We start from the raw sequence: 56631 nt of genomic DNA, 5'->3' as shown, positions 1-56631 counted from the left end.
GCACTAGAAATGTCGTGACGAAAGCGAAGAGGTCACACCCGTTCCCATCCCGAACACGGAAGTTAAGCTCTTCAGCGCTGATGGTACTTGGTGGGTGACTGCCTGGGAGAGTAGGTCGTCGCGGCTTTTCTTTGTAAAATTACAAGGAAAAACGGGACAGTAAAGAAATGCTGTCTTAAGATGATGGATAGAAGTTTATAATACTGATTATTCAGCTATACTGAATAAAAAGATTGAATGCTTCGATTGCATCGAAGTACTCCAATCGTGCCAAATGTAAAATTTGGAGGATTGAAGCATGTCGTGACAACAGCAAAGAGGTCATACCTGTTCCCATCCCGAACACAGAAGTCAAGCTCTTTAGCGCTGATGGTACTTGGTGGGCAACTGCCTGGGAGAGTAGGTCGTCGCGACGTTTAATATAGAGTTTCTACCTTGATACCACCGATTTTTAGAGAAGACCTCTAAGATTTCGGTGTTTTTTTATGGTTTTAAAATCATTTCAAAACACAGGATAAATGAAAATAAATGAAAAAGTGTACCAGGGGGTCCGACCCCCTGGTACACTTTTTTCGATTTTTTGATTTTTTGATTTTGGTAATTTTATTTGGGGGTGCGCTGGAACTCCTCTTTGATACTTTGTAGCAGATCCCGGTCCTGTGAAAGTTTGACACCGGTTAAGGCCAGGGCGGTCAAGGTTTGGATCATGGAGTTCAAGGCATAGTCGGTTTTGGTGGCGTCCCGAAATTCCACGGTATGGGCGGAGACGTCTCCGGACTCGATGATATCAAAGTAAGGATGAATGGCGGGAACTGCATGGGAGACATTTCCCATATCCAGGGATCCGGTGCTGCCCTTTTCCTTCTCGATGTTGGTAATACCGAGGGACTGTAACTGCTCGGTGTAAAGATCGGATAACAGCTGATTGGTAACCAAATTATCATAGGGTTTTTCATAGTTATAATAGTCTAAGCTTGCACCGCTGGCCAGCGCTCCAGCCTTAGCACAATTGAGAACCTTCTCCTTCAGTTCCATTAAATAGGTTTTACTGGTGGCCCGGATATAAAACTGAGCCACGGCTTCTCCCGGCACAATATTTGCGGCTTCCCCTCCCTTAGTGATGATCCCGTGGATTCTTGCCGAGGGGAGGATATGCTCCCGAAGGGCATTGATGTTATTAAACATCAATAAAACACCGTCTAAGGCATTGATTCCTTTTTCCGGGGAGGCGGCGGCGTGGGAAGTGCGACCTGTGAATTTAAATTCCAGGGCTTCTAAGGCCAGGGACTTTCCGCTTTGCATATGACTGTCGGCGGGATGGGCCATCAGGGCGGCATCCACATCCTCAAAGCCCCCCTCCTTTACCATGTCCACTTTCCCGCCGCTGGTTTCTTCCGCTGGGGTTCCGAAGACAATAATCCTTCCCCGGAAATCCTCCAGATAGCGAAGGAGGATGGCAGCACCGGTACTCGTGGTACCCAACAGGTTATGTCCGCAACCGTGGCCGATGCCGGGAAGGGCGTCGTATTCCGATAAATAAGCAATGGTCGGGCCCTCTTTGCCGGTATCGTAGGTGGCTTTAAAGGCGGTATCCATACCCAGATAAGGCATTTCCACCGTGAATCCGTGCTTTTGTAATAGCTCTTTATGGGCCTTAGAGGAAAAATGTTCTTCATAGCCCAGTTCCGGGTTATTGAGAATATCATCGCTTAGCTTTTCCAACTCGCTTTTTAGAGACTCTGCTTTTTCCAGGGCTCTTTTGCTTAGTGGTTTTGTCATTGTCATCGCTCCTTTAGCATTGATTATTTGGCTTCGTTGCTCGTTGCCGTAAGGCTTTTAAAGCGTGGGATCCGCGGAGTTATTCTTCGGCCGGGTCCAAAAGGTTCCCAGGTTTTCCCGAAGCAGCTGTTGGTCCTTTACCGCAATTTCTCCGTTGATCAGAACATAGTCGATTCCCTTTGGGGGAAGGGTGGGTTCTTCAAAGGTTGCCCGGTCCAGAATAGTATCCGGGTTAAAAATTACCAGATCCCCATCATAGCCCCTTGCAATTCTCCCTTTTTGGTGTTGAAGCCCCAGGCGTGTAGCGGGAAGCAAGGTCATTTTATAGAGGGCCTCCATCAGGGTGAGGGACTCTTTTTCCCGGACATATTTTCCCAACACCCGGGGAAAAGTCCCTGCAGCCCGGGGATGGCCCTGACCTTCTCGAAGCAGGCCGTCACTGGCGATCATCACCCCGGGCGCCTTCACCGCCAGATCAATATCTTTCTCCTCCATGGCAAAGGCGGCCACCAGCATATCCGGACGCTCCCTGCGAACTTTTTGAAACAGTTCCATATCGCAGTACTGTCCCCGGTAAGGCTCCTCCGTCAGCAGAATAATTTCCGGACCCTTGCCCCAGAGTTCAAAGCAGCCCTCGTCAAACACCGCGGAGCCCAGGAAAGTGCTGAAAGCGTTGTAGGGGTAAGTGTCCACCGTAATATCCAGCCCTTCCCCTTGGGCTTTTTCGATCATGGCCAGGGCTTCATCCATCATGCCGAAGGCGGCGCAACTGGAAATATGGGAGATTTGCATAGGAAGTCCGCTTCGCCGGGAGATTTCAATCATCTCCGCCACGGCCTCCAGGGCGTATTTCGCATCTTTTCGGTAATGAGCTGCCAACAGCAGGTTTTGATTTTTAAAAGGTGCAATCAGTTTTTCCACTTCCTGTATACTGACCCCCGGGGAATACTCCAGACCGAAGGAAACCCCCACCACCCCCAGATCCAGGGCTTTTTGCAGCAGGTCTTTCATTTGATCAATTTCTTTTTCCGTGGCTTCCCGGTAACGGTCTTCAATGCCCACCTGCTCCCGTAGATAGTTATGGCCGATCAGGGAAAGGTAATTTACCGGTGCTCCATACTTGGTAATGTACTGGGAGAAAAAGCTCATATCCATCCGATTATTTCCGCAGTTTCCCGCCAGGGCCGTGGTCACTCCCATTAAGGCTATGTGCTTGGAAATATCGTAATGAATTTTATCCGATCCCTCCCGTAAAAACTCCTCGTGCATATGGATGTCCACAAATCCCGGAGAAACCACTTTATTCTCGGCGTCCAGAATTTTTTCCCCCGGGCCCAGATTTCGACCCAGGTCCACAATTTTACCGGCCCGGATCCCTACATCCTGTTGCTGTAAATCTCCGGTGGCAAAGTTCGGAATCCGTCCGTTAATAATTTTTATATCATACATAAGAGCACCTCCTGTTTTATGGGATTCGAAGAAAAAGAGTTGTGAAAGAATTCTAATTTTTTATATTATACCATAGAGAACGACAAAAATCTTACCCGTGGTGGGGTTGAAGTTCAAGGGAATAGGGTATGAAAACAGTGAAATCAGTCTTATAAATAAGTCTAAGAAACACTACGAAGGAAACTAGAACCAGAAGACTCACGGAATTACTCAAACAAGGAGGGAATAACTGATGAAATCCTTAAAAGGCTTAATCGAAAATCATTACAGGGAAGAGGACTTGATTGAACTCACCCGGGAGCTGATCCGGATTCCCAGTCATGTAAATCATCCCGGCAGAGAACGGGAGGTGGGATTGTTCCTCGGAACCTATTTAAAAGAACGGGGACTGGAAGTGAAAATCGACGAGGTGATGGAAGGTCGGGTTAATGTGATCGCCAGCCTTAAAGGCAGCGGCGGCGGGAAAAATCTGATGCTGAACGGACACCTGGATACGGTGCCTCCCGGAGAGATGGACTTCGACCCCTACGGCGGCCACTTAGTGGAGGGTATGATTCAGGGACGGGGGGCTGTGGACATGAAAGGGCCCATCGCCTCCATGGTAACCATGATGCTGGCCTTGAAAAATTCCGGTATAAAACTGAAAGGGGACGTGATCTTTACCGGAGTGATCGGGGAAGAGGAAAAAAGCGAAGGAACGGAGAAAATTGTAAAAGACGGCATTCAGGCTGACGGAGCGATTGTAGGGGAACCTTCAAGCTATCAGTACTCCGCCGGGCACCGGGGATTGGAATGGCTGGAAATCGAAATCGAAGGAAAGGCCGCCCATGGAGGCATGCCCCATTTAGGGGTGAACGCCATAGAAAAGGCCGCCGTCTTTATTGAACGGGTAAAGCGTGATTTGTATCCGAAGATCAAGGAAAGAAGTCACCCCCTGATGGGGAATTCCGTAATGAATTTCGGCCATATCAACGGAGGAATTCAGCCCAGCACCGTGGCGGGAAAATGCATTATCCAACTGGATCGCCGTTATGTGCCCGGAGAAACCCCGGCCTCCGTCATTAAAGAGTACCAGGATATTATCGATCAGCTGAAAGAAGAGGATGAAACCTTCAATGCCCGAATTAAGCGGATGGAAAACAATATGCTGACCCTGGATCACCTGCCTTTGGCCACACCCCTGGAGGATCCCATTACAAAATCCCTGACCAAGGCCTTGGGCACCGTCCTTGAAAAAGCCCCCGCCCTGTCTACGAAAAGAGGGTGGACCGATGCCTCCCTATTATTCAATTTTGGGAAAATCCCCACCATCGTTTATGGACCGGGAAACATTTCCTATTCCCATACGAGAAATGAGCAGGTGGCGGTACAGGAATTGAAAGAAGCGGTGGAGGTCTACTTCTTAACCGCCGCGGATTTTTGCGGCGTGGAAAAGAAAGGATAGCCCTTTACATACCCTACAGGGGTATGATATAGTAAGAGTAATCAAGGAACAATCACCGTGAAAATTTAGGAGGCGTGAAAAGATGGAAGAGTTTGTGAGACCCACCTCGGAAAAGGCTCCCACCGCCGAAGCGGCGAAAAAACAAAAGGCGTTATTGGATCGAATGAGCCGTATTGAAGGACAGCTTCGGGGCATTCGGAAAATGATCGAACAGGACACCTATTGTGACGATGTGATCAATCAGATAGAAGCCAGCCGCTCCGCCCTAAAGTCGGTGCAGTTGGTGCTTTTGGATAATCACATCAAACACTGTGTGAAGGCTCAACTGCAACAGGGTGAAGATGAGGTCATTGAAGAGGTGTTAAAGACCGTGAAGCGGTTGACGAAATAAGGCTCGCCCAAGTTTTAAAAACCCTTTCGGGCAGGAGCGAAGAAAAAACATTATGGAAAAACAGTAGAACCAATTATCTAAGGAGGCTGAAATAATGAAGAAAAAACTGATTGTCAAAGGCATGAGTTGTATGCACTGTGTATCCGCGGTGAAAGGCGGTCTTGCAGATTTTGGAGAAGTCGAAGATGTGCAGGTGGACTTAGAAGATGAGCGGGTGGAGATTACCTTAAAGGAAGAGCTCTCCGATGAAAAAATCCGACTGTCCATTGAAGACCAGGGCTATGAAGTGGTGGAAATAAAAGACGAAAAGTAAAACTAAAAAGATAAAAAAACAGTGTTAAAGTCACAGTAAAAGGGGTATAGCTTAAGTATGCCCCTTTATTTTTATGCAGATAATTGCATGATTTAACGGGGCAAAAAAACCAAAAGGAGTGAGAACCGTGACAGAAAAGAAAAAGTTTTTTAAAGTACCCCACACTTATGTTATTATCTTTACTATTATTATCATTGCTTTTATTGGAACCTACATCATTCCCGCAGGAGAGTATGAGCGGGTGGAGGATCCCAACACGGGAAGAATGGTTGTAGACGCGGAGTCTTTCGAGTATTTGGAGCCGAATCCCGTACCCTTTTTCTCTTTTGGAGAGGATCATTTGTTTACCGCAATTTATAACGGGATGGAAGCCGCCTCCAATATTATCTTCTTTATCCTGATTGTAGGGGGAGCCTTTGCCATGATCCAAGGCACGGGAGCCGTGGACGCTGGGATCGGTAAGGTGGCCGTCGCCCTGAAGGATCGGGGGATTATTCTGATCCCCGTGCTGATGGCCATATTCTCCGTGGGGGGAGCCACCATCGGTATGGCGGAAGAGGTTATTGTCTTTGTTCCCATTGGCGTGGCCCTGGCCAGAGCTCTGGGCTATGACGCGATTGTAGGAACCGCCATGATAGCCCTGGGGGCTGCTGCAGGCTTTACCGGCGGAGTAGCCAATCCCTTTACCGTCGGGGTGGCCCAGGGAATTGCGGAAATACCGATTTATTCCGCCGCCTGGTACCGGATCATTATTTTATTGGTAACCTTGACGATTGCTGCAATTTATACGATGCGCTATGCCATAAAAGTGAAAAAGGATCCTTCCAAAAGTGTGGTTGCGGAACTGGAAAAGAACACGGAATCCACTTTGGATCTTTCCAACATTCCGGATTTTACGAAATATCATATTTTTACCTTCCTGGTGGTGCTCGCAGGCTTCGGAGTAATGATCTACGGAATCATCGAGTACGGATGGTATATTAAAGAGCTGACTTCGATCTTCTTTATGATGGGTCTGTTTGCATCCTTAGCAGGAGGCGTCGGCCCCAGTCGTACCGCCGGCCATTTCGTGGACGGGGCAAGAACCATTGTGTTCGGTGCCCTGGTAGTAGGTATCGCTCGGGGAATCCTTGTGGTCATGGAACAGGGACTGATTATTGATACGGTTATCTTTGCCATGGGAGAATCCATATCCGGGCTGCCGGATATCATGGCGGCAAACTTGATGTTTGTGGTACAGCTGGTACTCAACTTCTTCATTCCATCGGGAAGCGGACAGGCGGCAACCACCATGCCGATCATGGCACCCTTGGCGGATCTTTTGGAAATGCCGAGACAAATCGCCGTATTTGCCTATCAGTTTGGTGACGGATTTACCAACTCCATTATTCCCACTTCCGGAGTACTGATGAGCTATCTGGCCATTGCTAAGATTCCCTATGAAAAATGGTTCCGTTGGATCCTGCCCCTAATGGGTATGTGGTTCTTATCGGGAGTGATTTTTATGAGTGTGGCGGTAATTATTGGAATCAACTAATAATGGATCGAAACAAAAATTCATAGCATAAGAAATAAACACCCATAAAAAAGATCGAGGGATTTCTTCCTCGATCTTTTTACGGGTGTTATTTTTTCAAGTCTTGGTGCTTTCAATTCTGGATGCTTTCAATTCTGGATGCTTTCAATTTCTAAGGCTTTCAAGTCAGCAGTGCCAAAGGCGGGTAGTGTAAAAGTTAAGGGGCCTCTTCCATAACCTCTTCCTCCGCATCCTGCATTTCCCGATAGGCCGCCACGTTTTCTAAGTGTTCATCGTACGTTTCTGCGAACACATGGCCCTCGGTCCCTACCACATAAAATAAATAGTCATGCTCCGCCGGTTCCAGGGCCGCACGGATGGAAGACTCTCTGGGAGCGGCGATGGGACCCGGGGGAAGACCGTGGTAACGGTAGGTATTATAAGGGTTTTCCACTTCCAAATGTTCGTATAAGACCCGGGTAATATGTTCCTCCCCTTCTCCCACGGCGTAAATCACAGAGGCATCAATTTGCAAACGCATTTCCTGGTTCAGGCGGTTTTCAATAACCCCGGCAATCAAGTCGCTTTCCTCGTCAAAGGCGGTTTCCCGTTCGATCAGGGAAGCCTTGGTGAGGATCTCATGGAGGGAAAGATCCCTTTCATCCATCAGCTCATAATCCTCAGTGGTAAAAACCTGGTTCATACGATTCGCCATAATCTCAACGATCTCCATGGCGCTCTGGTCCTCATCGAAATGATAGGTGTCCGGATATAAATAGCCTTCCAAACTGAAAAACAGGGGGTCTGCATCAAAGCTCAGGGCCTGGTTCTCATAGTAGTCCTCCGTGGCCTCGATGAATTCCTCCCGGGTGGCAAGACCGGAATCCTCCACCCGGGCTCCCATTTCATAAAGGGTAAACCCTTCCGGGAAGGTGACCGCCACGGATTCCCGTTGTTCCCCTACTTGAAGGATTTCAAAGATTTCTGTAAAGGGCTCCTCCGGTGGAATTTCATAGGTTCCGGGACGAATATTTCTATCCACCCCTTCCTCTCCCGCTTGGCGTCGAAACCAATACCGGTTTCTGATGACCCCTTCTTCATGAAGGGTATTGGCCACGGTTCGGAGGCTGTCCCCTTCGGAAATCTCCACGGTAACCGTTTCTTCATTGGCCCCCGTAGAAAGGTAATTGGGGATCAAAGAGAGGTAGCTGTAGACCCCGACGGCGGTAAGAACAGCAAGGGTAATAGCAAGGATTAATAGAATGCGAGCTTTGTTTTTCATAGGATGGTAAACGCTCCTTTTCTGTATTTAAATATAGTTGATAATAAAGGTAAAGACATGTCACAATAAAGTGTTAAAATTCTATGATTTATTTAGTATATCAAAAAATTCGAAATAAAACCATTGGCAGCGGGTAAAAAGGACTAGGGTGGAAAGTTTTTTGTCGAGAATTTTTCTTTGTTTTGTCACAGGCTTGTCACAAAATCATTGTACAATGGTTTTACAGCCTAAGGAAAGGACAGAAAAAATCCAAAAAATAAGCTACAAAAAATAAGGAGGCGTATAGTAATGAAAAATAAGAAAATGTTGATTGCGTTGGTTACAGCGGCGGTACTCTTGATGAGCGGGTTCGTCTTTGCCGACACCTTCACCGAGGGAGACGGCGGGTTCTTTCCGGGAGGCCCCGGGTACGGTGAGGAAGGATCCGGGTTCGGCGGATTCTTTGGCGGTATGAGAGGCCATCACCGAAGAGACACGGTAAGAGATGAATCGGACCGGGAAGATTATGGGAAAGGCGGTTTCTTCTTTGGCGGACCGGAGCACTGTTATTTTCTCGATGAAGACCGGGAAGACATCGACTGGGAAGACATCGACCGAGAAGACTATCGAGAGCAGTGGCTGGAACAACGGACAACAGCGGTAGACGAGGCCCTGGAAGCCGGAGAAATCTCCGAAGAGGAAGCCTTGGAGTATAAGGAAATCCTGGAAGAACGGAGCCTGGAATTTGAAGAGGAAGGAAGTTTTCAAAGAGGCGGCGGCCGAGGTCGAGGCAGAAGTCGGGGACATATGTGGTAAAGGATTTCTCAGCCACCGATAACACCTTAGAAACACCGAAAAAAAGGAAAGAAGTATAATTTTCAGCCGGCAATGTATATTGTCGGTTTTTTTGTTATACTAAACCTAGGAAAAGCTATTATTAGGAGGGAATAAAGTGACGGGAAAAAAAATATTGATCGCCGAGGATGAGAAAAAAATCCGGGAACTTCTAAGCCTCTATTTGAAAAAGGAAGGCTTTAACGTATATGAAGCGAAAAATGGAAGGGAAGCCCTGGAGCGTTTTGATAGGGAAGTCTTTGATGTGTTGGTACTGGATGTGATGATGCCCGAATATGACGGATGGTCGGTACTGAAAAGAGTCCGGAAAACCAGCAGCCTGCCGGTACTGATGCTTACCGCAAGGGAAGAGGAGGAGGATAAACTCTTCGGTTTCGAATTGGGGGTGGATGATTACGTAACCAAACCCTTCAGTGTAAAAGAGGTGGTGGCCCGGGTCAAAGCCCTGCTGAAGCGGGGAGGGGAAAGCTCCCGGGAGGGGAGCCTTACCTATCGGGAACTGACCGTGGATGCAAGGGAACATGAGGCGCGGATCGGAAAGGAAAAGCTACCTCTTACCCTGAAGGAATTTGATTTGCTGACCCTTTTTCTGGAAAACAAAAATCAAGCCTTGAGCCGTGAACAGATTTTAGACCGGGTTTGGGGTTTTGATTATTACGGGGATCTTCGAACCGTGGATACCCACGTTAAAAGGCTCCGCAGGAAAATGGGAGAACTGGGGGATCGGATCACCACTGTGCGGGGCGTCGGTTATCGCTTGGAGGAGGAGGAATAATGAAGGGATCCAGTATTTTTACAAAACTCTTTACCGCTTTTATGGTTCTTACCCTGCTCTTAATCGGCGGGGTGTGGTTTGTGCAAAACCAGTTCCTGGAAGAATATTACTATCAGCGGACCATCGAGAACCAGGAAGAAAGGGGAAGGGAGCTACTTACGGACATTCAGCCCCTGGAGGAAATAGATGAGGAGTTACAGAGCTTTTTGGAACAACAAAGTCGGATCCTGGGTACGGAAATAGCCCTTTTTTCCCTGGAGGGAGAAACCCTTTATGAAACCGGTACCCGGGGGCATATGCCCATGATGAATCATGGAAGAGGAAGGGAGGTGCTAGGAGAAGAAGAGTTGACACAGCTGCAGGAAGAAGGAGTCCTCTCCCTACGGGAAACCGAAGATCCTCACCGGGGAGGAATGGCCCGGCGGATGCAGGAAACCGATACCCTGTATACCTATGTGTCAAGGGAGGGGCTGATCCTCCGTCTGCAAACAACTCTGAATCCTATCCAACAGGGGATTCAGTTAACCCAGGATTTTTATCTGTGGATTCTTCTCTTCGGGGGGCTCCTGGCTTTTTTGCTGTCCTTTCTTTTCTCCCGGAGGATCGCCCGGCCCATCGAGGACCTTACGGAAGTGGCGGGGGAAATGAGTCGGATGAACTTTGAAGTGCGGTATACAGGAGAAGAAAAAGGGGAAATCGGCGAGCTGGGCAATACCCTGAACCATCTGACAAAGGCCCTGCAGGAGACCATCGACCAGCTAGAACAGGAGCTGGAGAAGGAAAAAAACCTGAAAAAGCTCCGCCGGGAGTTTATCGCCCGGGTCTCCCATGAACTGAAGACCCCCATCGCCGTGATCAAAGGGTATTCGGAAGCCCTGGAGGACGGAATTTACCAAAGTCCCCGGGAACGGGAGGGGTATGTGAAAATCATCCAGGAGGAAAGCTTGAAAATGGATCACATGCTCCGGGAAATCTTGGATCTTTCCCGATTGGAAACCCGTCACATGGAGTTGAAGGAAGAGGCGTTGGAGATCCAACCCTACACACAAAAAATCATAGAAAAGCTTAAGGGAATTGATACGGAAAAGAAACTGATCCTAAGAAATGAATTGAAGGATCCGAAAACCTTGATCAAGGGAGACGCCTATCGTCTCGAGCAGATTGTAAGCAACTTTATCAAAAATGCCCTGGAGCACAGCGAAGGATCCGAAGTGGAAGTTCGATTAAGGGAAGAGGAAAAATCTCAGGGGCCGGCAAGGATCCGAATGGAAATCAAAAACCCCGGGAATCCCCTGTCCCAAGAGGAGCAGGAAAAGATTTGGGAAAGTTTTTATAAACGGGAAGAAAAAAAAGGCAGCGGTCTCGGTCTTTCCATTGCCGCCGGATTGTTAAAGCTGATGAACAGCAATTTCGGAACCTACAACGAACCTCCGGGGGTGGTGTTTTATTTCACCCTGGAAAAGTTGAAAAAATAAGGCTTCCCCGGGAAAATACTTTTGAATTCCCCGGGGCTTTATATTATAATGGGAAAGATCAAACTATTTTGTAATAGATAAGTAACAGAGAGGACTTTTCGAAATGACGGGAAAAAATAGATCCATAGGAATCATCGCCGGGGTAATGATCTTTTTCGTGCTATACCTCATCGACCGGCTGGGAATCATAGGAATTCAACCGGACGTAGACAGCATCCGGGCTTTAATTGAAGAAGGGGGGATGTGGAGCATCATCGTTTTCCTCTTCATCTGTATGTTCCGTCAACTTTTTTTCTTGCCCACAACGGTGGTCTATATCAGCGGCGGTCTGATCTTCGGTCCTTTGCTGGGATCCCTTTATTCGGTTACCGGACATACGGTAAACATCTTCCTTGCCTACGTTGTAGGCCTGCGTTTTAAAGAGAGCATCCGGCGGTTTATCAGTGTAAAATATGTGGAAAAACTCCGAAAGGCAAAGAAACAGGGATCCTTCAAACCCCTTTTTGCCATGCGGGTCACCCCCGGATTTCCCGTGGACCCCATCAGCTTTGGTGCGGGATTTGTGGAGATGAATTTTAACATCTATTTTTTGGCAAGCGTTCTAGGATCCGTACCGAAAATTGTGGTCTACAGCTATTTAGGTCAGCGGCTGGAGAACATATTCGCCATGGAAACCATACTTGCCCTGGGCTCTTTACTGATTTTAGCCCTGATACCCTACCTTTTTAAAAACGGACAGGAAGCTCTATAGGAGGAACGAATCATGGAACACCTTCAAAACCTATTGGATTATGCACAACGCTATATTACCGTGGAATTGTTTATCTTGATTATACTGATCATCGGTACTTTTTTAATATTTGCCTTTTTGATCCAGGACGTGTTTCAGGATTATTTTAAGGATTACGGGGATAAAAAGAAAAGGGAGCGGGAAGAGGGAAAAGCCCAGAGTCGACCAAGGGTTGTGAAGACCCCCGGGACCCCGGAGGAAAAGAAAAAAAAGGGTTCCCGGACGGCAAAATCCTCCAAGGCAAAGGGGAAAAGTAAGCTCCGAAATAATAAAACAGATGGATAATATAAAGAAGCATGGATAAATTAAGGGCAAAGAGGTGATATTATGGGAAAAATTGCAAGATGCTCCATCAAAGAAAAACCGTCGATGAAAACCGCGGCGGTTTATGTAATAGGAATTATTTTCGGTATCAACGCTTTGGTAATGCTTAGCAATATGCTACCTCCCTTATGGGGCGGGATTGTAAGTATCGGGATCATTATTTTGACGGTCCTGCTGACCTCCTATCTGATCAATCGAAAATTAGCGGAGTATATTTACTCGATTATAGATGATGATTTCCTGGTGTTTAAGAAAATCGGCTCCCGGGAAAAATTGATGCTGAAGGTGAAACTCCGGGATATTACGGAAATCACCCCCCTTAAGGAAGACCGGGAAAAACGGGAAAAAAAAGTGAAAAGAACCTATATGTTTTCCTGCAAACTAAAAGGGAAAGGGCTTTATGTTGGAAAGTTTCAGGAGGGAAAGCATAAATACCGTTTCATCATTCAACCCAACGAGGGATTTTTAAAAGCCCTGAGAAGGGAAATTAAAGCACAGCAAATGAAGGAACAGTCAATCAACGGCGAAGCATAAGGAAAGGAGGGGTTTTTTATGAGCACCCCGCTGCTTAAAACCTTAGAAGCCTTAAAAAAAGAGAATCGAATTTCCTTTCATACCCCGGGACATAAGAAGGGCAACGCTTTTGAGATTTTCGGGGACGGAGGGATTCAAGGGAATCTCTATCAATATGACACCACCGAGGTGTTCGGTACCGATCAGCTCCAGGATCCCTCCGGGGTGCTGGAAAAATCCCGGCAGTGGACCGCCGATATTTTCCAAGGCTCCCAGGCCTATTATCTTGTCAACGGCTCCAGCGCCGGGGTTCTCGCCATGATCCTGTCCCAAACCAGGCCCGGGGAGGAAATTCTGCTTCCCCGGGACGTTCATCAATCAGTGATCCACGCTTTAATTCTCGGGGATTTGACGCCGCGGTTCATTCCGCCGGAAATAGACCCTCTGTATAAAATCCCCAAGGGAACCACATTGGAAAAAGTACAGTGGGGCCTGGAAAAGCACCCCAATTGCAAAGGGGTGCTACTCACCCATCCTAATTACTACGGCAGAGGGTCACAGCTTCAGGAAATCCGTGACCTCACGAAAGCCCGGGGGAAAATCCTTTGGGTGGACCAAGCCCACGGGGCCCATTTGGGTCTTCACAGCGACCTTCCCCAGTCCGGGGTGGAGGCGGGGGCCGACCTGACGGTGATGAGTTTTCATAAAACCCTCCCCGCCATGACCCAAAGCGCCGTCCTCTTTGCCGGGGGAGACCTTGTGGACCGGGACCGCTTACAGGAACAGCTAAACATCCACCAAAGCTCGAGTCCTTCCTATATTCTAATGGCCTCCATTGAACAGGCGGCAGCCCTGTACCGACAGGAGGGGAGAGAAAGGATGAAAGCCCTCTTGGAGGGAATGGACCGTTTGGAAAAGAAGTTTCAAAACCTGAAGCTTTTTCAACTGGACCGGGCGCCGGGAAAGGACCGGACCAAGATTTGGATCCATACGGAAAACAGCGGACTTTCAGGAGAGGAAGTGGAGACCTGGATTCGAGACAAACAGGGCATCGATCTGGAGCTTTCCCTGCCTCAGGGGGTGTTGGCCCTGGCTTCCATAGGAAATCGAGAAAAAGATTTGGAAAAACTGTATTTAGCCTTTGAGGAACTGGAAAAAACATTATATAATAAGGGAAAGATGGAAAATTCCGTGAAGCATACCCCCGGGAAACCTCCGACGGAAAGCTTTTACCGGGAGACGGAAAAAAAACTCCCCATAAGAGAGGCCTTTTACAGGACCAAAGAAAGGGTATCAATTAATAAGAGCCTGCACCGAAGGGCGGGCAGCGCCGTCACCCCTTATCCTCCGGGAATTCCCTTGATTCTTCCCGGAGAGATTATTACCCGGGGGCATATCGATAAACTTGTGGAATTAAGGGATAAGAAAACCAAGGTGAATGGATTGAAAGAAGGAAAAATTTTAGTTGTAACCGAGGAGTGAAGCTATGGAGAAGGGATTTTTCATTACCCTGGAAGGGACCGACGGAGCAGGAAAGTCCACCCAGATGAAGTATCTGAAGACGTTTTTTGAAGAGAAGGGCTATCCGGTGCTGTTAACCAGGGAACCGGGAGGCACCGCCATCGGTGAGAAAATCCGGGAGCTGATCCTGGATAATGCCAACGAAGAGATGAAGGATAAGACCGAAGCCCTGCTGTATGCCGCCGCCCGGGCCCAGCATGTGGAAGAGGTGATTCTTCCCGCTTTACAAGAAGGAAAAGTGGTGCTTTGCGACCGCTTCGTGGACTCCTCCATTGTCTATCAGGGCGAGGCCAGAAGCATTGGAAGGGAAAGCATTGAAGACATCAACCATTTTGCCACGGGGGGGCTCAGTCCCAATCTTACCCTGTGGTTCGATCTTCCCCCGGAAGAGGGACTGAAACGGGTAGCCTCCGGAGGAAAAGTCGATCGTCTGGAAAAAGAGGCCCTTCACTTCCATCAAAAAGTGTATGAAGGTTATCAAACCCTGAAAAATAAACACCCCCATCGAATCAAAGCCGTGGACGGAAAAAAGAGCATCGATGAGATGCGCCGGGAGATTCGAGGGATTGTAATAAAAAAATTGAAGGAGGTCTATGGAATGAAACTTGTAATTGCCATTGTCAATGATGAGGATGCCAACAAGCTGCTAGACAGTTTGACGGAGAATCGCCACCGGGTAACCAAGCTTGCCACCACGGGAGGGTTTTTGAAAGCGGGAAACACCACTTTTTTAATCGGAACCGAGGACGATCAGGTAGACCAGGTTATGGATATTATCAAGGATAAATGCGAAACCCGAAAGCAGGTAGCCACCTCCCCCGCCCCGGTATCGGGAACCACCGGCGTCTATGTCCCCCACCCGATTGAAGTGAATGTGGGAGGGGCCACGGTATTTGTGGTGGACGTGGAAAAACATTTTAAAATTTAACCGCTAGGAGATAAAATATGGGATTTTCAACAGTACTGGGCCAGGATTATTTAAAAAATAAAGTGCTAAGGCAAATTAAGGGAAACACCCTGAGTCATGCCTATCTGATTTACGGAAATCCGGGACTGGATCCTCAGGGTTTTGCCAAGATCTTCGCCCAAGGGATTTTATGCAAGGAAAGAGCGGGTGAAATTCCCTGTGGTAAGTGCATCCCCTGTAAAAAAGTTCTGGGGGACAATCATGAAGATCTGAAGGTCTATCCCGAGGAAACCCTGAAGGTGGAGGAAATCCGAAACCTGGAAAAGGATATTCACATCAAGCCCTATAGTGCAGGGAAAAAAATATACATCATCAATCATGGGGAAGGCATCACCCCCCAGGGGCAAAACGCGCTGTTAAAAACCCTGGAGGAACCCCCGAGCTTTGGGATCATTCTCATTGTGGCCCGGGGAAAGGAAGCGCTGCTCCCCACGATTCAATCAAGGTGTCAAGGCCTGGGCCTTAAACCGGTAGCCGGGGAAGAGATTTACGAGGCCCTGAAAAACAGCTGGGGCTACCCGGAAGAGAAAGCCCGGGAAGCTTCGAAAATTGCGGGAGGAAAGATTAAAACCGCCCTCAGGTTTTTGGAGGATGAAGATTTTGAAAACCGAAGAAAGCAATTATTCTATTTATACCGGCAGATGGAGGAAAAAGGGATTACCGAGAGCATGGAAGCCATGGAAAAGCTTTCCGTTGAAAAGGATCAAATAGAAGAGGTCTTGGATTTAAGCTTAAGTTTCTTTCGGGATCTTTTATTATATAAAGAGCTTCAGGATCCCCGGTGGCTCATTCATGGGGACCAGGAGAAAATCATTCAAGACCTGGGCAAAAAGTCCGGGTTCAAGGGAATTTTAAAGGCCCTGGAAGAAGTGGAGAAAATGCAAAACTATGCCAGAGCCAATGTCAGTCCGAAGTCGATATTAGAAATGTTAGTCCTGAATGTGCATCAGGCTTTAAGTGATAAATAGGAGGTTTAAAACCATATGGAAACCGTAGTAGGCGTACGATTTAAAAAAGCGGGGAAAGTGTATTATTTTGACCCGGGAGATTTAGAGATTTTCAAAACCGATAAAGTAATTTTAGAAACCGCCCGGGGGCTAGAACTAGGGGAAGTTGTCGTCGGTCCCAAGGAAGTCTCGGAAAAGGAAGTGGTCTCTCCCTTAAAGCAGGTTATTCGAAAGGCCACCAAGGAAGACATGGCAGCCTATGAGGGAAACAAGGGAAAGGAAAAGGATGCCTTTGAAATCTGCAGCAAAAAAATCGAAGACCACGGCTTGGAAATGAAACTTGTGGACGTGGAATATACCTTTGACAACAACAAAATCATTTTCTTCTTTACCGCGGAGGGCCGGGTGGATTTTCGGGAGCTGGTCAAGGATCTGGCCTCGGTATTCAAAACCCGGATCGAGCTTCGTCAAATCGGTGTCCGGGATGAGGCGAAAATGATCGGCGGCTACGGCCCCTGTGGAGTCAGTCTTTGCTGTTCCACCTGGTTAGGGGAGTTTGATCCCGTATCGATTAAAATGGCCAAGGATCAGGGACTGTCCCTAAATCCCACGAAAATTTCCGGGGTCTGCGGCAGACTCTTTTGCTGTTTAAAGTACGAACATGAGGTTTATAAAGCGGTACTGAAGAAGATGCCCCAACAGGGAGACCGGGTTAAAACCCAGCTGGGAACCGGTGTCATCGTCAAAACCAATCCCCTGTTAGAGCAGGTGAAGGTGCGGGTGACCTTAGAAGAGGACGGCTCTGAGGAAATCAAAATCTTCCCCATTGAGGAGATTACCAAAATCCCCAAGGGGAGCCGGGGAAAGCCCGAGGACGGTAAGAAGAAAGAGGACGGCAAAAAGCAAGAGGACAGCAAAAAGACAGAAGATCGTAAAAAGATGGAGAACGGCAAAAAGAATGAAGACAGCAAAACCACCGGGGACAGAAGGAAAAGCGAAGGCGGTAAAAAATCCGCAGAAAGTCCGGGAAAGGAAAAGTCCCCTGAAGGTAAAAAGCCTGACGAAGGCCAAAAGGCCGCCGGGGAGAAAAAGTCTTCCAGGGAGAAAACCGAAGGTAAGAAGGCTTCGGATAAGAAACCCTCGGATAAAAAGTCGAAGCCCCGATCCAAACGGCCCCAAGGAAAGAAAAGGCCCCCCCGGGGATCCCAGAAAAAAGGGAAATCCCCTCAAGAAAAGCCTAAAGGGGAGGCGAAGGGTCCATCGAAGAACGAGTAAAAGGGAGGAAAACCCATGCGCATGAAAAATAAAGATATTTTAAAAATTGCAGCGATTATTTTCCTGGCCTTTGCATTGATTGCGGTGTTCCGCTGGGTAATCTTTGATGAAAACAACACAGACCCTGGGGACGGAAGAAGGGCCCCCGAGGAAAGAGAGTCGGCCACGGAGGTCTTCGGGGACCTGTCCATAGAAACCCTGGAGGGAGAGCCCAGCTCCATAGAAGAAAATGAAGGCATGCCCATCGTCCTAACTTTTTGGGAGCCGGAGGATGAAGAAAGTCAGGAGCAATTGTTGATCTTGGATAATTTATTGTTGTTACTGGAGGATGACGTGGCCTTTTTATCGGTGTTTGAGCCCGAGGATTATGATGTGCCCTATACCGCAGTGATCGATTCCCGGGGAGGCATTTTTCAACAATACTCGGAGCTGGTCACGGAAGAAAGGTTGCTTGCCGATGTGGAAGAGCTATTGGAAAGGGAAGAGAATTAATGGAGCGAATCGATGACTTGCAGCTGAAAGGACTGAAAATCATACAAAACCCCAAGGGGTTTTGTTTTGGTATAGATGCGGTGCTTTTGGCGAATCATGTAAGGCTGAAACCCGGGGACCGGGTGGTGGACCTGGGGACCGGCACAGGAATAATCCCCTTGCTCTTGGCGGGAAAAAGCAGAACCTCCACCTTTCAGGGCTTGGAGCTTCAGGAGTCGGTGGTGGATATGGCTCAAAGAAGTGTGGCCCTGAACCAACTGGAGGATCGAATCGAAATCCTTCAAGGGGATCTCAAAGCTCCGGAGAGGGTATTTCCGAAAAGCGTTTATGATGTGGTCACCGCCAACCCTCCCTATATGCACCGGGAGGGACTGGTTAATCCCAAGGATGCAAAGGCCATCTCCCGCCATGAAGTGGCCTGTGACCTGGAGGATGTGGTCAAGGGAGCCGCCACCCTCCTTCGAACCCACGGCCGTTTTTATATGGTTCACCGGCCCAACCGCCTGGTGGACATCCTGTTTTTCATGCGGAGCCACGGCCTTGAACCCAAAGGGCTGACCATGATTCAGCCGAAAACAGGGAAAGCGCCGAATTTATTGATTGTTGAAGGCAGGAAAGGGGCAGGAAAGGAACTGAAAATCAAACCCCCTTTGATCATTTATGAAGAATCCGGGGCCTACACAAAGGAGACCCTGGCATTATACAATCAGCAAAATCTGGAAGGATAAGGGCAGGGGAAGTCCCCCTGGGGCAAGACCCCATGGGCTAGAACCCCGGGAAAGACCCCTGGGGAAAACACCCCGGATAAGGAAAGTGTAAAAAAGGGAGAGCTTAGCGATGAAGGACGAAAAAAAAGAACGGCGAACTGGGGAAGCTCAGGGAAGGGACCGAAGAGAGGACCGAGGAAAGGATCCGGGAAAGGACCCGGGAAAGGACCCGGGAAGCTCAGGGAAATTCAACCATGCTCCGGGAACCCTGTGGGTGGTGCCCACCCCCATCGGAAACTTGGAGGACATCACCCTTCGGGCCCTCCGAATCTTGAGGGAAGTGGATAAAGTAGCGGCGGAGGATACGAGAAACAGTCGAAAGCTGCTAACCCATTTTGAGATTCACAAACCCCTGGTCAGCTACCATGAGCACAATGAAAAACAGCGAAGCCAAAGCATCCTCCGGGATCTGGAAGCGGGGCTTTCCATTGCCCTGATCTCCGATGCGGGGATGCCGGGGATTTCCGACCCCGGTTTTGAATTGATTCAGCAGGTGATCGATGCAAACCTTCCCCTGGAGATCCTTCCGGGAGCCTCGGCCTTTGTCAATGCCCTGGTGGGCTCCGGGCTGCCCAACGGACGGTTTGTCTTTGAGGGCTTTTTAAGCCGGGAAAAAAAAGAGCGGAAAAAACGGCTGGAAAAGTTAAAAGAAGAGGAACGAACCATGCTATTCTACGAATCTCCCCACCGGATCAAGGATACCCTGAAGGATATGGAAGAAGTTTTCGGGGAGCGCCGGGGAGCCCTTGCCCGAGAGCTGACGAAACGCTATGAGGAGTTTATTCGAGGGAGCCTTCCTTTCCTGTTGAAGACCTTGGAAAAAGCCCCCCGAAAAGGGGAGATGGTATTGGTGGTGGAAGGCTTTCAGGGAAGAAAAGAAGAAGCCTTTCAGGATTTGACCATCGAAGAGCATTTATTGCTGGTCATGGAAACCGGTCTGTCGAAAAAGGATGCGGTAAAAAAAGTGGCAAAGGACCGGGGAATTCCCAAAAGGGAAGTCTATGAAGTGGGGATCGGTTTCGAGAAATAACCCCTGTTCGGGAAATAAACCCTATGTAACAGGTGGGAAAATATGGGAAAGCGAAGGGAATATAACATAAGAAATGTATAAAAAAGTGCATAAAGAAATGCATAAAGAAATGCATAAGAAATGCATAAAAAATGCATAAGAAATGCATAAAAAATGCATAAGAAATGCATAAAAAAATGCATAAGAAATACGTAAAAAATGTATAAAAAATGCATAAAACAGGAGATGAGAAGGCAAAAAAGGCATAAAAAAAGGGGTCTTGAAAAGACCCGATTTTTTATCCTTTGTAAGGGGTTTGGCGCCGCGGCATCGCCGGGACACAGGGGAATTACTTCATTTCGCTGATACAGGTATCACAGACGTTCTTTCCTTTGTAATGCACAACGTCCTTGGCGTTTCCGCAGAAAATACAAGCAGGCTCATATTTCTTCAGGATTACGCTTTCGCCGTCTACATAGATCTCTAAAGCGTCTTTTTCCATAATGTTTAGAGTTCGGCGAAGTTCGATGGGCAGTACCACACGACCCAACTCATCCACTTTTCTTACAATACCGGTTGATTTCATCATGATTTCATCCTCCTTCAGTTTATTAAAAGCCGGAAATAATTCGAGCTTTTATAACATTTTTCGACATTTTCACTTTAAATCATACCAGAGTTACCATAAAAAGTCAACGTTTCTACCAAAAGTTTTCCTTAAAATAATAAAAATTAACAAAACTTTCTGTGAAAACTCAAGGATCCCGGGTAAATAAGGCAATATAGGGAAATCCATTAAGGTTACAGGAAAAGAACCGTGATAAAGAAAGAATGATTTGCAAAATCATAGAAAAAGAGTAAAATAATAATAAAGAACCGAATTAGGAGATGATCGTAATGGATCGTATCATAAATACCATCGCCGGCAAGGCCAAGGAACGGGGGGAATCCTGTTATTTAGTGGGAGGCACCCTTCGGGATCTCCTGCTGAATCGGGATTTGTTAATTCAGGATTTGGATTTTGTCACGGAGAAGGATCCCAAGGATTTTGTCGAAAGTTTGCTGACTGTTCTGGAGGGAAAGTTGATTCCCATAGATAAAGGCAACCGTCTTTACCGAGTCCGTTTACCGGACGGTTTGATTCTGGATTTTACCCAAAGGGAAGGGGAGAGTATCGAAGAGGATTTAAAAAAGCGGGACTTTACCATTTCCGCCATGGCCTACCCCATGGATGCCCCCTGGCCCATGGAAAAGGAGTATATTATCGATCCCTTTAAGGGACAGCAGGATATTGAAAAGCGAAGGATTCGACATATTCGGGAAGAGGCCTTTGTGGAAGACCCCTTACGGCTGATCCGTGCCCCGAGGTTGATGTGTCAGCTGCGGTTCAATATGGGGGAGGAGACCATCAAAGTGATTCGAAAGCATGCCCACCGACTAACCGAGGTGGCGGGAGAGCGAATCACCCAGGAACTGTTTTTGATTTTACAACAGGATAAGACCTATCACTTTCTGACCTTTATGGATAAAAAACTGAATATCTTAAATAAAATCTTTCCGGAAATCGAAGAAATGAGGGATATCGGAGAATGCAAATACCATGTGGTGGACAGCTGGACCCACTCGGTCTACACCGTGAAAGTGGCGGAAAGCGTGATCTATGCCCAGGGATATTTTGAAGACCATATTCGGGAGGCCTATGAAGAGCATGCCCGGGAAAAAATTTCCGGCAATCATCGGCGAATTGACCTGATCAAACTGGGGGCCCTCTTCCACGATATCGGAAAACCCTCAGCGAAAAAAGTGGACCCCACGGGAAGAACCCGCTTTCGGGGCCATGAAATCACCGGGGCGGAGCTGGTAAAGGAGTATGGGGAGCGTTTAAAGTGGAGTAAAAGAGAAATCGCCCTGCTGTATAAATATGTGGCCCAGCATATGATTCCCTTGGTGCTGTATAAAAAGAATGATGTCAGCGGCAAGGCCTTGTATCAGTTTTTCTCCGAGGCGGGAAAGGAAACCCTGGATCTCCTGCTGATTGCCCTGGCCGACATTGTGTCCACCCGAAAACTATTGGATCCCCATGAAGAGATGGGAATGTTTAAAATCCATGTGGAATACATCGCCAACAATTACATCACCCGCTACCGGCCCATTGAAAACATCACAAACATCATTACCGGCCGGGAGGTTATGGAAGCGGTGAACCTTCCGGAAAGCACCTTTGTGGGGGAAGTACTGGAGGATTTGAAAAAGGCAATGTTCTACGGACAGGTTCCCCAGCACAAAGAAGGGGCCTTGAAATACCTTCGAAAGCACTATCCTTTAAAAGATTCCGGAAAAAAAACAATAAGGGAACCATAAAAAACAATAAGGATCCATAAAAAAGAATAAGGATCCATAAAAAAGAATAAGGATCCACAAAAAAACCGGGAGGCCCCTGCCAATGGCAGTAGGGAATCCCGGTTTTATTTTTTTTACTTTTGCGGGGGAATCTTATTTTCGTTCACCAAATTCTGCTTCAGCTGCCAGAGGGCCTCGGAAAGGTCCACCTTGTAAATCTGGGGACGGGTTAGCCGCTTATACTCCGGCCAGAGGGAGGCCAGCTCCTTAGAAACCTTCTCTTTGATTTCCTGAGTGCTTCGGCGGCGATAAACCAGCTTGCCCTCCACAAAAATGGGGGTTAAGAGCTTTTTCAACCGGTAGTCGGAAAAGGTGGTTTGCTTCCAGGTATAGATCGGATGAAAAATGGTTAAGGGCTGGCTCTCGTCCAGGACTTCATGCTCCAGGGTGATCAAGTCCGCCTGGGCGGTTTGGGTTTTTCTGTCATAGATCCGGTAGATGTTTTTAAAGCCGGGGTTGGTGATCTTTTCCGGGTTGTTGGAGATTTTGATTTTCGGAATCAGCTCTCCCTTCTGTTCCGCAGCACTGAGCTTGTATACGCCTCCCAGGGCGGGACAATCCTTGGAAGTGATCAGGTTCGTGCCCACTCCCCATCCGTCAATTTGGGCCTGCTGATCTTTTAAGGCCGTGATGGTATCCTCATCCAAATCACTGGAAGCCACGATGGTAGCCTTGGAAAAGCCGGCGGCGTCCAGCATATTCCGTGCCTGTTTCGAAAGGTAGGCAATATCCCCGGAATCGATGCGAATACCCTTGGGCTCATGGCCCCGGGCCCGAAGCTCCTTGAACACCTGAATGGCATTGGGGACCCCGGCCTCCAGGGTATTGTAGGTGTCCACCAACAGTAGGCATTCGTCGGGATAGGCCTTGGCGTAAGCCCGAAAGGCTTCAAGTTCCGAGGGGAACTTTTGAATCCAGCTGTGGGCTTGGGTACCCATCACGGACAGGTTGAATTTCATCCCTGCCAGGACGTTGGAGGTGGAGACGCAGCCACCAATCACTGCGGCTCTTGCGCCGTATACCCCGGCATCGGGACCCTGGGCCCGGCGAAGACCGAATTCAAACACCGGATCTCCCTTGGCGGCGGTGACAATCCGTGCGGCCTTGGTGGCAATCAAGGACTGGTGATTCATCACATTCAGCAAAGCGGTTTCGATTAGCTGGGTCTCAAAACAGGTGCCCTTTACCCGGAGGATGGGTTCATGGGGAAACATAATGGTCCCCTCTTCCACACCGTGAATGGTGCCTTTGAAGGTAAAGTTTCGAAGGGCGTCGATAAAATCCTCTCCGAAGGTTCCCAGAGAGGAAAGATAGGCCAGCTCATCCTCGTAAAATTTCAGGTTTTCAATGTAGTCAATAATCTGTTCGATCCCCGCAACAATGGTGTAACCGCTGTGACAAGGGTTTTCTCTGAAAAACAGATCAAAGACCACCTCTTCTTCCATCATGTCATTTTTTAAATAACCATTCATCATGGTCAGTTGATAAAAATCCGTCAGTAAAGAAAGGTGCTTCATTTGATTCATGGCGATACCTCTTTCCGCTTATATTTCATTCCTATGGAGCTGATTTACAGAATGATGGGTGCTTTTTTCTAAAGTCTTATTTCTCAAGTCTTACTAGTAAAGTCTCACTAAAACAAATTATATCAAATATTTAGGAAGGGCGCCAAGAAAACCTGAAGAATATTTTGATAGGCACTACACTTTGAAGAATATCTATAGTATAATGAGTTTTTAAGAGGCCTTGAGCTACTTCACCCTGATCGGGAATTTCCCGGGTGTGAAGTTTTTTAATATCAATTGTAATATCAACAGGAAAAAATCTCTGGTCATACAGGGTTTATATTAGGAAATAGAAGGAGTGAGCCTTATGTCAAAAGGAAATTATTATGTTACCACCCCGATTTACTACACCAACGCAAAACTGCATATCGGTCATACGTATACCACCGTGGCCGCCGATGCCTTGGCCCGGTTTAAGCGGTTTACCGGCTACGACGTAAAGTTTTTAACGGGAACCGACGAACACGGACAAAAAATTCAGGAAGCCGCGGAAAAACTGGGGAGAACTCCAAAGGAACATGTGGATGAAATGGTCAAAAGCATTAAAGCCCTCTGGAAGACCATGGACATCTCCCACGATGTGTTTATTCGCACCACCGATGAAAAGCATAAAAAAGGGGTGCAGCGGATTTTTCAACAGCTCTATGACCAGGGGGATATTTATAAGGACTTTTACGAAGGCTTTTACTGCAAGCCCTGTGAATCCTTCTGGACCCAGTCCCAATTACAGGAGAACCACGGCTGTCCCGAGTGCGGCAGGGAAACGGAGATGGCAAAGGAAGAGGCCTACTTCTTTAAGCTCTCAAAGTATGGGGACCGATTGAAAAAGCATTTTGAAGACCATCCCGAGATCTGTTACCCGGAAACCCGGCGTCGGGAAATGATCAACAATTTCCTTGAGCCCGGTCTGGAGGACCTGTGTGTTTCCAGAACCAGTTTCGACTGGGGGATTCCTGTGCCATTTGATACGGATCATGTGATCTACGTATGGTTTGATGCGGTATGCAACTATATCACCGCCCTGGGATACGGGGAGAAGCAGGACAGGGACTTTAAAAAATTCTGGCCCGCCAATGTCCATATTGTAGGAAAGGAAATCGTCCGTTTTCATACGATTATCTGGCCGGCGATGTTGATGGCCCTGGATTTGCCCCTGCCGGATAAAGTCTACGGTCACGGATGGATTCTCTTCGCCGCGGATAAAATGTCGAAATCCAAGGGCAATGTGGTGTATCCCGAGGTGCTGATTGAGCGCTACGGCCTGGATGCCTTGAAATACTTCTTACTTCGGGAGTTTGTCTTCGGCCAGGACGGAAACTACACCAATAAGACCTTTATCACCCGGCTGAACGCCGATCTTTCCAACGATCTGGGAAATCTCTTAAGTCGAACCGTGGCCATGGTGGAAAAATACAACGGAGGCATCATTCCCGAGGTAGACGCCATTGAAGCCGTGGACGAAGAGCTTCAGCAAATGGTCACCTCCGCCGGGGCGAAGGTGGAGGAGCATATGGAGGATCTGCAGTACCACGACGCCTTAGAAGAAATCTGGACCGTGATTGGACGGACCAACAAATATATCGATGAGACCACCCCTTGGGTACTGGCCAAGGATCCGGCCCAAAAGCCACGGCTGGATACCGTGCTTCGAAACCTGACGGAATCCCTGCGGGTGACGGCGATTCTTTTAAAGCCCTTTATGGAATCCACATCGAACAAGATCTGGAAGCAGCTGGGACTGAACCATGAGCAGCAATGGGCCGACGGCAAGTATTTTGGAAAAATCGAAGCCGGAACCCGGGTGAAAAAAGGGGAGGCTCTCTTCCCCCGTTTGGACGTGAAAAAGGAAGTGGAAATCCTGGAGGCGGAAAACAAAAAAGTTGCCCTGGCTCAGCAGGCCCAAAAACAGGAAGCGGCCCCAAAGAATGGGGAGAAAAATCAAGAGAAAAAAACCTCAAAGCCTGAAGAAAAGGAATCATCGGCGACGGAAACGCCCATGGCCACCATTGATGATTTTGCAAAACTGGAATTTAAAACCGCGAAAATCATTGAAGCCAAAGCCCATCCCAATGCGGATAAACTGCTGGTGCTTCAGCTGCAGGTGGGAGAGGAGACCCGTCAGGTGGTTTCCGGCATTGCCAAGGATTATCAGCCGGAAGATGTAATCGGAAAAGACGTGATCTTAGTGGCGAATCTGAAGCCCGTAAAACTTCGGGGAGAAAAATCGGAAGGGATGATCCTTGCGGCGTCCAACAAAGACAAGCTGGTGCTGGGCACCCTGGACGGAGAGATCCCTTCGGGGACCGAGGTAAGCTAAGGAAAGCTAAGAAAAGCTAAGGTAAACTAAAGAAAGCTAAGGTAAGCAAAGGGAAGTCCCTCAAGTGAAGGGTGAAAGATCAGTACTGAAATAAATAAGTTTGGTGTCAAAGGAGGATTAGGATGTTTGATTCCCATGCCCATATGGACGATAAGAAATTTGATAAGGATCGGGGAGACGTGTTAAAGGCCGCCAAGACTGCCGGGGTGAACTATATTGTAAACCCCGGTGCTGATATCACCTCTTCCGTGAGAGCCGTAAATTTAGCGAAGGAGTATGAGATGATTTATGCCGCCGTGGGGGTACATCCCCATAATGCCAAGGATTATGATGAAGAATCGGAAGAGACCCTTCGAAGCCTGGCCCAGGAGCGAAAAGTTGTGGCCATCGGAGAAATCGGTATGGACTTTCATTATAATTATTCCGACAAGGAAGCCCAGCGCCGGGCATTTAAATCCCAAATCCAGTTAAGTAAATCCCTAAAGCTGCCGATGATTATTCATGACAGGGAAGCCAACGGCGAGGTTTTTGATACCTTAACCGCCCATGAAGCCCAGGAATACGGCTGCATTATGCACTGCTACTCCGGAAGTCCGGAATTGGCCGAGGAGTACGTCAAAAGAGGGTATCATATTTCCCTTGGAGGGCCGATTACCTTTAAAAATGCGAAAAAGCCCTATGAGGTGGCCAAGGTGGTGCCCCTGGAGCAGCTGCTGATTGAAACCGATGCCCCTTATCTGGCGCCGGAACCCCGACGGGGACGAAGAAACGAGCCCCTTCTGGTGCGGTTTGTGGCGGCGAAAATTGCGGAGGCCAAGGGGATTTCCGTGGAGGAGGTCATCCGGGTCACCGAGGCCAATGCCAAAGCATTTTTCAAGATTCGCTAACAATCGGAAATCTATGTAAAAGGGGTGGAGAAATGGAGAAAAAAAACAAAACATGGGAAAAGATTTTTTCGACTAAGCTGGAAAAAGGCATGGTGTTAGCTGAGGACATCATCAATGAAGAGGGGATTCGATTACTGGTTCAGGGGACCGTGATTAAAGAATCCCATCGAATCAAAAGCATTTTAAAAATGAACCGCATTACCATGGTGAAGGTGGAGGCCGGGGAAGAGGCGAAGGAAGGGGAAGACGGAAAAGCCCCCTTGCAAGCCCCGGATCTGAAGCCCTTTGTTACGGAAAAAACCGAAGCCCAGCGGGAAGCGGAAAAAGAGCAAAAGTCCCAACGGGTATTTAACCAGCGGTTCCATGAAAAATGCGATCAGCTGCGACGGGATTTTGAAAAAATCGTATCGGGAGAGGCCGTAAAGTCCAGTGATTTATACCCGCGGATTCAGGACACCCTGGAAATCTTTCAAAAAGAGAACAATATCTTTCAATTGATGCAGAGTTTAAAGGAAGTCAAGGATCTGACCTATGCCCATGGGCAGAATGTGGCCCTGACCGCCTATTCCCTGGGGAAGTGGCTGGATCTGTCGAAGAACGAGTTAGAGGAGCTGATTCTAGCCTCCCTGCTGATCGATATCGGAAAAGCCCGGGTTCCCAAAGAGACCCTGTATAAAACCCAGCCCTTAAACGAGGATGAGAAAGTGGCGGTTCGCCGCCATGTGCTACATAGCTATGATATGATTAAAAATTATGACTGCATCGGAAAAGCGGTAAAAGAAGCGGTGCTGTACCATCATGAACGAATGGACGGCAGCGGTTATCCCATAGGACTGCAGGGAGAAGAAATCCCTCTTTACGCCAGGATTTTAGCCATTGCGGATCTGTATGCCGCCCTTACGGTGAAGCGGCCTTACCGGGAAGCAAAAACCCCCTTTGAAGCGATTGATATCATCCGTCAGGACTATATCGATAAACTGGACGGAGCCATTTGGTACACCTTTCTTCGGAAAATGGGGGACAACTTCATCGGACAGCGGGTAACCCTGAACACCGGAGGAGAAGGGAAAATTGTTTTCATGCCCTCCCAGGATATCACCCGGCCCATTGTGGAAATCGACGGAAAGCTCATTGATTTAAGCCGGGAGGAGACTTACCGGATTGAAAATTTCGCCTAGGAGTGGGCGCCTCCCTGATTAGAAAGCCCTATTGTATGGGCCTTCTTTTTTTTAGTATAATGCTAGCAAAGTCTTAAGAATCGCAATATCTTAAGGATCGCAATATCTTAAGGATCGTAAAGTTTATTAGGGGGAACCAAGTCTTAAGAATGGGAAAGGGGATGGATACATATGAAGGAAGTAACGGAGTATAAAGTAAAAAGAATCAATGCCGAGGAAGTATCCTTGGGCATGACCCTAGCGGAAAGCGTAACCAATGTTAAGGGAAACATTCTCATGCCTGCGGGCTATGTGGTGGAGGACAAAGACCGGGTCCGAAGCTTTTTGGAACAACATAAAATTAAAACTCTGGCGGTGAAAGTTCCGGTAATAAAAGAGGTTCCCCGGGAAGAAAAAGAAAAAAAGGGGACCGCAGCGCCGAAAAATGCGCCCCGGCGGGTAACCTACGAGCCCCGGTATGCCCAGGATTTGAGTCAGTATAAAACCCATGTCAGCCGGCAGAAAAAAGCATTGCAAAGAGACTTCGACCGGATTCTGAAAGGGGCGGAAATCGCTTCTCTCAACCTGGAAAAAAGCATTGAGCGGGTCATCAAAAATGCCCAAAAGCGACAAAGCAATCCCTTTCAACTGATCGAGTCCTCCAAGGAATTGGACGATATGGTATACAATCACTGTCATAACGTGGTGCTGATCAGCTATTATCTGGGGAAATGGCTGGATCTTTCAAAGAAGCGCTTAAATGAGCTGACCCTGACCGCCGCCCTGCACGACATCGGAAAGCTGAAGGTGGACCCGGAATTTTTAGAGGCGGAGGAAATGACCGAGGAAGAGGCCCTGGAGCTGAAAAAACATGCCATTTATTCCCACGCCATCGTCAAAGAGGACAGCTACGTGGATGAACAGATTAAGCGGGCGATTCTGCTGCATCATGAAAATGTGGACGGCAGCGGTTTTCCCTTCGGCCTGAAACGGGAGAAGATCCCCCTGTATTCCCGGATCATCGCCATTGCCGATACCTACAACGATCTTACCTCCAAACGCCCTTTTAATGCGAAAAAAAATCCCCTGGAGGCCTTAAAGCATCTGGAGACGGAACTGATTGACAAGCTGGACGTGGAGCTTCTATTGGTGTTTTTAAACAAACTCAGCAGTTGTTTTATCGGACAGAAGGTGGGGCTTAATACCGGGGAGGTGGGAGAGATTGTATTTGTACCGAAACAGTACTCCTGGCGCCCCATGGTAAAGCTGGAAAAAAACGATCAGGTCCTGGACCTGAGGGACCCGGATAATGAAGCCCTGCAGATCGAAATATTTTACTAAATCCGGAAATTTCTGCGATATTATGGTTCAAAAGTCATGATTTTCCCAGCGCAAACTGGGATGAAAGCACTTTAAAACAAAAAAAGATTCCCCCTGCCAAGGTTGCAAAACCTTGGTTTTTTGCGCTGGAATTTTCAAACTTTTCCCCAACGGTTGACAAACATTTTCAATTACTTTAAAATTGGTGGAGTTGGTTAACAATAAGTAAGAAAAGGATGAAAAAATAAAGGAGGATCACAATGGAGAAAACAAACTTCAAAGGAAAGCTTACGAAGAACAAAGCTTTACTGGGGTTAGTGGCCATTATTTTCTTAGCCGTTTTTTTTCTGGGCGCAAGCCATAAAACGGTCATCATTAATGCAGACAACCAGGTGATTGAGGTCCAGACGGTCTCAAGCGAACCGGAGAAAATATTGGAAGAACAGGAAATTGAAATAGGAGAATATGACCGGATCGAGGCTCCCTCTGAGGATAACATCCGAAGCGGTGAAGAAATCCGGGTTCATCGGGGAAGAGAAATCCGGGTGATTGACGGAGGACAGGAAGCCATCCGCTACACCACATGGAATACCCTGGAAGATATTTTAGAGGAATTGGAGATTGAGCTGAACTCCAAGGACCGGGTAAACTTCGATCTTGAAGAGACCATCGAGGAAGAGGACAAAATCGAAATCACCCGGGTAAGAGAGGGAAACCGGGAGGAGACCGTAGAGCTTTCCTATTCCACGGAAGTGAAGTACGTTGAGGACCTGGATCCTGGGGAAGAACGGGTAGTCCAGGAAGGACAAAGCGGCGAAATGATCGAAACTTATATTGATACCTATGAAAATGGGGAGAAAGTCAGTGAAAAACTGCAAGGTCATGAAGTGATCGAAACCCCGGAAAATGAAATTATTGAAAAAGGGGAAGTCAACCACTTTACCACTGCCGACGGCAGCCGGGTGGAGTATTCCCGAAAAATCACTATGGAGGCCACCGCCTACACCGCCGGCTATGAAAGCACCGGCAAGCGCCCGGGAGATCCCGGCTACGGTGTTACACGAAGCGGCACCCGGGTACGACCCGGTGTGGTGGCGGTCGACCCCAATGTTATTCCCCTGGGAACGAAGCTGTACGTGGAGTCCCTGGACGGCACTCGAAGCTATGGCTACTCCACCGCGGAGGACACCGGCGGCGCCATTAAAGGCAACCGAATTGATTTATACTTTGAAAACCTAAGCGCCGCTCAGCGCTACGGCCGTCGGGACGTACGAGTATACGTCATCGACTAAGTGCTGTATAAACGAATAAAATAAATCCTTAAAACCAACCCTAAAGCCCCGGTGATTTCCACCGGGGGCTTTTTTACAGCAGAAAGGATGACAGCGGGACGGAGTTTTTGTCATCTTTTGGGTGACAGGAGATGATGACAGCGGGACGGAGTTTTTGTCATCTTTTGGGTGACAGGAGATGATGACAGCGGGACGGAGTTTTTGTCATCTTCGGTGTGACAGGAGTATGTGAAAAGACGCTTTCCCCTACGCTTTAAGGCGGTTTTTTTGTGAGTCCCGGGACGCAGGACAGGCAAAATAGTTGAAAAATTAACAATAAACGCTATTTTGGAAATATTGGAACTTTGTTAAAAAAGTTTAAATATACTTGATTAATTGGAAATAACCCCATATAATAGTCATCGGTATATAGTTATTATACAAAGCATGAATAAAAATTTTAAGGAGGTTCACTTTCATGGCAAAAGAAAAGCAAAAACTGTCGGATCGGTTTTTGAATGTGGTGGAACGTGTCGGTAACAAATTACCCCATCCGGTAACGTTATTCTTCATGTTCGCAGGAATTGTACTAGTTCTTTCATTCTTACTTAGTTTATTAAACATAACTGCAATTCACCCAGGAACCGGAGACGAAATTGAGATTGTAAACCTGTTAGACAAAGAAGGGATTCGTCGAATCTTTACGGAAGCCGTAGACAACTTTACAGGATTTGCCCCCCTAGGTACAGTGCTAGTGGCAATGCTTGGAGTTGGAGTAGCTGAAAAATCAGGACTTATTGGAACCATGCTACGAAAGTTGGTAATTGGAGCGCCGGATAAATTAATCACCGCAGTGGTGGTATTTGCCGGAGTTATGTCTTCCATGGCTTCCGATGCCGGTTATATCGTATTGGTACCCCTTGGTGCGATTATCTTCGTAGCCAAAGGACGTCACCCCTTAGCAGGACTTGCAGCAGCCTTTGCCGGGGTATCCGGTGGTTTCAGTTCGAACTTACTGGTAACCATGCTGGATCCGCTATTAATCGGATTTACAGAATCAGCGGCCCATATGCTGGATGATACCTATCAGGTACTTCCCACAGCAAACTATTACTTCATGATCTTCTCGACATTCTTAATTACCATCACGGGTACGGTTGTGACGGAAAGAATTGTTGAACCGAGACTTGGGGAATACAAAGGGGAATACAAGGAAGAATTAACAGAAGTCAGCGCAACAGAAGGAAAAGGATTAAAAGCCGCAGCGGTAGGTTTATTCCTATTTGTTGCCGCAATCGCAGCGATGCTTATTCCGCAAGAAGGAATTCTGCGTGCCGATGGCGGATACATCATTGATGGATTCCCTCCATCACCTTTTGTAGGTTCCATGGTATTCTTAATTGCTTTGATGTTCTTTATCCCCGGACTTTTCTACGGAAAAGCGGCGGGAACCATCAAGTCGGATAAAGATGTAGCGCAGTTCATGGGCGAAGCGATGAGCTCCATGGGCGGATACATTGTTCTTGCCTTTGCCGCAGCCCAGTTCATCGAGTACTTTGACTGGTCTCAAATCGGCCTGGTTATGGCGATTAAAGGTGCAGACTTCCTGCAGGCCATCGGTCTGGAAGGAATCCCACTGATCCTTGGATTTGTACTGGTATCCGGATTTATTAACATCTTTATCGGTAGTGCCTCCGCGAAGTGGGCGATCATGGCACCGGTATTCGTACCGATGTTAATGCAAATGGGTTACTCTCCCGAGATTACCCAGCTGGCCTACCGAATCGGAGACTCTGTAACGAACATTATCTCTCCACTGATGTCTTACTTTGCAATTATCGTAGCCTTTGCGAAGAAGTACGATAAGGACGTTGGTTTGGGTACATTGATCTCTACCATGCTACCGTACTCCATTGCCTTTTTAGTGGTATGGATGATTGCTCTTACGGTATGGTTACTGATTGGACTGCCAATCGGACCGGCAGCACCGGTAGAATACGTATTTTAATAGAGGATGGAATTAGGAGCTGAGTTAACCCTCAGCTCTTTTTTTTGGTTTGGAAGGGGTTTTTGTATAAGGGAAAGATGACAAAAACTCCGTCCCGCTGTCATCCGCTGTCATCTTGTGAAAAGGAAAGCGTAAAAAGGGTATGAAATTCCAAGTGCAGGTATTATAATAGAGATAGAGAAAGAACGGCAAAGGGAAAGTGCCGAAACTAATAGATAAATGAGGTAGATTCGCATTATGAAACCGAAGAAAAAAGAGATCAAAGAAGTTATTGTGGTGGAGGGAAAGGATGACATTTCCCAGGTAAAACGGGCGGTGAAGGCGGAGATTATTGCCACCGGGGGATTTTCCCTGCCGGATCGGACCTTAGAGCAGATTAAAGGGGCGGCGCAGCGAAAGGGGATTATTATTCTGACGGATCCCGATTATCCCGGGGAGTGGATTCGCCGGGAGATTACCAAGGCTGTCACGGAGGCCAAGCATGCTTTCATTCCCAAGGAGGACGCCCTGAAGGAAGGAAATGTGGGCATTGAAAACGCCAGCCCCCAAAACATCCTGCTGGCCCTGGAGCGGGCCCGATGTGAGCTGCAAACGCCAAGAAACGAGTTTACCAAGGGAGACCTGATGAAAGAAGGGCTCTTAGGGGTTACCGGCGCTACGGAAAAGCGGGATCAGCTGGGGAAAATCCTCGGCATCGGTTACGGCAATGCCAAACAGTTTTTAAACCGTCTGAACCACTACGGGGTTACCCGGGAAGAGTGGCAGGACGCCTTGATTCAATTATACGAGAATTCGAAACGAGGTGAAGAGAAATGAGAATTGCAACGCCCACAAGAACCCGGACCATCCTCAGTGAATATGGACACCGAATGCGAAAATCCCTGGGACAGAACTTTTTAATCGACGGTAATATTATCGAAAACATTATTGAAGGGGCCGGCGTTACCGAAGTGGATACGGTGCTGGAAATCGGCCCGGGGATCGGTAGTATGACCGAGGTTCTTTCGGAAAAAGCGAAAAAAGTCATCGCTGTGGAAATTGATCAAAACCTGATTCCGATTCTGGAAAAGACCCTGGCCCATCGGGACAATATTGAGATCATCCACCAGGATATTTTAAAACTGGATTTAGAGGATTTGAAACAGAAAAAGGGGCTGGAGGAAGGCTTTAAAGTGGTGGCGAATCTCCCCTACTATGTCACCACTCCGATTATTATGGCCCTTCTGGAAGGAGACGCGCCGATTCGTTCCATTACGGTGATGATTCAAAAAGAGGTGGCGGACAGAATTTTATCCGCCAAGGACGTCAAGGCCTACGGGGCCTTAACCGTGGCCTGCAATCTCTACGCCGACGTCCGGGAAGTGTTAACGGTGCCCCCCAGTGTGTTTTTGCCCCGGCCAAAGGTGGCCTCTAAGGTGATTACCCTGACCCCGAAGGTCAACAATTTAACGGTGCAAGAGCGGAAACTTCTTTTTGCCATTGTGAAAGACGCCTTCGGAAAGCGCAGAAAAACCCTTTTGAACTCTCTTAGCTCCGGAAATCTGGGCTACTCCAAGGACCGGGTGCGGGAAGCCTTGGAAGCGGCGGAGATCGACCCGAAAAAACGGGCGGAAAATCTCGGCATAGAGGACTTTAAAAGAATTATGACCGCCTTTGCCGAAGCCGAAAAGCAATAACGCTTAAAGAAATATACCGGGGGATAAAAACCTTTCTGGCAATCGGTAAAGGATTTTGATATAATAGACGGGATAAATGATTTTATTAAAACATATGAATTTTTTAATACAGAACAGGAAAAGCAGTATCAACAGGTGTAGGAGCAGCAAAAGATATAAACCCAGTAGGAAAGATAAAGGAGGCAAAAAATGATTAACGAAAAACGATTGCTGGAAGAGTTTTTAGAATTAGTACAAATTGATTCCCACTCCTCAAAGGAAGGGAAAATTGCCAAAGTATTGGTTAAGAAACTGGAAGATCTCGGTCTTGAAGTAACCCAGGACGACGCCGGGGAAAAAGTCGGGGGAGAAACCGGAAACATCATTGCCCACTTAAAGGGGGATAAGCCCGGAGATCCGATTTTATTTTCCTGCCATATGGATACGGTAAAACCCGGCGAGGGCATCAAGCCGGAAATCCGTGACGGCGTGATTTACTCCGACGGCACCACCATCCTGGGATCCGACGATAAAGCGGGAATCGCATCGGTGCTTGAGGGGATCAAACAGATAAAAGAGCAGAAGAAATCGCACCGGGACATTCAAGTGGTCTTCTCCATCTGGGAAGAGGGAGGACTCTTTGGATCGAAGAATCTGGACTTTAGTAAAGTCAACGCCGAGTATGGCTTTGTACTCGACAGTGCAGGATCCTCCGGGGAAATTGTAACCCAGGGACCCACTCAGGACAGCCTGAAGGTAACAATCCATGGTCGACCGGCCCACGCAGGCTTAGCACCGGAAGAGGGGATTTCCGCCATTATGGTCGCGGCGAAAGCCATCGAAAATATGAAGCTTCTTCGGGTAGATGAAGATACCACAGCGAACATCGGAGTGGTGACCGGAGGCGAGGCCACCAACGTGGTAATGCCCAAGCTTGAAATTAAAGCGGAGGCCAGAAGTTCTCGAGAGGATAAAGTGGAGGCCCAAACCAACCACATGATCGAGGTCTTTGAAAAAACCGCCGAGGAAATGGGAGCTACCGTGGACATTGAACACGAGCGGGTATACCCTCCCTTTAACATTCCGGAAGATCATGAAATCGTACAGAAAACCAAGGAAGCCTTTAAAAACATCGGCATTGAGGGAAAAACCGCGTCCACCGGCGGCGGCTCCGATACCAATATATTCAACGGAAACGGGGTAACTTCCCTGAATCTGGGTGTGGGTATGAAAAAGCCTCACACCTTGGAAGAACACATTTCCATCGAAGATCTGAACAACACGGCGAAGGTGACCTTCCAGTTGATGACGATCTTTTAGATCCGATTTTCCATGGGATTTTCAATCCAAGGTGAGATTCTTGGTGAGATCCGGGGCACCGGAAGTTGCCGGTGATAGATAATGAATTAAAGCACAAGGGAGCGGAGCAATGAACCAAATACCTCCGTCCCCTTTGTGCTATATTTTTCTCAAAAAGGTTCACACTATTCAGACAGGAGGCAAATTATGGCGAAAGAACAATCACAGAAAATCTTGGAGAATTTAAAGCAAGTGATCATTGGAAAGGAAGAGGTGTTGGAAAAGGTGCTGATTGCCCTGTTGGCCAAAGGGCATCTGCTGATTGAGGATGTTCCCGGGGTGGGGAAAACCACCTTGGTAAAGGCCTTATCGAAGACCATGGATCTATCCTATAAACGGGTGCAGTTTACCCCGGATTTGATGCCTTCCGACATTATTGGAGTCAATATTTATGAACCGAAAACCGGTACCTTTGCCTTTAAGAAGGGACCGATTTTTCACCAGGTGTTCCTCGCCGATGAGATTAACCGAACCTCTCCGAAGACTCAGTCCAGCCTCTTACAGGCCATGGAAGAGGGGGAAGTGTCCACCGAGGACAAACATTACGTGCTGGATAAACCTTTTATGGTGTTGGCTACCCAGAACCCCCTGGAATACCAGGGAACCTTTCCCCTGCCGGAAGCCCAGCTGGACCGTTTTTTAATGCGGTTGTCCCTGGGATATCCGGAAAAGAATTACGAGCGGGAAATCCTAAGAAATCATAAAACCCATCGAAACCTGGATCACATCCAAGCGGTGGTAAACCAGGAAGAAATATTAAAAATGCAAAAAGAAGTGGAAGACCTCCACGCCCATGACGATATTCTGGATTACATCGTTGGGATCATCGGGGTGACAAGAAGCTATGAGGATCTCCAATTAGGCGCCAGCCCCCGGGCGGGCATCGACCTGTTAAAAACCGCCCGGGCAAAGGCCTATGTCTCCGGCAGGAATTACGTGATTCCCGACGACGTGAAAGCCATGGTGGAGTCGGTACTGGCCCACCGGCTGATGCTGTCCCCCGAAGCGAAGATTGAAGGCCGACGGATTGAAGACGTGCTGGAAGGGGTATTAAAGCGGGTATCGGTACCGGTGATTGCCCATGATCAATAATAAAAAAGTGCTGATGCTGGTAGGACTCCTGCTGCTTTTCGCCGTGGTTTTTGTAGGGGGCGTGATGCCCTACTTCATCTTTTATGTTTTTCTCCTAACGCTGCTGTTTCCTGTATTTCACAACCTGGTGGTGCTGGGAGGCCTAAAGGGCACCGTGCAGATGCCCAAGGACTCCTTGTATATCGGAGACCAAATCAACCTCGGTTATCGATTGGAAAATCGCAGCATCTTCTATGTTCCCTTTCTTGAGGTGCAAAGTGCCATATCCAAGCGGCTGACGGGGAAGATCGATCCCCCGGAGATCACCAGTATGGAGTCGAAATCCGACTTTGTCCGGGGACAGTCCATCACCCTGAAACGTCGGGGATATTATGAGTTGGGAGATATTGAAATCGTCCTTCGGGACGTGTTCCGGCTGTTTTCCTTTAAAAAACGGATCGCCACCGAGGGGGCCCTATTGGTTTATCCCGAAGTGATCAACCTTTCCTCCTTTGAAATCACCGCCAGCCAGCAGCTGGGAGAGCTTCGGGTGTTTGACCCCGCTTTTGAGGACAAGAGCCGAATCGCTTCCCTTCGGGGCTACCAGGAAGGGGACTCCATGAAGCGGGTCCATTGGAGCATGACGGCGAAAAAAGGGGATATCATCGTCAAAAACTATGAAAATCGTGGGGATACCCATGTGGCCCTGATCGTGGATAACGAAATCCACCATTATTTACGGGACGAAGATCGCCGCCTGGAGGATAAGGTGGTGGACGCCGCTCTTTGTATGACCAATTACTGTCTAACCCATAATATAAAAATGACCTTGGATACCCAGCGGGGAGAGTTCCCCCTGCATATTACGGGACACCAGAAATCGGATTTAAAACCGTTTTTGGAGGCCTTCGCCTTATTTCAAGGGAACGGAAAGCAGGATTTTAAAGCTTTTATGATTCCGAGACTCAATACGATTCCTAAGGGGTCCACGGTAATTGTAGTCACCCCGAATCTGAATAAGGAGATGGGAGCCCAGGGGATTCAGCTGAAGATGAACAATCTCAACCCCTTGTTTATTGTTATCACCGATAAGAAGAATAAAAACGGTTTTGTCGATCCCCAGGTGGAAAAGAAACTGAAACAGGAAAACATTTCCCTGTACCACATCGACTATAAAACCAATATCAAGGAGATGTTGGAGGCCCAAAATGTATAGAAATCTAAGCACAAGCCAAAAATTGATCACTTACATCGCCTATATCGCCATGGTCTTCAGTTTGTTATACGTCTACGGTGTGGTCATCGGGGTAGAACTGAACTTTTTCCTGCAGTTCTTCATTGTCCTGCTGGGAAGTTTGGCCGTGGTGTTTTTTATGAAAAAGCCTTTGGTCTTTTATATTTTGTTGGTTTTTTCCATGATCTCCCTACTGGTGGTCCATCGCTACGTAACACCGATTTTGGAAGCCGTTATTCAGCGGATGGCGGCTCTTTTTTCGAATATTTTCAACCATCTTCAGGGGGAGGAGTTTATCTTTCCGGAAAATGTGTTATGGTTTTGGGGAATTTTACTGGGGATTATTGCTCTTTTTACCGCCTTTATCATCTTTAAAGAGAAACGGATTTACTGGCTGCTTCCCGTATACTTGGGATCTTATATCTACTATTGGTACATTTACATCGACCAGGCCTATGGGATGACTGTGGTCTTTATCGTGGCTTTTTTGGTCCTTTTCGGCATGAATAAGTACTTTGAGGAGCAGTGCCACTGGGAAGGGACGGAGCGAAACCGCATCGACAGCCTGTACGGACCATGGATTCAGACCGTTGGAATTTACAGCGCCTTGATTATCCTGCTGGCCATGATCCTTCCGAAATCCGGCAATGCCCTGGAGTGGCACTGGCTGGAAGATCGGGTGTATGACGTGTTTCCCTTCGTGGAGGATATGCGCTCCGACAGTCAGTATATCCGGGGCGCCCGGGAAGCGGATTCCTTTGAGTTCACCTCTACAGGTTTTCAACGGGAGAGCAACCGTTTAGGGGGCCCTGTGAGTCTCAGCAGTCGTGTGGTTATGCAGGTGGAGGCCTCGGAGCCCAATTATCTTCGGGGAAATGTCCGCCATACCTACCAGGATAATCGCTGGGAGACCATCACCGAACCCTCGGAGACCTATGATTTAGCCGAGGATTTCAGCGGCCTTACGGAGGAAGAGGAAGATGAGTATTATCGACAGGCCTTTATTACCATCACCCATGATGAGTTTGCCTCCCAAAGTCTTTTTACGCCCTTTAAGCCCGCGGAAGTCCGCTCCAGCCGGGGAGAAGAAGTCATTGTCAATCGGGACGGGGCCCTGATATTCCCCGACGGCGTCTATCAGCGGGAAAGTTACACCATAAAAGTCCAAAAACCCCGGGTGTACGGAGAGCTGTTGGAGACGGATATCGATCTTCAAATAGAGGATCTCGAATACCTAGACAGTTACTTGCAGCTTCCCGAGGAGGAGATTACCGACCGGACCCGGGAGCTGACAGAAAGCATTGTGGAAGAGGCGGAAGCGGAAAATGATTATGAAAAAGCCCGAGCCATAGAGGGCCATCTCCGGGAGGATTATGAATACAACACCCAGGTGGAGCCCCTGCCCCTGAATGAAGAGTTTGTAGATCATTTCCTTTTTGAAACCCAAGAAGGATACTGCACCTATTACGCCACCACCATGGCGGTAATGCTTCGTCTGGAAGGGATTCCCGTTCGTTATATTGAAGGCTATGTTGCCCGGGAGGAGGTAGAAGATGAGCCCGGGGTCTATGAAGTGCGCCAGCGTCATGCTCATACCTGGGTGGAGGCTTTTATTGAGCCCGTGGGCTGGGTCAATTTTGAACCCACGCCGGCCTTCCCTCAACCCTACCGACAGGACGCCCTGCTGGGTATGGAGGAGGAAGAGGACCTGGATATTGACTTTGAACAAGAGGAAGCGGATGACTTTGGTGACCTGGGCATCGATGCCGACGTCGAGGTGGGTCCTGGAGACGGGGATGAGGCCCTGGACGAGCCCGAGACCACCATTCCCCCAAGGGTAACCCGGGGCGTCATCATCGCCCTGCTCCTGTTATTCATCGGCTTTATGCCCGGACGCTTTTTATACGGAGTGCTGGAGTACCGACGCCGGGAACGCCAGGTCGAAAGCTGGTCATCGAAAAAGAAAATTCTTTGTCTCTATGCTTATGTTCTGGAGCTGATCGAAAAACTGGGGCAGCAACCGAGAGAAGGGGAGACCCACTATGAATTTGCGGACCGGATTGCCTATAAGCTCTACGAAGAGCGAAAAATCGGCATAAAGGATCTGACCCATATCTTTGTCCAGAGCAAGTACGGCGACCTTCCCGTAAGCGATGAGGAAGTCCAACTGTTCAAAGACTATCGTCATCGTCTGGAGGGCCGCCTCAAAAACGACTGGGGCAAAAGACGGTATCTATACAGAAAATACATCAAAAGGGACTTCACGGTAAAAAATGACAAAAGATGACAGCGGGACGGACTTTTTGTCATCTTTTTGATACCGTCGAGTTAAACGAAGAGTTAAACGAAAAAAATGTACCAGGGGGTCGGACCCCTTGGTACATTTTTACGTTAATCCATTGTCAAATCCGAAAATCTCTTCTTGTTTCCTGCGGATTCTGTTAAAGCGAAGAATAATTGCTAGCAATCCCTGTAAAAAGACGGGTTTGGCGGAGATGACAAAAACTCCGTCCCGCTGTCATTTGCGGTTGTTCAGGTCGAGAAGCATTTCTCCGATGCGGTATACGTCCCCGGCGCCCATGGTGAGGACGATGTCCTCGGCCTGGATCCGGGGGTAGAGAAAGTCCCGGATTTCTTCGAAGCTTTTGAGATAGTAGGTATCGGGATGATTCTCCATTAAAGCCAGCAGGCTTTCGCTGCTGACGACGCCGTCGTCTTTTTCCCGGGCGGCGTAGATGTCAGCGAGGATTACGTGATCCGCTAAGGCGAAGGCCTTGGAAAAATCATCGAGAAGGGCCTTAGTGCGGCTGAAGGTATGGGGCTGAAACACACACCAAACCTTGCGGTGTTTATAGTTTCGAACCGCCTCCAGGGTGGCCTCGATTTCCGCCGGGTGGTGGGCATAATCATCCACGATGGTGGCTCCTTTTACTTTTCCCAGCACATCAAAACGGCGGTGAATCCCTTTGAAACGAGTGATGTTCTTTTGGATATCCTCCAGGGGAATGCCAAGGACAAAGGCCGTGGCAATGGCGGCCAAGGCGTTGTATACATTATGCATACCGGGGATTTGCAGAGTGATCGGGCCGAGATTCTTTCCTTGATAGTAAAGATCAAAGGAGGGGTGGGCCAAATCGTTATAGACCACGTTTTCCGCTGTGAAGTCCGAGTCCTCCCGAAGGCCGTAGGTAACCTTTTGGCAGTGGATATCCGGGAGAATCCCTCGAATGTGTTCATTGTCGTTAAAGGCGATTAAATGCCCCTCCGGTGGAACCAGCTCCGCAAAACCCTTGAAGGCCCGGATGATATGATCCATGTCCTGGAAATAATCCAGATGATCCTTGTCGATATTCAAAAGCACACCGATTTTCGGTTGGAACTGCAGAAAACTTTCATAGTACTCACAGGCCTCCGTAACAAAATAGTCGCTGTTGCCGATTTTGATATTGCCCCCGATTTCCGCCAAATTCCCGCCCACCATAATGGTGGGATCCAAATCCGAATACTCCAAGAGCAGGGAGATAAACGAGGTGGTGGTGGTTTTTCCGTGGGATCCAGCAATGGCAATGGCATAGGGATAGCTTTTCATAATCTTTCCCAGCATTTTCGCCCGGTCGATTTCAGGGATGTTAGACTTTTGTCCCAGCACTCTTTCCGGGTTATCTCCTTTGATGGCGGCGGAGTAGACGATCAGGTCCGCATCCTCCACCAGGGTGCCATGATGGCCGAAGTCGATTCGGGCCCCTTTGGCTTTTAATCTTTCCGTGATCGGTGTGGCGGCCACATCCGAGCCCGAGACCTGAAACCCTTCTTTTAGCAGGATCTCTGCGATGCCGCTCATGCTGATGCCTCCGATCCCGATTAAATGTATATGATTAACGTTATGGTCCAATTCAAATTTCATAATTTCGCTCCTTTAGTTTTCTTACTTCGTGTACCGGTAGTTTTCTTACTTCGTGTACCGGCCCTTTCCTGCACCGGTCTTACTGTATGATACCATAAAATCGGAAAATGAAAAACCTAAAAATATCCAAGGAAGCGGTTGCTTTTTTATAAAGAAACGAATAAAATGGAATTCAACGTAGAAAACATTCGGATTTAAGGAGGCAGGAATGAAATTTAAGCGAAGTGAACGAGTGAGCCGCATTATGAAGGAATTGTTGGAACACCCTAATGAAATTCTTACCTTAAGCCATTTTTCCCAGCGGTTAAACGCAGCAAAATCCAGTATCAGCGAGGATATGGTGATCATCAAGAATGCCTTGGAAAAAGCCCGGGAGGGAAGAATCAAAACCGTGGCCGGGGCCGCCGGCGGGGTGAAATATATCCCTGAAGCCTCCAAGGAGTATACCCGAAGAATTTTAGAGGAAATTGCGGAAAAATTAAAGGAGCCCGACCGGATCATTTCCGGGGGATTTTTGTACATGCCGGATATTATGTATTCCACCAGGCTGGTGGAGGGGGTGGCGAATATTTTTGCCACGAAATTTGAAAAGATGGAGCCCGACTATGTGGTTACCGTGGAAACCAAGGGCATCCCCCTGGCCTTTATGACCGCAAGGGCCCTCAACAAACCCCTGGTCATTATTCGAAGGGAGAGCAAAGTCACCGACGGATCCACCGTAAGCATCAACTACATTTCCGGATCTACGGGAAAGATTGAGCGTATGAGCCTTTCCAGGCGAGCCATGAAGCCGAAGGCCAAGGTCGTGATCATCGATGACTTTATGAAGGGCGGCGGCACCGCCAAGGGCATGAAGGATATGATGAAGGAGTTTGAGGCGGAAGTGTTGAGCATCGGCGTCCTGGTGGAGACCACTACCCCCGTGGAGAAAAGGGTAAAGGATTATATCCCCCTGTTGATTTTAGAAGAGGTGATCGAGGAGAGGGGAGAGGTGAAAATCTATCCCAATCCCCGGGTCTTTGAAGAAGAGGGGCAGCCGGAAGATCAACTACCGGAGGAATTGGAGGCACAGGAATAGGGGTAGTATTAAGACTAGGAATAGGACTAGGGAATAGGGCTAGGAATAGGGCTAGGAATAGGGCTAGGAATAGGACTAGGAAATAGCACTAGGAATAGACAAAGCAATTGGGATAGTACCAGAGACAGTATCAGGGACAGTATCAGAGACAGTATCAGAGACAATATCAGGGACAGTAGCAGGGATAGTATCAGGGACAGTAATAATGAACAGCAGTAAGGACAGTAAAAGAAGTGGACGGAATCAAAAAAACCACGATAAATAATCCCCGGGAAAACTGCGGCGAAATAACCGCAATTTCCGGGGATTTTCAGTAAGGTCAACCAAGCCGGAGGAAAAGGGAGGTTAGGGGCTTGGTCTCGGAATCATAATGTTTAGGAACATCTTCCTTAGGGGTGGTTTATCGAGTCCAACTTTCGAGTTCAACCTTCGAGTTTAATTTTAGAGTCCAACTTCCGGGCCCACGTCTTTAGGGTAAACTTACTTCAAAATACGATACTGACCGATAAGGGGCAGGTCTTTGGCCTTCCCGTTGATCGCATTTAAAATACCCATTACCCCCAGAATGATCACAAACAGGGAGAAAAAAGGAATTATAATCCATCCGAGGATCGGAATGATGGTTAGGATCGTATTGCCGCCAAAACCCAGAATGAACAGTAAAAGTCCTTGATTTGCATGGAATCGGGCATAGGATGAATCTTGCGCAGCCAGTAAGGGCAAAAAGAAAATTAAATAGGCTAAAGCGGCGATCGCTTTGTTCTTTTCGATGTCCTCTTGAGTGTAGGTGGTACTTTCCTCCTGCTGTTTGTTGCCGGTATTGATTTCCCGTACATTGGAATCCTGCGCTGAGGATGCATGATCTTGTTCTTCGTGGACGGATTGCTCTTTAGGATCTGCCACAGGTTACACCTCCTTTGAAAAACGCTTCGAATCTCCGATACCTGAGAAAGACAGGTTTACCGGAGAACTGTCAGAATGATAAAAATTATTAGTTATTAATTATTATTACCCCGAATTCAGAAAAAGAAACAGGAGAAAAAAAGAAAAAACGAAATAATTCAGAAAACTTCGCAAAGGAAGAAGGAATTTCCTGATTTATGTAGAATACTTAGGTATATGGTAAATTTTTGTCTTAATCCATATTCATCTCAAAAATATTTTTGCATAAGGAAGGTGGTAAAAGGATGAAAGTAACAGATGTACGGATTCGGAAAATTACCTCAGAGGGGAAGATGAAGGCTGTGGTTTCGGTGACCTTTGATGATCAGTTCGTAGTACATGACATCAAAATTATCGAAGGACAGAACGGTCCCTTCATCGCAATGCCCAGTCGGAAAATGGGAGAAGGGGACTTTCGGGATATTGCACACCCAATCAATTCGGACACCCGGGGAATGATTCAGGAAGCCATTTTCGAACGGTATGAAGAATTGGAAGCCCAGGAAGCCGCGGAAGCCGAAGCCAAGGCCGAGGCCATGGGATCCGAGGAAGAATCCACGGAGGAAATACCGGAATAAGAAAGCCTTAGGGCTTTCTTTTTTCTTTTTTGCTTTTTTTCTGCAAAACCCTTCATTAATTTGATAAAATGTAATAGACTAGTACGGGATGAGGAAAAACTGAATAACCGAAAAACCCTAAGAAAAAACGCAAGAAAAATCTTAAAAATACAATCGATAAAAGAAAGTAGAAAACAGGATATTGATGCAGGTGGTAAGGGAATAAAAAATAAAACAATAAAACAATAAAACAAGCGTCAAAGGAAAAAAGCAAGCGGCTGAGAAAAAGAACAGCTTAGGAAAGAACAGCTCAGGAAAAGAGCAAGAATAAATTAAAATGAAAATTACGAGGTGAAAGAAATGGCGATACAAGCAATTATCTTAGCAGCAGGACAGGGAACCAGAATGAAATCCAAAATCCCGAAGGTTCTTCATAAGGTTTCAGGAAAGTCCATGCTTCAGCATGTCTTAGACAACGGACGAAAATCTTTAGTGGATCAAAGTACGGTGGTGATCGGCAGAGGAGCGGATATGGTCCGGGAAAGCCTCCCCCAAAACGTGGGCACCGTGGTGCAAAAAGAGCAGCTGGGTACCGGTCATGCGGTGATGGTGGCCGTGGATGAAATCCAGGAGGAGGGCATTACCCTAGTACTCTACGGAGACGCCCCCCTGATTCGAGGGGAAACCTTGGATAAACTGATGGCCTATCACAGCCGGGAAGGCCATCAGGCCACGGTCCTTACCGCGGAGCTGGAAGAACCCTTTGGCTACGGCAGGATTGTCCGGGACGAAGAAGGCCTCTTAGAGGGCATCGTGGAAGAGCGGGATGCAAGGGATGAAGAGCGCCAAATCAAAGAGATCAACTCCGGCATCTACTGCTTCGACTCTAAGGAACTGAAAAACACCCTGCCGAAACTGAATAACGACAACGCTCAGGGAGAGTATTACTTAACCGATATCCTGGGGATTCTGAGAAAAGAAGGCAAAAAAGTCGGAGCCTATATCACCGACGACTACGAGGATATCATGGCGGTCAATTCCCGGGTACAGCTGGCGGAAGTGCAAAAGATCATGAACCGGCGGATCGTCGAAAAACATATGGAAAACGGGGTCACCGTAATCAATCCGGAAAATACTTATATTGAAGAGGAAGTCCTCATCGGTCAGGACACCGTCATTGAGCCCGGCGTGATGCTAAAGGGAAAAACCGTCATCGGGGAGGAAGTGACCTTAAAGGCCAATACCGTCATCGAGAACAGCCAAGTGGATGATAAGGTGACCGTGGAAAATTCCACGATCAAAGACTCCATTGTGGGAGCGGGATCCATCATCGGGCCCTACGCCTATCTCCGACCCAAGAGTACCCTGGGAAAACGGGTGAAGATCGGGGATTTTGTGGAAGTGAAAAACTCCGTCATCGGAGACGATTCGAAAGCCTCCCACCTGGCCTATATCGGCGACGCCGACATCGGAAAACACGTCAACATCGGCTGCGGCGTAATCTTTGTGAACTACGACGGTCAAAGTAAACACCGAAGCACCGTCAAGGATCATGCCTTTGTGGGCAGCAACTCCAATCTGGTAGCTCCGGTTACCGTGGAGGAATACGGCTACATTGCCTGCGGATCCAATATTACCAAGGAAGTACCCAAGGGCGCTCTTGCCATAGAACGGGGAGAGCAGCATAATATAGATGGTTGGGTTAAGAAAAAATTTAAAAACCTTAAGGAGGAATTGTAATAATGAACACCGCCGGTACTGAAATTAAAGTTTTTACAGGGAACTCCAATCCGGAATTAGCAGAAAAAATTGCGGAATTTGCAGGGGTAACCCTAGGAAACGCCTACGTTTCCACCTTCAGTGATGGAGAGATCTACGTAAATATTAAAGAGACCGTCCGCGGGGTAGACGTGTTTGTGGTACAGTCCACCAATCCCCCGGTAAACGATAACATCATGGAGCTCTTGATTATGATTGATGCCCTTCGACGGGCCTCCGCCGGAAGAATTACCGCCGTCCTTCCTTACTACGGCTATGCCCGCCAGGACCGGAAAGCCAAGGCCCGGGATCCGATCACCGCTAAGCTTGTGGCCAACCTGTTGACCGAAGCCGGCGCCGACCGGGTGCTCAGCATGGACCTTCACGCCTCTCAGATTCAGGGGTATTTTGACATTCCCGTGGATCACCTGTTAGGGGTGCCGATTTTAGCGGAGTACTTTAAAAAGCAGAACATGGAAGACCTGGTCATCGTATCCCCGGATATGGGAAGCGTAACCCGGGCGAGAAACTTCGCCAACCTGATGGACGCTCCTATTGCCATCATCGATAAACGACGACCCAAGGTCAACGTATCGGAAGTGATGAACATCATCGGAGAGATCGAAGGGAAAAACGTAATCATCGTCGACGACTTGATTGACACCGCGGGAACCATTACCCAGGCCGCCAACGCCTTAAAGGAGTTCGGAGCGAAATCCGTACAGGCTTGTTGTACCCACCCGATTCTTTCCGGACCGGCCATTGAGCGGATCAACAGTTCCTCCATTGAAAAATTGGTGGTCACCGACACCGTGCCTCTTGGAAAAGAGAAGCAGTCGGCGAAGATCAGCTCCGTATCCGTATCCAAAATCTTCGGCAAAGCCATTCGAAGAATTCACGACAATAAGTCCGTATCCAAGCTGTTTGACTAAAGGCAGGCACCGGAAGGAAAAGCCGGGGCGGAAAGCCGCGATCATAAGACCGCGGAAAGCTACAACCGGAAGACAAAATCAATAAGATGGATGGGCAGATGGGATAATCTGCCCTTACATCTGTTTTTTGCAAAGAGGTCTTTTGCAAAGATGTCTTTTGCAAAAAACAAAAAGTGTACCACCGGGTCCGACCCCCTGGTACAAAAAAAGTGTACCACCGGGTCCGACCCCCTGGTACAAAAAAGCGAGGGATCGTCGATGGAAAAAATCATGGAATTATTTCGTAAAATTGAAAAAGAAAAAGAGAAGCCGGAAGCCCCGGCCCAGGGCAGCGAGACCTATGTGATTGTGGGCCTGGGAAACCCGGGAAAAAAATACGCCACCACCCGGCATAACGTGGGATTCTTGGCCTTGGACACCTTAGCCATGGAAAGCGATATTAAGATCACAAAAATCAAGTACAAGGCCTTAATCGGAGAGGGGCGCATCGGCGGGAAGAAAGTGGTGCTGGTAAAGCCCCAGACCTATATGAATAAAAGCGGAGAATCCGTTCAGGAGCTTTTGAACTTTTATAAAATTCCCCTGGACAACCTGGTGGTCATCTATGATGACATCGACCTGGATCCGGGAAGACTGCGCATCAGAAAAAAAGGCAGTGGCGGCAGTCACAACGGCATGCGCAGCATCATCCGCCTGCTGGGAGATGACGGATTTCCAAGGATAAGAATCGGCGTCGGTCGGCCGGAACGCCAGGACCTGGCCTCCTTTGTTCTGTCCCCCTTTGCCGAAGAGGAAAAGCGGGATGTGGCGGAGACCATTGAAAAAGCCTCCATGGCGGCGAAAACCATTGTGTCGGAAGGCCTGGATATTGCCATGAATACGTATAACGGTTAGGTCGTGAAAAAAATGGATAAAAAGAATCCGAAGGATCAGAGCAATAAAAAGGATCAAGACAATAAAATAAAAGAGAAGAATAAATTGGAGAAGAATAGCCCCGAAGATTCGGCAAAAATCAAAGAGGAGCTGCTTTTAGCCCCGCTGCTGAAATCCGGGAAGTTTCAAGAGCTTACGGAGCATATCGAACAGGGGCGAACCCCGGTGCTTCTCCAGGGACTTACCGACGGACAGAAGGCCCATATGGCCTATGGCCTCGGGGAGGCCCAAAAACCGAAGCAGACCATGATCATCACCTACACGGAAAAAGAAGCGGAAAATATCTACGAGGATTTAAAGTTTTACCGGGGAGAACGCGCCGCCCTGTTTGAGAACCGGGAGATCATGTTCTACGAAATGGAGGCCTCGGATAAAAAGCGGGAAAACCGGCGAATTGAGGTATTGGAAAAACTGCTTCGAAGAGAAGTGGATACTTTGGTGCTCTCGGTGGAATCCCTGTTGTTGAAACTCCCGCCGAAATCCCGGTTTGAAAGCTTAATCCTTCCCTTTGAAGTGGGAGGGACCGTGGACTTAGAAACCGTGCTTCAGACCTTCATTCAGCAGGGCTATGAGCGTACGGAGCGGGTGGAATACCCCGGAGAGTTCAGCCTGCGAGGAGGGATCATCGATATCTATCCCCTGTCCGAGGAGGATCCCTACCGAATTGAGCTCTTTGACGACGAAGTGGACTCCATCCGGTCCTTCGACCGGGGGACCCAAAAGTCCGTGGACAAGGTGGAAAAGATCACCATTTACCCGGCGGATACCCTGCTAGTGGAGCGGGAGAACCTGTCGGCGGTGGGGGAGAGATTGAAAAAGGATCTTCAGAGGATGAAAAAACCCTTAGGAGAAGACGCCTTTGAAAACCTGGAAGAAAAAACCCTGCATCTGGTGGATCGACTGGAAAATCAACAGGACGTCTCCGGACTTCGGGAGTACCTTCCCTACATCTACGACCATCCCTGCTGCCTGCTGGATTATCTCGACCAGGACGCCCTGGTGATCTTAGATGAGCCCAACCGTCTTCGGGACCGGAGCACCGGCCGGACTACGGAATTCGCGGAAAGTTTTCAAAATCTTCTCGAAAAAGGCGAAGTTCTTCCGAAGCAGGGGGAGCTGTTATTTCAGTACCCGGAAATCTTAGAGCGCCTGCAAAGCTTCTCTTTGGTAAACTACAGCTTGCTGCCCAAGGTCCACCGGGATTTTAACCCGAAAAGCATTGTGAACTTCATCACCCGCCAAGCCCCCTCCTTCGCCGGCCAAATGGAGCGCCTGGTAAAAGAGATCATCCGTCTTAGGCAAAAAGGGTATAAAACCCTGCTGCTACCGGGAAGCAAGGACCGGGCCCTAAGGCTCCTGGATCTCCTCCGGGAGCGGGGGGTCTTCGGGGAATTTGCCGTATCCCCCCGGGGAGACATCCAAACCGGGGAAGTGATCATCCTGGAAGGCAGTGTCAGCCGGGGATTTGAATACCTGGATCACAAATACATGATTCTTACGGACCTGGAGATCTACGGGGTCCATAAACAGAAGAAGAAGACGAAAAAGCGCCGGGACAGCGACACGGAAACCCTAAAAAGCTATGTGGACCTGAACGTGGGGGACTACGTGGTCCATGAAAACCACGGGGTAGGAAAATACCTGGGCATTGAGGAGCTGGACGTGGCCGGGGTGAAAAAGGATTATTTGAAAATCAAATACATCGGCACCGATCATTTATACGTTCCCACGGATCAGATGCACCTGATTCAAAAGTACGTCGGGGACGATGATAAGCCGCCGAAGCTCAGCAAACTCGGCGGGGCCGAATGGACGAAGCAGAAAAAGAAAGTACAGCGGGCCGTAGAGGATATTGCCGAGGACTTAATTGAGCTCTACGCCAAACGGGAGGAGGCCAAGGGTTACAGTTTCTCCAAGGACTCCCAGTGGCAGCAGCAGTTCGAGGACCTTTTTCCCTATGAGGAGACCCCGGACCAGTTAAAGTCCATCGAAGAGGTAAAACGGGACATGGAACGGGAACGGCCCATGGACCGCCTGCTCTGCGGCGATGTGGGCTACGGGAAAACCGAAGTGGCGATCCGGGCCGCCTTTAAAACGGTGCTGGACGGAAAACAGGTGGCCTTTCTGGTGCCCACCACGATCCTGGCCCAACAGCATTTTAATAACTTCAAGGAACGTTTCGAAACCTTCCCCGTGAAAGTGGAGATGCTCAGCCGATTCAAAAGTGCCAAGGAGCAAAAGAAAATCCTGGAGGATCTTCGGGCGGGGACCGTGGACCTGGTGGTGGGCACTCACCGGATTTTATCCAAGGATTTACGATTTAAGGATTTGGGCCTCCTCGTAGTGGACGAGGAGCAGCGCTTCGGGGTCAAACACAAGGAGAAGCTGAAAAGCCTGAAGGAAAACGTGGACGTGCTGACCCTGACCGCTACGCCGATCCCCCGGACCTTGCATATGTCCATGATCGGCATCCGGGACATCAGTGTGATTGAAGACCCGCCGGAGGAGCGCTCCCCGGTGGAGACCTACGTCACCCCGGAGAACGAATCCCTAACCGCCGATGCGGTGTCGAGGGAGTTAGAGCGGGAGGGCCAGGTCTATGTGGTTTACAACCGGGTGGATACCATTCACTCCGAGGCGAGAAAAGTCCAGGAGCTGATCCCCGAGGCCCGGGTGGAAGTGGCCCACGGTCAGATGGCCGAGGGAAAGCTGGAAAAACTGATGATGGCCTATTACCACGGAGAGATCGACGTCCTGGTATGCACCACCATTATCGAAACCGGCCTGGATATTCAAAACGTCAACACCATTATCATCAAAAACGCCGACCGCCTGGGGCTCTCCCAGCTCTATCAGCTACGGGGCCGGGTGGGCCGGACCAACAAACAGGGCTATGCCTATTTGATGTATGAGCGGAATAAAATCCTCTCGGAGGTGGCGGACAAACGGCTGAAGGCGGTTAAGGAGTTTACGGAGTTCGGCTCCGGCTTTAAAATCGCCATGCGGGATCTGGAAATCCGGGGGGCCGGGAATATCCTGGGGGCCCAGCAGCACGGCCATATCGCTGCTGTGGGGTACGACCTCTATGTGAAAATGCTCTCCGAGGCCCTGACGAAGCAAAAAGGGGAGGCCCCGGTGATCGAGAAGCCGGAAACCCTGATCGAAATCCCTGTGGATGCCTATATTCCCAAGGATTACATTCAAAACGAAGGACATAAAATTGAGATCTATAAAAAAATCGTCTTCATCGAAAACTTAGATCATCTCTATTCCATTGAAGAGGAAGTGGAGGACCGTTTCGGTGACCTGCCCATGGTGGTCCGGCATTTGATGCTGATCGCCTACTTAAAGGCCCTGGGCAAAGAGCTGAACCTGGAGAGCATTACCGGAGGAGAAAAGGGAATCAAGCTGAAATTCCGCCGGGATACGAAGCTGAACCCGGAAACCATCGGAGAACTGCTCCACCGCTATAAGTGGATTTTGACCTTCCACGGACAGAAGGATTTTTATTTTCTCTACAAACCCAAGGAAAAAAGTGCCTATGATCTCTTAAAGGATTTACAGGAGATATTGGAAACCTTACAGTCCCGGGCATAGGTAGTGCATGCAGAGGTAATGCGGGAGTATGTACTGCAAAGGAGTATAGCTGCGCAATTAGAAACTGCATGCATAGCCGCTGCAGCCTTAAACGCCGCATAGGTTTGCTGGATAAGACCACTGGAGCGGCCTCTTAATACAGGCTACCTAGAGAGAAAAGTGAACCTCCCACGACTAAAGTCGTAGGCTTCTAAAAGTCTTGGTTCACCAGACTTAGTGATTAGAAATAGTCCCTACGATTGTTAGGTTATGATACCCTCGGTTGACGCATCAGACCGTTGCTCTATCGTATATATTTAAGTAGAAGTTAAGGGAACGCTTCGGTGATATATACGTAAAAAGCCTAGTGATCATTGTCGAGATGAAGTCGGATTCCTTGTGTGGTAACAGTACAAGGATACGCATTACCTACAGTTTATGTAGAGGATTTACCTGTTAAGGAGGTTATATTATGGTTTAGGTTATTAATCAAGAAAAACAACCGCTTATGCCTTGCCATAATGTAATCGCCAGGTTGTTACTAAAACAAGGCAAAGCAAAAGTCAAGTCAAAAACACCCTTTACCATCCAATTGTTATACAACACAAGCTCTTATATTCAAGACATTACCCTTGGTATGGATACCGGTAGTTCTAAGGTGGGTGTCGCTGCAGTTACTGAAAAATCCAAAGTGGTCTATGTATCAGAAATAACACTTCGAAATGATATTTCGGAAAAACTGACAAGACGGGGCAAGTATCGACGAACCCGACGCAGCAGAAAAACGAGATACCGTAAGCCCCGTTGGAGGAATCGGAAAAACAGCATTAAAAAACACCGTTTTTCCCCAACCATGACCAGTAAGTTTCATGCGCATATGAAAGAAATTCATTTTGTTCAGTCCATATTACCGATTAGTAACATGGTGTTAGAAACCGCCAACTTTGATTCTCATGCGCTGAAAAACCCGGAGGTATTAAAGAATAAGTTATTATACCAACGCGGAGTGAACTATGGTTATGCCAATGCCAAGGCCTATGTTTTGCATAGAGATAACCATACCTGTCAATACTGTAGTGGTAAGTCTAGGAATCAACGATTAGAAGTGCATCATATTGTATTTAGAAAAAACGGTGGCTCGGATGAGCCGGAGAACTTAATTACCTTGTGCAAAAGCTGTCATGACAAGGTTCATTTACACCTTATACAAATAACGTTATCCGGAAAACAGAAAGGCGATCTAAAACATGCTACACAAATGAACAGTATAAGAATGCAATTATTAAAAAGAATTCCGGAGGCAAGGGAAACTTTTGGATTTATAACCAAAGAGCACAGACAGTTGTTAGGATTACCAAAAGAACACTATATGGATGCTGTGGTTATTGCCGGTCAAGGAAAATACGTTGCATTTGACAGGCTACAGGTTTTGTTTAAAAGAAGAGTAAGTGTTGGCGATTATCAGCAAACCAAAGGGATTCGCAGCCAACAATCAATTCCTACGGGTAAGATCCAAGGGTTTAGAAAATTTGACAAAGTATCCTACTTAGGAAAAACGTATTTTATTAAAGGAAGAATGACTTCCGGTTATGCTATTTTAATGGACATTCACGCAACAAAGATAGATTTTAGTACAGCACCAAAGGGTTATAAGACTCCAAAGTTAAAAAACTGCAAGAGAATTACTGCAAGAAGTAATGCAATGATTGATTCAAAACCAATTCAAGACCGATTCAATTCATCTCACGACTAAAGTCACGAGTATTCTTGAATCCATTATAAAGAGGGTTTTCTAAATAGGCAAAGTTGCGGTATAATGGATGGAGTTCAAGAAATAAACCATCAAGCAATACACCGGAATTTAAAACTTAAGGAATGCAAGAGACAGAATGTGCAAGCTAAGAAAAGCAAGAAAGCTAAGAAAAGCAAGAAAGCTAAGAAATCAAGAAAGCTAAGAAAGGCAAGAAAAGCAAGAAAAGCAAGGAAAATAGGAGAAGAAACGAAAAAGCCAAGAATTAAGGGGGAAGGTTATGAAAAAGTTAAAAATCGGGGTGCTGCTGTTAGCGCTTTTGACAGTATTTGCCTTAACCGCCTGTGGGAATGATCAGGAGGAAGAAATGAACGAGGAAGCCATTGCCGTAGTCAATGGGGAGGAAATCTCCCGGGAGAAGTTTGACAAGGTGCTGGCCATGTATCAGATAGGCTATGAGGCCGAGTTTGGAGAAGATGTATGGGAGATGACCATCGAGAGTGGAGAAACCGTGCTGGAGGCCTTAAAGCAGGAAGTATCCCAGATTCTGATTCTGGAGCGTCTGGTAATGCAAAGAGCCCAGGAAGAAGGCATTTCCCTATCCGACGAAGAAGTTGATGAGGCCCTGGACCCTTACCTGGAGGATCCCGACATGCAGGCCCTTCTGGAAGAGGGTACCCTGGATGAAGCCTTCCTTCGGGAACAGATTGAAAAAGAGCTTTACGCCGAGAAGTACCAGGAATGGTACCTCAGTGAAAATGAAGTAACGGAGCAGGAAATCGAAGACTTCTATGAAGAAAACAGCGAGGTGTTTGAAACCGATGAAGTTCAGGCCCGACACATTCTTGTGGAGGAAGAGGACCTGGCCCAAGAACTGATTGACCGTATCCAAGAGGGAGAATCCTTTGAAGCCTTAGCGACGGAGTACTCCACCGACGGATCCGCCGCCGGGGGCGGAGATCTCGGCTATTTTGGAAGAGGGGAGATGGTAGGTCCCTTTGAGGAAGCCGCCTTTTCCCAAGAAGTGGGGGAGGTATCCGAAGAACCGGTGGAAACCCAATTCGGCTACCACATCATTCTAGTGGAAGACCGTATTGAAGAAAGTGAATCCCTGGAGGAAGCCAGAGAAAATATCCGAAGCCATATCGGCAGTCAGCGCTTCCAAAACCATATGAGTCAGCTGTTTGAAGAAGCGGATATCGAGCGAACCGAGGAGCTGTAAATTTAGCAGCGGTAAACCCAGTATGCACCGGGTTTAAGAACGGAAGTAGCCCAAGGGCTACTTCGGTCTTATAGGAGGTCTTATAGTGCCATGAAACAAGATACATTTTTAAAAGGAGCGGCGGTGCTTGGCGCCGCCGGTATGCTGGTGAAGGTCCTAGGGGCCTTCTTTCGAATCCCCCTGGGAAACATCATCGGCTCCGACGGAATGGGATATTATCAGGTGGGCTATACCATTTACAACTTTTTGCTCGCCTTTACCGCCGCGGGATTTCCCACGGCCATCTCGAAACTGGTGGCGGAAAAACGGGCCCAGGGAGACTTTCGGGGAGCCCATAAGGTCTTTAAAGTATCCTTTCGCCTGCTCTTCGGACTAGGGGCTGCGGGGATGCTGATTATCGCCGTGTTTGCCGGATTTTTGGCCAACACCTTTTTCAGCAATCCCAATGCCTATTTCGCCGTTCTGGCCATGTCCCCGGCGATCTTTTTTGTCTCGATCCTGGCGGCCTTTCGAGGCTATTTCCAGGGGATGAAGGAGATGAAGCCCACGGCCATCTCCCAAATCGTGGAGCAGGCCGCCCGGGTGACTCTGGGACTTACCCTGGCGGTGATCATCATCTACGTCGTCGCCGCCGATGTGAAATACGCCGCTGCCGCCGCCTCCTTCGGCGCCGGTGCCGGGGCCATTGCGGGAACCCTGGCCATGGCAAGGATTTATCTAAAGCGAAAGCCGAAGATTGTCCGCGGTTTTTCCGAAGGGGTACGGATCCAGCCGGATTCCGTACAGAACATTATTCGAAAGCTCTTAAAAGTAGCGGTGCCCATTGCCATCGGGGCCTCGGTGGTGCCGATGATCAATATGTTCGATACGTTTTTGGTGGTCCGCCGTCTCCAGGATATCGGATTTACCTATTTGGAAGCCAACAGCCTTTACGGTCAGCTCCAGGGGATGGCCAACACCCTGATCAATCTTCCCCAGGTGCTCACCGTGGCCATAGCCGTAAGTCTGGTGCCGGTGATTTCCGAAGCCTTTACCCGGGAGGACTACGACGGCGTGAAAGCCGACACCCAGTCCGCCATCCGGGTAGGGTTTTTAATGGGGCTGCCCGCAAGCATCGGACTGTTGGTACTGGCCGGGCCGATTATGTCCCTGCTGTACCCCAATGAGCCCGCCTCCGCAGGCCAGGTGCTCTTTGCCCTGGCCCCGGCGGTGATCTTTTTAACCCAGGTTCAGGTTCTGACAGGCATCCTTCAGGGGCTGGGGAAAGCCCATATCCCTGTAAGAAACTTACTGATCGGCGCCTTTTTCAAGCTGATCATCACCTATATCCTAACGGGGATTCCTGCCATCAATGTGCGGGGGGCCGCCATCGGTACGGTAATGGCCTACGCCATCGCCTTCAGCTTAAACCTGTATGCGGTCAAACGGGAAACCCGGGCAATAATCAGTTTTCGAAAAATTGCCATGCGACCAATCCTCGCCGCCGCCACCATGGGGGCGGTGGTACTTATGGTTCATCGTATGCTTCTTGGGGTCCTGGGAAATTCCCTGTCCACTATCATCGCCATTCCCATCGGCGGCGGGGTGTACCTTTTGATGCTGATGCTTACCCGGGCCGTTGGAAAAGAAGACTTTGACCTGATTCCCAAGGGGGATAAGCTCTTTAAAATTCTCAATCGTTTCGGGCTGATGAGAGGAAAAAGATAGGGAAATATTGAAAATAGGAGGTTTTTTTATGGGGAAAGTGTCAACCCTTTTAGAAAATGTCCTTAAATAGTTAAAACATAAGCACCAGATTGCTGGCGGTAATCGTGATTTTGTAAAATACAGAAATTACCAAGGTATAATGTTTTTGGGTAACCTTAATAAACT

The 56631-nt window shown here is 48.2% G+C and carries 46 protein-coding genes, 2 rRNA genes and 2 pseudogenes; 43 read left to right on the top strand and 7 right to left on the bottom strand.

Going from position 1 to position 56631, the window contains the following annotated elements; translation table 11 throughout:
• Positions 1 to 10 precede the first annotated feature (10 nt).
• A 5S ribosomal RNA gene (gene rrf, locus ISALK_RS11515) occupies positions 11 to 127 on the top strand.
• A gap of 172 nt (positions 128 to 299) precedes the next feature.
• A 5S ribosomal RNA gene (gene rrf, locus ISALK_RS11510) occupies positions 300 to 416 on the top strand.
• 187 nt (positions 417 to 603) lie between these two features.
• On the opposite strand, the gene ISALK_RS11505 is transcribed toward rrf (ISALK_RS11510), so the two are convergent.
• Both ISALK_RS11505 and ISALK_RS11500 read right to left on the bottom strand, forming a co-directional pair.
• Positions 604 to 1779 carry a M20 family metallopeptidase gene (locus ISALK_RS11505; protein WP_236660364.1) on the bottom strand — a complete coding sequence of 392 codons (1176 nt, stop codon included), beginning with the start codon at positions 1777 to 1779 and terminating at the stop codon, positions 604 to 606.
• 57 nt (positions 1780 to 1836) lie between these two features.
• The gene (locus ISALK_RS11500) at positions 1837 to 3228 is read right to left on the bottom strand and encodes an N-acyl-D-amino-acid deacylase family protein (protein ID WP_160722420.1); all 1392 of its coding nucleotides are present in this window, start codon (positions 3226 to 3228) and stop codon (positions 1837 to 1839) included.
• A 232-nt stretch (positions 3229 to 3460) separates the two neighbouring features.
• Here ISALK_RS11500 and ISALK_RS11495 point away from each other — a divergent pair, with 232 nt between their 5' ends.
• From ISALK_RS11495 to ISALK_RS11480, 4 genes are all read left to right on the top strand, one after another.
• Entirely contained in the window at positions 3461 to 4672 is a 1212-nt protein-coding gene (locus ISALK_RS11495) for a M20 family metallopeptidase (protein WP_160722418.1), read from the top strand.
• A gap of 82 nt (positions 4673 to 4754) precedes the next feature.
• The gene (locus tag ISALK_RS11490; RefSeq protein ID WP_160722416.1) at positions 4755 to 5063 is read left to right on the top strand and encodes a metal-sensitive transcriptional regulator; all 309 of its coding nucleotides are present in this window, start codon (positions 4755 to 4757) and stop codon (positions 5061 to 5063) included.
• 94 nt (positions 5064 to 5157) lie between these two features.
• A complete protein-coding gene (locus ISALK_RS11485; protein ID WP_160722414.1) occupies positions 5158 to 5376 on the top strand; it encodes a heavy-metal-associated domain-containing protein in 219 nt (72 codons plus the stop codon).
• A gap of 127 nt (positions 5377 to 5503) precedes the next feature.
• Positions 5504 to 6913, top strand: coding sequence for a YfcC family protein (locus ISALK_RS11480; protein ID WP_160722412.1), 1410 nt, complete (start codon positions 5504 to 5506; stop codon positions 6911 to 6913).
• Between the two features lie 196 nt (positions 6914 to 7109).
• Here ISALK_RS11480 and mltG read toward each other — a convergent pair whose 3' ends face one another.
• Positions 7110 to 8174 (bottom strand): endolytic transglycosylase MltG, encoded by a 1065-nt coding sequence (gene mltG / locus ISALK_RS11475; RefSeq protein WP_160722411.1) that lies wholly within the window; start codon positions 8172 to 8174, stop codon positions 7110 to 7112.
• Positions 8175 to 8462: 288 nt separating this feature from the next.
• Here mltG and ISALK_RS11470 point away from each other — a divergent pair, with 288 nt between their 5' ends.
• The 14 genes and pseudogenes from ISALK_RS11470 to rsmI all read left to right on the top strand — a co-directional run bounded on the left by ISALK_RS11470 (position 8463) and on the right by rsmI (position 19884).
• Positions 8463 to 8969 carry a hypothetical protein gene (locus tag ISALK_RS11470; protein WP_160722409.1) on the top strand — a complete coding sequence of 169 codons (507 nt, stop codon included), beginning with the start codon at positions 8463 to 8465 and terminating at the stop codon, positions 8967 to 8969.
• 136 nt (positions 8970 to 9105) lie between these two features.
• Positions 9106 to 9783 carry a response regulator transcription factor gene (locus ISALK_RS11465; protein ID WP_160722407.1) on the top strand — a complete coding sequence of 226 codons (678 nt, stop codon included), beginning with the start codon at positions 9106 to 9108 and terminating at the stop codon, positions 9781 to 9783.
• The gene (locus tag ISALK_RS11460; RefSeq protein WP_160722405.1) at positions 9783 to 11258 is read left to right on the top strand and encodes a sensor histidine kinase; all 1476 of its coding nucleotides are present in this window, start codon (positions 9783 to 9785) and stop codon (positions 11256 to 11258) included. The genes ISALK_RS11465 and ISALK_RS11460 overlap by 1 nt, the downstream gene beginning before the upstream one ends.
• Positions 11259 to 11361: 103 nt before the next feature.
• Positions 11362 to 12009 (top strand): TVP38/TMEM64 family protein, encoded by a 648-nt coding sequence (locus tag ISALK_RS11455; RefSeq protein WP_160722403.1) that lies wholly within the window; start codon positions 11362 to 11364, stop codon positions 12007 to 12009.
• Positions 12010 to 12021: 12 nt separating this feature from the next.
• Positions 12022 to 12333, top strand: coding sequence for a hypothetical protein (locus tag ISALK_RS11450; RefSeq protein ID WP_160722401.1), 312 nt, complete (start codon positions 12022 to 12024; stop codon positions 12331 to 12333).
• A gap of 42 nt (positions 12334 to 12375) precedes the next feature.
• Complete coding sequence (locus tag ISALK_RS11445; RefSeq protein ID WP_160722399.1) at positions 12376 to 12906, top strand: DUF6106 family protein; 531 nt, start codon at positions 12376 to 12378, stop codon at positions 12904 to 12906.
• Positions 12907 to 12924: 18 nt separating this feature from the next.
• Positions 12925 to 14367, top strand: a complete 1443-nt coding sequence (locus ISALK_RS11440) for an aminotransferase class I/II-fold pyridoxal phosphate-dependent enzyme (protein ID WP_160722397.1) — start codon at positions 12925 to 12927, stop codon at positions 14365 to 14367.
• A 4-nt stretch (positions 14368 to 14371) separates the two neighbouring features.
• Positions 14372 to 14953, top strand: a pseudogene (gene tmk, locus ISALK_RS15620) (dTMP kinase); the annotation flags it as partial.
• A gap of 51 nt (positions 14954 to 15004) precedes the next feature.
• The gene (darA, locus tag ISALK_RS15615; RefSeq protein WP_236660365.1) at positions 15005 to 15334 is read left to right on the top strand and encodes a cyclic di-AMP receptor DarA; all 330 of its coding nucleotides are present in this window, start codon (positions 15005 to 15007) and stop codon (positions 15332 to 15334) included.
• A 17-nt stretch (positions 15335 to 15351) separates the two neighbouring features.
• Positions 15352 to 16341: a DNA polymerase III subunit gene (locus ISALK_RS11430; RefSeq protein ID WP_160722393.1), complete on the top strand. Its 990-nt coding sequence runs from the start codon at positions 15352 to 15354 to the stop codon at positions 16339 to 16341.
• A 15-nt stretch (positions 16342 to 16356) separates the two neighbouring features.
• Positions 16357 to 17244: pseudogene (locus ISALK_RS15135) on the top strand (PSP1 domain-containing protein); the annotation flags it as partial.
• 366 nt (positions 17245 to 17610) lie between these two features.
• Positions 17611 to 18087, top strand: a complete 477-nt coding sequence (locus ISALK_RS11420) for a hypothetical protein (protein ID WP_160722389.1) — start codon at positions 17611 to 17613, stop codon at positions 18085 to 18087.
• Positions 18087 to 18815, top strand: a complete 729-nt coding sequence (locus ISALK_RS11415; protein WP_160722387.1) for a tRNA1(Val) (adenine(37)-N6)-methyltransferase — start codon at positions 18087 to 18089, stop codon at positions 18813 to 18815. Before ISALK_RS11420 ends, ISALK_RS11415 begins: the two co-directional genes overlap by 1 nt.
• A gap of 109 nt (positions 18816 to 18924) precedes the next feature.
• Positions 18925 to 19884 carry a 16S rRNA (cytidine(1402)-2'-O)-methyltransferase gene (gene rsmI / locus ISALK_RS11410; protein ID WP_160722385.1) on the top strand — a complete coding sequence of 320 codons (960 nt, stop codon included), beginning with the start codon at positions 18925 to 18927 and terminating at the stop codon, positions 19882 to 19884.
• A gap of 328 nt (positions 19885 to 20212) precedes the next feature.
• Here the strand turns inward: rsmI and ISALK_RS11405 are convergent, their stop codons facing one another.
• Positions 20213 to 20449 carry an AbrB/MazE/SpoVT family DNA-binding domain-containing protein gene (locus tag ISALK_RS11405; protein WP_160722430.1) on the bottom strand — a complete coding sequence of 79 codons (237 nt, stop codon included), beginning with the start codon at positions 20447 to 20449 and terminating at the stop codon, positions 20213 to 20215.
• 311 nt (positions 20450 to 20760) lie between these two features.
• Here ISALK_RS11405 and ISALK_RS11400 point away from each other — a divergent pair, with 311 nt between their 5' ends.
• Complete coding sequence (locus ISALK_RS11400; protein WP_160722383.1) at positions 20761 to 22224, top strand: HDIG domain-containing metalloprotein; 1464 nt, start codon at positions 20761 to 20763, stop codon at positions 22222 to 22224.
• 113 nt (positions 22225 to 22337) lie between these two features.
• Here the strand turns inward: ISALK_RS11400 and ISALK_RS11395 are convergent, their stop codons facing one another.
• Positions 22338 to 23780, bottom strand: coding sequence for a nicotinate phosphoribosyltransferase (locus ISALK_RS11395; RefSeq protein ID WP_160722428.1), 1443 nt, complete (start codon positions 23778 to 23780; stop codon positions 22338 to 22340).
• Positions 23781 to 24135: 355 nt separating this feature from the next.
• Here ISALK_RS11395 and metG point away from each other — a divergent pair, with 355 nt between their 5' ends.
• The 12 genes from metG (at position 24136) to ISALK_RS11335 (ending at position 40394) form a co-directional block, all read left to right on the top strand.
• Positions 24136 to 26145, top strand: coding sequence for a methionine--tRNA ligase (gene metG, locus ISALK_RS11390; RefSeq protein ID WP_160722381.1), 2010 nt, complete (start codon positions 24136 to 24138; stop codon positions 26143 to 26145).
• A 122-nt stretch (positions 26146 to 26267) separates the two neighbouring features.
• Entirely contained in the window at positions 26268 to 27032 is a 765-nt protein-coding gene (locus ISALK_RS11385) for a TatD family hydrolase (protein WP_160722379.1), read from the top strand.
• 32 nt (positions 27033 to 27064) lie between these two features.
• On the top strand, positions 27065 to 28210 hold the full coding sequence (locus ISALK_RS11380; protein WP_160722377.1) for an HD-GYP domain-containing protein: 1146 nt from the start codon (positions 27065 to 27067) through the stop codon (positions 28208 to 28210).
• A gap of 171 nt (positions 28211 to 28381) precedes the next feature.
• Positions 28382 to 29530, top strand: coding sequence for an HD-GYP domain-containing protein (locus tag ISALK_RS11375; protein WP_160722375.1), 1149 nt, complete (start codon positions 28382 to 28384; stop codon positions 29528 to 29530).
• A 239-nt stretch (positions 29531 to 29769) separates the two neighbouring features.
• Entirely contained in the window at positions 29770 to 30801 is a 1032-nt protein-coding gene (locus ISALK_RS11370; protein WP_160722373.1) for a 3D domain-containing protein, read from the top strand.
• A 457-nt stretch (positions 30802 to 31258) separates the two neighbouring features.
• The gene (locus ISALK_RS11365) at positions 31259 to 32788 is read left to right on the top strand and encodes an AbgT family transporter (protein ID WP_160722371.1); all 1530 of its coding nucleotides are present in this window, start codon (positions 31259 to 31261) and stop codon (positions 32786 to 32788) included.
• Positions 32789 to 33025: 237 nt separating this feature from the next.
• Positions 33026 to 33604: a ribonuclease M5 gene (gene rnmV / locus ISALK_RS11360; RefSeq protein ID WP_160722369.1), complete on the top strand. Its 579-nt coding sequence runs from the start codon at positions 33026 to 33028 to the stop codon at positions 33602 to 33604.
• A complete protein-coding gene (rsmA, locus tag ISALK_RS11355; protein ID WP_160722367.1) occupies positions 33601 to 34464 on the top strand; it encodes a 16S rRNA (adenine(1518)-N(6)/adenine(1519)-N(6))-dimethyltransferase RsmA in 864 nt (287 codons plus the stop codon). Before rnmV ends, rsmA begins: the two co-directional genes overlap by 4 nt.
• Before the next feature lie 189 nt (positions 34465 to 34653).
• Entirely contained in the window at positions 34654 to 35763 is a 1110-nt protein-coding gene (locus tag ISALK_RS11350) for a M20/M25/M40 family metallo-hydrolase (RefSeq protein ID WP_160722365.1), read from the top strand.
• Positions 35764 to 35949: 186 nt separating this feature from the next.
• Positions 35950 to 36894: an AAA family ATPase gene (locus ISALK_RS11345; RefSeq protein WP_160722363.1), complete on the top strand. Its 945-nt coding sequence runs from the start codon at positions 35950 to 35952 to the stop codon at positions 36892 to 36894.
• Positions 36884 to 38089, top strand: coding sequence for a DUF58 domain-containing protein (locus tag ISALK_RS11340; RefSeq protein ID WP_160722361.1), 1206 nt, complete (start codon positions 36884 to 36886; stop codon positions 38087 to 38089). The genes ISALK_RS11345 and ISALK_RS11340 overlap by 11 nt, the downstream gene beginning before the upstream one ends.
• Positions 38082 to 40394: a transglutaminase TgpA family protein gene (locus ISALK_RS11335; RefSeq protein WP_160722359.1), complete on the top strand. Its 2313-nt coding sequence runs from the start codon at positions 38082 to 38084 to the stop codon at positions 40392 to 40394. The genes ISALK_RS11340 and ISALK_RS11335 overlap by 8 nt, the downstream gene beginning before the upstream one ends.
• 231 nt (positions 40395 to 40625) lie before the next feature.
• On the opposite strand, the gene murC is transcribed toward ISALK_RS11335, so the two are convergent.
• Positions 40626 to 42011: a UDP-N-acetylmuramate--L-alanine ligase gene (gene murC, locus ISALK_RS11330; protein ID WP_160722357.1), complete on the bottom strand. Its 1386-nt coding sequence runs from the start codon at positions 42009 to 42011 to the stop codon at positions 40626 to 40628.
• A 208-nt stretch (positions 42012 to 42219) separates the two neighbouring features.
• Between murC and purR the strand changes: the two genes are divergently transcribed.
• Positions 42220 to 43089, top strand: coding sequence for a pur operon repressor (purR, locus tag ISALK_RS11325; protein ID WP_160722355.1), 870 nt, complete (start codon positions 42220 to 42222; stop codon positions 43087 to 43089).
• 480 nt (positions 43090 to 43569) lie between these two features.
• On the opposite strand, the gene ISALK_RS11320 is transcribed toward purR, so the two are convergent.
• Positions 43570 to 43992: a magnetosome magnetite crystal formation protein family gene (locus tag ISALK_RS11320; protein ID WP_245394424.1), complete on the bottom strand. Its 423-nt coding sequence runs from the start codon at positions 43990 to 43992 to the stop codon at positions 43570 to 43572.
• Between the two features lie 284 nt (positions 43993 to 44276).
• Between ISALK_RS11320 and spoVG the strand changes: the two genes are divergently transcribed.
• The 9 genes from spoVG to ISALK_RS11275 all read left to right on the top strand — a co-directional run bounded on the left by spoVG (position 44277) and on the right by ISALK_RS11275 (position 56466).
• On the top strand, positions 44277 to 44609 hold the full coding sequence (gene spoVG, locus ISALK_RS11315; protein WP_160722353.1) for a septation regulator SpoVG: 333 nt from the start codon (positions 44277 to 44279) through the stop codon (positions 44607 to 44609).
• A 339-nt stretch (positions 44610 to 44948) separates the two neighbouring features.
• On the top strand, positions 44949 to 46328 hold the full coding sequence (gene glmU, locus ISALK_RS11310; RefSeq protein WP_160722351.1) for a bifunctional UDP-N-acetylglucosamine diphosphorylase/glucosamine-1-phosphate N-acetyltransferase GlmU: 1380 nt from the start codon (positions 44949 to 44951) through the stop codon (positions 46326 to 46328).
• A gap of 2 nt (positions 46329 to 46330) precedes the next feature.
• Complete coding sequence (locus ISALK_RS11305) at positions 46331 to 47278, top strand: ribose-phosphate diphosphokinase (RefSeq protein ID WP_160722349.1); 948 nt, start codon at positions 46331 to 46333, stop codon at positions 47276 to 47278.
• A gap of 258 nt (positions 47279 to 47536) precedes the next feature.
• A complete protein-coding gene (gene pth / locus ISALK_RS11300; RefSeq protein WP_236660363.1) occupies positions 47537 to 48172 on the top strand; it encodes an aminoacyl-tRNA hydrolase in 636 nt (211 codons plus the stop codon).
• A 12-nt stretch (positions 48173 to 48184) separates the two neighbouring features.
• The gene (mfd, locus tag ISALK_RS11295) at positions 48185 to 51808 is read left to right on the top strand and encodes a transcription-repair coupling factor (protein ID WP_160722347.1); all 3624 of its coding nucleotides are present in this window, start codon (positions 48185 to 48187) and stop codon (positions 51806 to 51808) included.
• 463 nt (positions 51809 to 52271) lie between these two features.
• The gene (iscB, locus tag ISALK_RS11290) at positions 52272 to 53540 is read left to right on the top strand and encodes an RNA-guided endonuclease IscB (RefSeq protein WP_371723911.1); all 1269 of its coding nucleotides are present in this window, start codon (positions 52272 to 52274) and stop codon (positions 53538 to 53540) included.
• Positions 53541 to 53603: 63 nt separating this feature from the next.
• Positions 53604 to 53891: a hypothetical protein gene (locus ISALK_RS11285; protein ID WP_160722345.1), complete on the top strand. Its 288-nt coding sequence runs from the start codon at positions 53604 to 53606 to the stop codon at positions 53889 to 53891.
• The gene (locus tag ISALK_RS11280; protein ID WP_160722335.1) at positions 53818 to 54759 is read left to right on the top strand and encodes a peptidylprolyl isomerase; all 942 of its coding nucleotides are present in this window, start codon (positions 53818 to 53820) and stop codon (positions 54757 to 54759) included. Before ISALK_RS11285 ends, ISALK_RS11280 begins: the two co-directional genes overlap by 74 nt.
• A gap of 90 nt (positions 54760 to 54849) precedes the next feature.
• Positions 54850 to 56466 carry a putative polysaccharide biosynthesis protein gene (locus tag ISALK_RS11275; protein ID WP_160722333.1) on the top strand — a complete coding sequence of 539 codons (1617 nt, stop codon included), beginning with the start codon at positions 54850 to 54852 and terminating at the stop codon, positions 56464 to 56466.
• Positions 56467 to 56631 lie beyond the last annotated feature (165 nt).

The organism is Isachenkonia alkalipeptolytica, from assembly GCF_009910325.1.
Lineage (GTDB): Bacteria > Bacillota > Clostridia > Peptostreptococcales > T1SED10-28 > Isachenkonia > Isachenkonia alkalipeptolytica.
The sequence above is the reverse complement of the archived record's forward strand: the minus strand, read 5'-3'. Positions and strand labels throughout refer to the sequence as shown.

Coding starts and splice junctions, on each gene's coding strand:
- mltG (WP_160722411.1), bottom strand. CDS start 8,174: ATGAAAAACAAAGCTCGCATTCTATTAATCCTTGCTATTACCCTTGCT.
- ISALK_RS11505 (WP_236660364.1), bottom strand. CDS start 1,779: ATGACAAAACCACTAAGCAAAAGAGCCCTGGAAAAAGCAGAGTCTCTA.
- ISALK_RS11440 (WP_160722397.1), top strand. CDS start 12,925: ATGAGCACCCCGCTGCTTAAAACCTTAGAAGCCTTAAAAAAAGAGAAT.
- pth (WP_236660363.1), top strand. CDS start 47,537: ATGGAAAAAATCATGGAATTATTTCGTAAAATTGAAAAAGAAAAAGAG.
- ISALK_RS11460 (WP_160722405.1), top strand. CDS start 9,783: ATGAAGGGATCCAGTATTTTTACAAAACTCTTTACCGCTTTTATGGTT.
- ISALK_RS11380 (WP_160722377.1), top strand. CDS start 27,065: ATGGAGAAAAAAAACAAAACATGGGAAAAGATTTTTTCGACTAAGCTG.
- ISALK_RS11405 (WP_160722430.1), bottom strand. CDS start 20,449: ATGAAATCAACCGGTATTGTAAGAAAAGTGGATGAGTTGGGTCGTGTG.
- darA (WP_236660365.1), top strand. CDS start 15,005: ATGAAACTTGTAATTGCCATTGTCAATGATGAGGATGCCAACAAGCTG.
- ISALK_RS11420 (WP_160722389.1), top strand. CDS start 17,611: ATGCGCATGAAAAATAAAGATATTTTAAAAATTGCAGCGATTATTTTC.
- rsmI (WP_160722385.1), top strand. CDS start 18,925: ATGAAGGACGAAAAAAAAGAACGGCGAACTGGGGAAGCTCAGGGAAGG.
- ISALK_RS11350 (WP_160722365.1), top strand. CDS start 34,654: ATGATTAACGAAAAACGATTGCTGGAAGAGTTTTTAGAATTAGTACAA.
- ISALK_RS11370 (WP_160722373.1), top strand. CDS start 29,770: ATGGAGAAAACAAACTTCAAAGGAAAGCTTACGAAGAACAAAGCTTTA.
- mfd (WP_160722347.1), top strand. CDS start 48,185: ATGGATAAAAAGAATCCGAAGGATCAGAGCAATAAAAAGGATCAAGAC.
- ISALK_RS11335 (WP_160722359.1), top strand. CDS start 38,082: ATGTATAGAAATCTAAGCACAAGCCAAAAATTGATCACTTACATCGCC.
- ISALK_RS11455 (WP_160722403.1), top strand. CDS start 11,362: ATGACGGGAAAAAATAGATCCATAGGAATCATCGCCGGGGTAATGATC.
- ISALK_RS11500 (WP_160722420.1), bottom strand. CDS start 3,228: ATGTATGATATAAAAATTATTAACGGACGGATTCCGAACTTTGCCACC.
- ISALK_RS11340 (WP_160722361.1), top strand. CDS start 36,884: ATGATCAATAATAAAAAAGTGCTGATGCTGGTAGGACTCCTGCTGCTT.
- ISALK_RS11275 (WP_160722333.1), top strand. CDS start 54,850: ATGAAACAAGATACATTTTTAAAAGGAGCGGCGGTGCTTGGCGCCGCC.
- purR (WP_160722355.1), top strand. CDS start 42,220: ATGAAATTTAAGCGAAGTGAACGAGTGAGCCGCATTATGAAGGAATTG.
- ISALK_RS11385 (WP_160722379.1), top strand. CDS start 26,268: ATGTTTGATTCCCATGCCCATATGGACGATAAGAAATTTGATAAGGAT.
- ISALK_RS11400 (WP_160722383.1), top strand. CDS start 20,761: ATGGATCGTATCATAAATACCATCGCCGGCAAGGCCAAGGAACGGGGG.
- ISALK_RS11430 (WP_160722393.1), top strand. CDS start 15,352: ATGGGATTTTCAACAGTACTGGGCCAGGATTATTTAAAAAATAAAGTG.
- ISALK_RS11375 (WP_160722375.1), top strand. CDS start 28,382: ATGAAGGAAGTAACGGAGTATAAAGTAAAAAGAATCAATGCCGAGGAA.
- ISALK_RS11470 (WP_160722409.1), top strand. CDS start 8,463: ATGAAAAATAAGAAAATGTTGATTGCGTTGGTTACAGCGGCGGTACTC.
- rnmV (WP_160722369.1), top strand. CDS start 33,026: ATGAAACCGAAGAAAAAAGAGATCAAAGAAGTTATTGTGGTGGAGGGA.
- metG (WP_160722381.1), top strand. CDS start 24,136: ATGTCAAAAGGAAATTATTATGTTACCACCCCGATTTACTACACCAAC.
- ISALK_RS11345 (WP_160722363.1), top strand. CDS start 35,950: ATGGCGAAAGAACAATCACAGAAAATCTTGGAGAATTTAAAGCAAGTG.
- glmU (WP_160722351.1), top strand. CDS start 44,949: ATGGCGATACAAGCAATTATCTTAGCAGCAGGACAGGGAACCAGAATG.
- ISALK_RS11415 (WP_160722387.1), top strand. CDS start 18,087: ATGGAGCGAATCGATGACTTGCAGCTGAAAGGACTGAAAATCATACAA.
- ISALK_RS11495 (WP_160722418.1), top strand. CDS start 3,461: ATGAAATCCTTAAAAGGCTTAATCGAAAATCATTACAGGGAAGAGGAC.
- ISALK_RS11395 (WP_160722428.1), bottom strand. CDS start 23,780: ATGAAGCACCTTTCTTTACTGACGGATTTTTATCAACTGACCATGATG.
- ISALK_RS11445 (WP_160722399.1), top strand. CDS start 12,376: ATGGGAAAAATTGCAAGATGCTCCATCAAAGAAAAACCGTCGATGAAA.
- spoVG (WP_160722353.1), top strand. CDS start 44,277: ATGAAAGTAACAGATGTACGGATTCGGAAAATTACCTCAGAGGGGAAG.
- ISALK_RS11305 (WP_160722349.1), top strand. CDS start 46,331: ATGAACACCGCCGGTACTGAAATTAAAGTTTTTACAGGGAACTCCAAT.
- ISALK_RS11285 (WP_160722345.1), top strand. CDS start 53,604: ATGGATGGAGTTCAAGAAATAAACCATCAAGCAATACACCGGAATTTA.
- rsmA (WP_160722367.1), top strand. CDS start 33,601: ATGAGAATTGCAACGCCCACAAGAACCCGGACCATCCTCAGTGAATAT.
- ISALK_RS11485 (WP_160722414.1), top strand. CDS start 5,158: ATGAAGAAAAAACTGATTGTCAAAGGCATGAGTTGTATGCACTGTGTA.
- ISALK_RS11490 (WP_160722416.1), top strand. CDS start 4,755: ATGGAAGAGTTTGTGAGACCCACCTCGGAAAAGGCTCCCACCGCCGAA.
- murC (WP_160722357.1), bottom strand. CDS start 42,011: ATGAAATTTGAATTGGACCATAACGTTAATCATATACATTTAATCGGG.
- ISALK_RS11450 (WP_160722401.1), top strand. CDS start 12,022: ATGGAACACCTTCAAAACCTATTGGATTATGCACAACGCTATATTACC.
- ISALK_RS11280 (WP_160722335.1), top strand. CDS start 53,818: ATGAAAAAGTTAAAAATCGGGGTGCTGCTGTTAGCGCTTTTGACAGTA.
- ISALK_RS11365 (WP_160722371.1), top strand. CDS start 31,259: ATGGCAAAAGAAAAGCAAAAACTGTCGGATCGGTTTTTGAATGTGGTG.